The organism is Pseudarthrobacter arbutini (assembly GCF_054510915.1).
Map to the genome: position 1 here is coordinate 168,265 of NZ_JBTNDQ010000009.1, position 41,198 is coordinate 209,462.

Genomic DNA, 41,198 nt, shown 5'->3' on the forward strand with positions numbered 1-41,198 from the left:
GGCCGGATACCAGGCACTCGTGGGCCACGAACTTGAATTCTTCCTCGTCGCCCCGGACGGTTCAGCGCTGGAAACCGCACCCTGGGTTCCGTACGGGGCAACCGGCCTCCTGGACCGATCGGAATTCCTCGATGATCTGCTGTCTGTGCTGAACAATGCCGGCATTCCGATGGAGCAGATCCACGCCGAGTACGGCAGGAACCAGTTCGAGTTTTCGCTTCCCCCTGCTTCGCCGGTTCAGGCAGCGGACACCGTGGTGGTTGCCAAGCTCATCGTTGGCATCGTCGCCCGGGCCCACAGCATGCAGGCCTCGTTCTCCCCGCTGCCCTTTCCCGGCACTGTCGGAAACGGCGCCCACCAGCACTTTTCGCTCCACAAGAACGGCCTGCCACTGTTCTCCGGCGGCAGCGGACCGCACGGCATCTGCCCCGAGGGAGGCGCGGCCATTGGCGGAATCATCGCAGGACTCCCCGATATCCAGGGCTTCCTCACGGGATCAGTCTTGTCCGGAAGCCGGTTGACACCCGGCACGTGGTCGGGTGCCTACTTATGCTGGGGCCTGGAAAACCGGGAGGCCTCAGTGCGTTTTCTGAACGAGGGCAACAGCAATCCGCATGGAGCCAACGTCGAGGTGAAAATCGTCGACCCGTCGGCAAACGTGTATCTGGCCTCCGCAGCCATCCTTGCACTCGCCCTTGACGGCATCCGCGGCGGTCGCAGGCTTCCGGCAGAGATCCCGGGTGACCCCGGACGGCTTTCGGACGGCGAGCGGGACCGGGCCAACGTCCGGCTGCTCTCAGGCTCCCCCACCGCCATCATCGACACGCTGGACAAGTCACGCCTGGCACGCGGGCTTCTCGGGGACGCCATCGTCGATGCCACGGTGGCCGTCCGGCGCTACGAACAGCGAATCTCGGCGGACCTCTCGCCGGGCGAGCTTGCTGAACGCTTTCGACTTGCCTGGTCGATCTAATGGCGGGCGGTTCTTTCCCGGACTTCGTCGAACAAGTCAGCCTGATTGATCACCACGTGCATGGCGCGTTTCACGCTGACGGTGATGAGACACGCTTTCAGAACTCGCTCAACGAGGGAAACACCGAACCACTGGCCAAGCCCGAGGACACCTACAACACCCAAATCGGGCTCGCCATCCGGCGCTGGTGCAGCGGCATTCTTGATTTGCCACGGCACGCCTCACCGGCGGACTACTGGAGCCGGCGCTCCGAACTTTCAGAACTCGAGGTGTGCCGCCGCATGACCCGCGCTGCTGGCGTGAGCGACTGGCTGATCGATACAGGCTTGGATGCCGCTGACTACCTCGGCAAGGCGGGCATGGCCGACGTCTCCGGTGGGCGGACCCACGAGATCGTTCGGCTGGAACGGGTCGCCGAGTCGCTGATCCAGGAGATTGCCAATCCGGCAGATTACGTCGAAGAGTTCGGTCAGCGGCTTCACGAGCTCGCCCGCAGCGCGGTGGCCGTCAAAACAGTTCTGGCCTACCGCGCAGGATTCGACCAGAATCTCAGCCGACCTGCACCGGCTGCGGTTGTTGAAGCAGCCCGCCGCTGGCAGGAGAACCCGCGCGCCGGCACCCACTCCAGGCTCACCGATCTCACGATCATTGCCCACGGGATCTATACGGCGGTGTCCATGAGGCTTCCGCTGCAATTCCATGTTGGATTCGGTGACCGCGACCTGGACCTCCACAGGACCAATCCCCTGTACCTCCTGGATTTTCTGCGGTCCTCCGAAGTCCGGGACACACCCATCATGCTGCTCCACTGCTATCCATTCGAGCGCGAAGCCGGCTATTTGGCCCACGCCTTTGAAAACGTCTACCTCGATGTGGGCCTTGCCGTGAACTTCACCGGGTCACGGAGCCGGGGTCTGGTGGCCCGCTCATTCGAACTGGCTCCCTTCACGAAAATCCTGTACTCCTCCGACGCGTTAGGCCCGGCCGAACTCCACTACCTCGGCGCGAGACTGTGGCGGACCGCAATCACCAAGGTGGTGGGCGGATGGATCGACGACGACGACTGTTCCGAGGCGGACGCCCGCAAGATCGTGCAACTCGTCGCACACGACAACGCCCGACGTGTGTACGCGCTCCCCTGAGCGCCGGCACGAGATCCGAGCAAGCAGAACGGACATCAGGCTGAACCTGGCGCAGCGGACGACGGCGGGACCTCCCGCCGTCGTCCGCTTGAGTCAGTGCCGCACAGCTAGTGAGTCTCTGCCGTCAGCACTTCACCGCGGCGCTACTGTGGATCGCTGAATCCGCTGCCCGCCCGTCGCGCAGGCTGGCCTGGCACTCAGCCGCGCGTGCGCCGACGTCGCCATGAACGGCAAAAGTAATTGCCTCGACAACAGCGATTTGGCCGGTTGTGTCAGGGACACCGGGAAATTGCACCTGCGGCGCCTCAACTGCGGCCACCGGCGACTCTTGCGTGGACCGCATGCGAAGAATCGCGATGGCGGAAATGAGGCACCAGGCAACGTTCGTGACCACTGAGGGCCACGCTTCGTGGACCGCACCATTGATGATGAAGGCACATGCACCGATGAGGTTGGCCACCTGGAAGCGCTTGCCGGCCTTCAACCAACCCATGGAGACAGACAGGTATGCCGACAGGATCAGAACTGCCCCTGACCAACCTGCAATTTCCCACAGCAGTTCCATGATGTCCTTTCAGAGGCGTTGCCCGTCGTCTCCCGCAGGCCCGTCGTTTTAACAGCAATTATGAGTAAGACCCACCTTTAGAGCAATTGCATTCCGCTGAAGACATGGTTTAGAACTACTTAACATGGACATCGATCCGCGCAGGCTGCGCGTGCTTCTTGCTGTTGCCCGCACGGGCGGGGTGCTGGCTGCGGCTGACGAACTGGGAATTAGCCCCTCGGCCGTCTCACAGCAGCTCACCAAGTTGGAGGACGAAACCGGGCATGCCTTGGTGGTGCGCACGCCCAAAGGCTCAGTTTTGACACCCGCCGGCCTGGCAGTGGCGGAAGCCGGCGAGGAGATTGAACGTGCTCTCAGCGTCGCTCGCGCCCGGATCGAAGGCGGGGCCAAGATCGCAGGGATCGTGCGCGTGGGCGGATTCACTAGCTTCGTTCGGACGGTGGTGATCCCGCGCCTGCCCGAGTGGCGCACGCAGTACCCGCAGTTGCAGATCCGGATCGTCGAGGATGACTTTCCGGACCTGATGCGGCTGCTCCGCCAGCGCCAGCTCGACGCCGTCGTGGTCGAGCTCGATTCGACTACGGCCGAGCAGCGTTCGCTCTCCGCCGGAATGACCGAGGAGCCCTTGCTGGACGAGCCGTGGAAGCTGGTGGTCCCCTCGGGTGCCCTGCTCACCACCGAGAACATCGACCTGGCCCGGCTGCCCCTTCCGTGGCTCGGCGTCGACCCAACAGCCGCCAACGCTGCGGTGCTCGGCCGGCTCCGTCAGTCAACGGGCGCCCAGATGGAGAGTGCGCACCAGTACCAGGAAACACTGACCGCACTCGCACTCGTCGCCGCCGGCGAAGGAATTGCGATCGTGCCCACCCTTGCATTAAGCGGCATCGCCCACGACGGAGTGGACGTCCTGGACGTCCCCGGACTCGGAACCCGTCGCATCGTTCTGCGACGGTTCGACCGGCGGCGGTCACCCAGCACGCCGGTGGACACCGTCGCACGCCTGCTGCGGGAATCGGCTGCGGCGTTCGACACACGGTCGGCATCCTGAACCACCGCATGCCGGAAACTGACAGAGCGGACGACGGCGGGAGGTCCCGCCGTCGTCCGCTCATGACTGGTGCGGCAAGAGTCAGTTCTTGACGACGTCCAGCTCAATCACGGCCCAGGACAGCGCCGGCAGCGTTAGCCGGAGCTCGGAGCCGCTCGCCTTCGCGCCTTCCAGCGGCTTGAGCCCCACCTGGTCCTGTCGGCTTTGGGTGTTGGCCGTGAAACGGTCCCCGCCTTCCGGAATTTCCAGGACCTCCGCACGGACCACCCGGCGGGCGTCGAACCCGCGCAGGGCGACCTCGACGTCGGCAGCCTCCTCCAGGCCGCGGTTCGCGAAGAACAGCGCCACGCGACCCGTTTCCTCGTTCCACGTTGCGCTGACGTCCACCAGGTCGGTGCCGCCGAAACGGGCATTCTCGTACTTGTCCGAGTCAACAGACAGGCGCAGGATCTGGCCCTTGGCCAGCTCCGCCATGCGGGCGAACGGGTGGAAGATGGTCTGCTTCCACGCCGGACCGTTCTCCTCCGAAAGGATCGGCGCGATGACGTTGACCAGCTGCGCCTGGTTGGCGATCTTGACGCGGTCGCCGTGGCGCAGCAGCGAGTTCAGCAGGGTTCCCACCACCACGGCGTCCGTCACGTTGTACTTGTCCTCGATGACCCGGGGGTGCTCGCGCCAGCCCGCCTTGGCCACGTTGTGCGGCTGGTCCTCGGTGTCCAGGCCGCGCTGGTACCAGACGTTCCATTCGTCGAAGGACAGGTTGATGTGCTTCTTGTGTTTGCCCTTGGCACGCACGGCGTCGGCGGTGGCGATCACGGACTCGATGAAATAGTCAGTGTCCACGGCGCTGGCGAGGAAGCTGCCGACGTCGCCCTCGTGCTCCTGGTAGTAGGCGTGGAGGGAGACGTAGTCCACCTCGTCGTAGGTGTGCGTCAGGACAGTCTGCTCCCAGTCGCCGAACGTCGGCATGTTGGAGCTGGAGCTTCCGCAGGCCACCAGTTCGATGTCCGGGTCCACGAAACGCATGGCCTTGGCGGCTTCCTGGGCGAGGCGGCCGTATTCCTCGGCGGTTTTGTGGCCGATCTGCCACGGCCCGTCCATCTCGTTGCCCAGGCACCAGAGCTTGATGTCGAACGGATCCTTGTGGCCGTTCTTGGCGCGCAGGTCGGACCAGTAGGTGCCGCCGGGATGGTTGGCGTATTCCACGATCTCGCGGGCCGCGTCCACTCCCCTGGTGCCCAGGTTGATGGCTTCCATGATTTCCGTGCCGGCCTGGCGGGACCAGTCCACGAATTCGTGCAGGCCGAACGCGTTGGTTTCCACCGTGTGCCAGGCGCCGTCCAGCCGGCGGGGACGGTTCTCCCGCGGGCCGATGCCGTCTTCCCAGTTGTAGCCGGAGACGAAGTTGCCGCCGGGGTACCGGATGACGGTGGCACCGAGCTCCTTGACGAGCTTGAGCACGTCCTGGCGGAAGCCGTTCTCATCAGCCTCCGGGTGGCCCGGCTCGTAGATGCCGGTGTAGACGCAGCGGCCCATGTGCTCCACAAAGGAGCCGAACAGGCGGCGGGGGACTTCGCCGATGGTGAAGTCGCGGTCGAGGGTGATCCGTGCGCGGGACATGTGCGGTATCTCCTTGGTTGTGGTTCAGGTCTTTTGGTGAGTGGTCGGTAAGGTGCCGGATCAGGTTCCGGCGAGTCCCGTCGTCGCGACGCCCTTGATGATCTGGCGCTGGAAGAACAGGAAGACGAGGATCAGGGGCAGTGCCGCGAGGAGCGCGGAGGCCATGTTCTGCGCGTACTGGATGCCGTACGCACTCTTGATGGTCTGCAGCCCCACCGGAAGGGTGAGGAGCGCGCCGTCGTTCGTGGCAATGAACGGCCACAGGAAGTTGTTCCAGGCGCCGATGAACACAAAGATCGCGACGGCGGCCAGGATGGGCCGGGACAACGGCAGGATGATCTGGGTGAAGATCCGCAGGCGGCTGGCACCGTCCATCACCGCGGCTTCTTCAAGTTCGCGGGGAATCTGGTCGAAGAACTTCTTGAGCACAAACACCATGGCCGGGTGGATGACCTGCGGCAGGATGATGGCCCACGAGGTATCGATCAGGTGCAGCGCCAGCATTTGGTAGAAGAGCGGGATGATGAGGACCGGCGGCGGGATGATGATCGAGGCGATGATCACCGTCATCAGCACCTTCTTGCCCTTGAAGTCGATCCGGGACAGGGCGTAGGCCACCAGCGCCGAGATCACCAGCGTGATCGCCGTGATGGCCGCCGAGGTGTAGAACGAGTTCCAGGTCCAGAGCGGGATGTTGCCGTCCTGGAACACCTTGACGAACGCTTCAGCGGTAAAGCCCGACGGCGGCATCCAGCTGACCTTCGGAGCTGCGGCATCCGTCTCCGTCTTGAAAGCGGTGGCCGTGGCCCAGGCAAACGGAATCAGCCACAGCACTGCGATGAACGCCGCAACAACGAGCGCGGCGATCTTGCCTGCGGTCATCTTCTTGCGCGGGCGGCGGAGCCCTTCGCTGGTGCTTGTGCGTGGGGTGGGACGGGTGAGGGTAGGGGTTGCCATGGTTATGCACTCCTGCGGCGGGTGACGGCGAACTGCATGACCGAAACGAGCACGATCAGTCCGAAGAAAATGTAGGAGATGGCTGCGGAATACCCCAGCCGGTAGCCGGTGAAGCCGGTTTCAAAGATGTACTGCACCACCGGGCGGGTTGATCCTCCGGGCCCGCCGGCGGTCATCTGGTACACCTGATCGAAGATCTTCATCGACGCGAGGATCTGGAGGAGCACAATCATCACCGTGGTGGGGGTCAGTTGCGGCAGGGTGATCGAGAAGAACTGCCGCCAGGCTCCGGCGCCGTCCAGGGACGCTGCCTCGTAGTGCTGTGCCGGGATGTTCTGCATCGCGGCCAGGTACAGCAGGAAATTGAACCCCACGGTCCACCACAGCGTGGCGATGACGATCGCCCACATGGCCACGTTGGGATCGTTGAGCCAGGCGACTTTGGGGAGGCCCATCTTGGAGAGGGAGTCATTGATCAGGCCAAGCTGCGGGTTGTACATCCAGGTGAAGAACAGCGAGACCACGGTGGAGGCCAGCAGGTACGGGGCAAAGTAGGAAAGCCGCCACAGCCACTGGGCAGGCAGCCCCACGTTCAGCAGGGCCGCCATCACCAGCGCCACGAGCACCAGGGGGACGGTGCTGATGACCGTGAAGTAGAACGTGTTTCCCAGGGAGCGCCACATGTCGGCGTCGGCCAGTGCCTCGGCGTAGTTCGCGAAGCCGATCAGGCTGTCATTGGCGCCGGTCAGGGACTTGCCCGTCAGGCTCATGTAGATGCCGTAGAGAATGGGCCACACCAGGAAGACCAGGAAGAAGACCAGGAACGGGGTGGCGAATCCCCAGCCGCTCAGGTTGCTCCTGGTGCGGCTCTGTGAGGGGCGGCGCGTTGGTTGGGGTTGGGTCGCTGTGGCGATGTCCGGCTGACCGGTGCTGCGCCGGGACGCTAGTGAAGAACTCATGAAGGACTCCTTTGTCGCTCGGTGCGGTTAGACCGGGTTGGGCCGGGAAAGAAGGGTGTTGGTGCGGCGCTCAAAGGCGTCCCAACCTGCGGCCGCCTTATCGCGGCCCAGGAGAACGTTCTGGACGTTCTCCGCAAAGTAGGTCTGCCAGTCCGAGCCCGAGCCGCTGAACCAGGCTTCGGGATCGTAGGCGATGATGTCCGCTGCGTTGGCGTAGTGGATCTGCGGCGTGAGGTCGCGGTAGGCCTGCGACTGGACCACGGGCTGGTAGGCCGGAATGTGCCCGGCTTCCGCCCAGGAGATTGATCCTTTGAGGACATCGCTCACGAACTTGTAGACGTCCCGCCGTTTCGCTTCATCCACATTCAGCTGCCGCGGCAGGACGAACGAGTGCGAGTCCGCGTAGGACGCCGGCGTTCCGTACAGCGTGGGAATGGTGGCAGCGTCCACCGGAAGTCCGGCTTTCTTGAGCGTGGGCAATTCCCACACTCCGCTGAACAGCATTCCCGAGTCGCCGCGGGCGAACTCCGCGATGCCCGTGCTGATGTCGCCGGCCTTGGCAGCGATAGTGTCGTCAAAGAGCGACGCCATGAATTCCAAGGACTCAACCGCGGCGTCGCGGTCCACTTTCATCGGCTGGCCGGGGATCAGTTCAATGTCCGCGCCATGCTGCTTGTAGAGCGTGTAGAAGAGCCGCCACATCTGGGAGCCACTGCCGAGGTAACCGAAGGACAAACCATGGGCCTGGGTGACCTTCTGCATTTCCCTGGCCATCGCCATGAACTCCTGCGGAGAACTTACTTCCTTCAGTTGTCCGTTGCCGCCGAGGACGCCGGCTTTGCCGGCGATGTCCGTGTTATAGAACATGACGAACGGGTGCGAATCCAGGGCGATGGAGAACACCTTGCCGTTCTGCTGGCTCTTCTCCCAGATGCGCGGGGCAAAGTTTTCCCCGGTGACGCCGTGCTCGGCCAGCAGGTCCAGGTCCCAGGGGTCGATGAGCCCGCCGGGGGCGTATCCGGGAACCCGGCTGGCATGCATGATCGCCACTTCCGGTGGCCGCCCGCCGGCCGATGCCATCGCTAGTTTGGTGTAGTACGGCGGGCCCCAGGCCAGGACCGTGGGCTGCACCTTAAAGCCGGGGTTGGCCTGGTTGGCGCTGTTGATCATGGCCTGCATCTTGATGCCGTCACCACCGGACAGCAGGTGCCAGAACCCGATGTCCCGCAGGCCGGAGGCTTGGGCGTTTCCGCCGCAGCCGGTCAGGCCGCCTGCTACCAGGACACTGCCTAGGGCTGCCGTTCCTGTCAATAACTGCCGTCGGGACACTTGCTTCCCGAAAAATTCAAACTGCTTCACCCGTCACTCCTTTGGATGGGTCCGCGGAAAGGTCACTTCTTGTTGCTCAAAACTCCGGTTCCGGCGCGTCCCCGATCCCGGGCCGATGCCTTCAGGGGGTGACGCACGCCTCACATTACATCGATGTAATGGACAGGGCAAGAGAAAATTGTTAGCGCACACAATCTGGTGGGCGCCTCTCGTTTCAGGTGCGGCTGCTGTCCCGCTCCACGATGGTGTAGTCCACGGAAACCACGCGCTGCTCGTGGCCCCTGTCGGCCATCCGCTCCGTGAGCAGGCGCAGGGCTTCGCTGGCAATGGCACGCTTGTCGAAGGAGACCGTGGTCAAAGACGGAACCGCGTAGCGGCCGTCGGCGATGTCATCAAAGCCCGCCACCGCAATGTCCTCCGGGATGCGCAGGCCCCTCTTCCACAGCACACTCAGGGCGCCGATGGCCATGGAATCCGTGAAGCAGAACAGCGCCTCGGGCAGCGGATGGGAGTCCAGGTAGGCAGTGAGCGCATCGGCAGCAGTCTGTGGCGTCCACTTTTCGCAGGGAATCAGGAGTGACTCGTCCCGTTCGATGCCAAGGTTCTCCAGCGCTTCTTCGTAGCCCCGGGTCCTCTGTATCGCCGCAGCCGATCCCCTGCCTTCGGTGGTTCCCAGGACGGCGATCCGCCGGCGCCCGGACTGGGCCAAGGCGAGAGTCATGTCGCGGGCGGCAGCGAAGCTATCCACGAAAACGCGGTCGGCGAGCCGTTGCGTGACCTCGCCAAGAAGGACCACGGGCGGAAGGGCAACACCCACCTGGACGGCGCTCTCGTCCAGCACCACAGGGTTGAGGATCAGCCCGTCGATCAGGTTGGAGCGGGCGCGCACCATGAGTTCGTGCTCGCGCTGGGGATCGGAGCCGGTTTCCTCGATCTGCACGATCCAGCCCTGCTCGTGCGCCACCTCCACAATGTGGTGTGCAATTTCTGCCGAGTACGGCGTGCCAAGATCAGGCAGGGCCAGCGCAATCACACCGGACCTCCCGTTGCGCAGTCCGCGGGCGGAGAGGTTGGGCACATAATCCAGTTCGAGAATGGCCTGCTCCACCTTGGTCCTGGTGGCTCCGCTGACCGGAATGATGCCGTTCATGACGTTCGAGACAGTCTTGGGTGAGACGCCGGCATGACGCGCGACATCCTTGACCGTTGCGCGCACTGCTCCCCTTTCAAAGCCTTTGGGCCAAAGCCGGCGGCCAGTGAATGCCGGTGCGGATGACCTGCTGACGATGTTACCGCCCTCCTCGGCGAGAGGCTGCGGAAGCGTCTTGACAGGGAAATTGTTAGCGCTCACAGTTGGTGAAGCGAAACGTACCTTCACCCGAAAGCCGAGCACATGAAGAACTGGGCAGGAAACCTCAATTACTCATCAGCGGACGTCGTACGCCCGGAGTCGGTGGCTGAGCTCGCCCAGGTGGTGGCGCGCTCCAGCCGGGTCAAGGCCCTGGGATCGCGGCACTCTTTCAACCGCATCGGCGACACAGACGGCGTGCACGTGCTGCCGGATGCACTGCCGCAGATAATCGAACTCGACGCGGAACGGCAAAGTGTCCGCGTCAGTGGCGGAGTGAGCTACGGTGCCCTGTGCCGTTCGCTGCAGCAGTCCGGCCTGGCCATCCACAATCTGGCGTCGCTCCCCCACATTTCCGTGGCCGGGGCTGTCCAGACGGGCACCCATGGATCCGGCGTGAACAACCCCTCCCTGGCCGGAGCGGTGGAGGGCATTGACCTGGTCCGGCCCTCCGGCGAGCAGGTATCGCTGTCCCGCGCGGACGGCGAGGAGTTCCTGGGCAGCGTGGTGGGCCTGGGCGCTCTGGCCATCGTCACCGGCCTCCGGCTTGCCGTCCGGCCGAATTTCAGCATGCGCCAGCGTGTGTTGGAAAACCTGCCGTGGGACCGGGCGCTGGCGGATTTCACGCAGCTGGTGTCCAGCGCCTACAGCGTGAGTCTTTTCACCGATTACGTGGGCGATAGCATCAGCCAGGTCTGGCTCAAGGCGCTGGACTCGGAGCCTCCCCTCGAGGAACTGTTCGGAGCCACGGCAGCCACCGGCCCGCGGCACCCGTTGCCGGGGATGTCGGCCGAGAACTGCACAGCCCAGATGGATGAGCCCGGGCAATGGCTGGACCGGCTACCGCACTTCCGCCACGAGTTCACGCCCAGCAACGGTGACGAACTGCAAAGCGAATTCATCCTGCCGCTGGAGCAGGCACCTGCCGCGATCCAGGCAGTGCGGAGCCTGGCGGACAAACTTTCGCCGCTGCTGTTTGTCTCCGAAATCAGGACCGGCGCCGCGGACGAATTCTGGCTCAGCCCCTTCTACCGGCAGCAGAGCGTTGCACTGCACTTCACCTGGAAGCCGCTGCAGCCGGAGGTGGAAGCCGTTCTTCCGCAACTCGAAGACCTGCTGCGCCCGTTCGCGGCCAGGCCGCACTGGGGCAAGCTTTTCACGCCCGACGGTCACGACTGGGAGTCCCTCTACCCCACTTAGCGGACTTCCGCTCGCTGGCATCGGCGCACGATCCGGAGGGAAAGTTCCGCAACGGACTGCTGGACAGCATCCTCGGCGTCCCGGCGGTGAGCTCACGGTAAGCGGTTGGCGAGTAAGGGGAGACGTCGCGGCAGCGCAGGCCCTTGGGCCCGTACACGGCGGTCGGAAACATACGACAGTTGCCGAGTGCAACTGAGCGTCCAACGGCTCAGGCGAGACTACCGGTGGTATTGCCGTGGAAAGCCCCTGCTGTGGGCGGCGGGCACGTCGCCCACAGCAGGGGTCTTCATGGCTGCCGCGGTCAGACGGCCGGCTGATGCTGGGTGATGCAATGGATGCCGCCGCCCCGGGCGAAGATGGCGCGGGCATCGACCGTCACCACTTCCCGGCCCGGATACGCCTGCTCCAGGATCCGGCGGGCTCCCGCGTCCGCGGGGTCGTCGAAACTGCAGGCGATGACGCCTCCGTTCACCACCAGATGGTTGATGTAGCTGTAGTCGACCCAGTCGAGCTCGTCGCGCAGCGTGTCCGGGGCCGGTACCTCCACGATGTCCCAGACACGGCCCTGCGCGTCCCGGGTGCCGGCGAGCATCGTGATGATATCGGCGGTGATCTGGAAGTCCGGGTGTGATGGGTTGCGCTGGGAGTGGACCAGCAGCACACCGGGCGACGGGATAGCGGCCACGATGTCCACGTGTCCGCGGGTTCCGAGTTCCTGCGAATCACGGGTCAGCCCACGTGGCAGCCAGATGACATGCGTGGCGCCGATAGTGCGGGCCAGCTCGGCTTCGACGTCAGCCTTGGTCAGGTGCGGGTTCCGGAACTTATCCAGCTGCACCGTCTCGGTGACCAGCACGGTGCCCAGACCGTCCACCTGGATCCCGCCGCCTTCATTGACCAGCGGGCTGTCCAGCAGCTCCGCACCGGCCTTCCTCACCACTTCCGCACCAACCCCGGAATCCTTGCCCCAGCTGGCCCATTCCTGCTGCCCCCAGCCGTTGAAGACCCAGTCCACCCCGCCCAGCCGGCCGTCGTCGCCGGTCACGAATGTGGGCCCGATGTCCCGCATCCAGGCATCGTCGAGGGGCGCTTCCACCAGGTCAATGCCAGCCGAAAGATAAGTCCGCGCGGCAGTCATGTCCGGCGGGTCCACGACCATGGTGACAGGCTCGAAATCCGCCACAGCATGCGCCACCACTGCCCACGCCGTGCGGGCCTCATGGGTTTCCTCCGCGGTGTGCCCTATCGAGGATCGCTCCGGCGGAAATGCCATCCAGACCCTTTCCTGGGGTGCCGTTTCGCTCGGCATCATCCAGGTCATGGCTGGTCCGCGGTTTGCTGTGCGGATACCGCCCCGTACGGACGGTCGAAATCGACGTCCCGGGTGAGCTCGGCATAGGTGTCGGGGCGGCGCGTGGTCAGGAACGGGAACAGGTCCAGCCAGTCCTTGCGCTGGTCCAGGTCAAGGTCGGCCACCAGGACGGCTTCCCGGTCCCGCGGCGCTTGGACCAGGACGCGGCCGTAGGGATCGGAAATGAATGAGGAACCGTAGAAGTTGATGTCGCCTTCGTCGCCCGTCCGGTTGGGGACCACCATGAACGTGCCGTTCGTGATGCCGTGGCCTGTGATCACGTGCTGCCACAGCGGCTGGTGGTCGAACTCCGGAAAGGTCGGCTCCGAGCCGATAGCCGTGGGGTAGACCAGGATTTCCGCGCCGGCCAGCGAATACAGCCGGGCGACCTCCGGGAACCATTCGTCCCAGCAGGTGGGGAGTCCGACGGCGGCCCCGTCCAGTTCCGCGGGGCGGTGCACGGGGTAGGCGTCGACGGCCGGCCCGGCACGGAAGTACGTGTCCTCGTAGTAGCCGGCGCTGACGGGAATGTGGGTCTTGCGCGTGCGTGCCAGCAGCTCCCCCTGGGGCGAGACGAGGATGGCGGTGTTGAAGCCCAGCCCGTCGTTTCCGTCTGAGCGCTCGTAGACCGAGGCGTGGACGGTGACGCAGTGCTTCCGGGCCGCGTTGGCGGCGAACTCGAAGGTGGGGCCGCTGAGCAGGTCCTCCGCATTCCGTGCGGGGTTACTGCCGGCCCGGACGTTGGCAGGATATTTGGACAGCGTAAGTTCCGGCAGGAACACGGCCCTGGCTCCGGCGTCGGCGGCTTTGCCGATGGCCCCGGTCAGCACCGACCTGAGCTCGGCGGCGTTTTCGCGCCAGTGGTGCTGGACCAGGGCCACTCGGAGCGGCCGGCGGGTGCTTTCCTGGCTCCGGGCGAAAGAGGCGGGCGGTTCGGTGTTGGCGATGATGTCCAAGGTGGTGCTTCCTAACGGGACCCTAGGGGTCCTTGCATAATCGCGGGATTCCGCTGGAATCGCGTCGTTTGATAAGTGGTTGAGAGTTGGGTCGGTGGTTCATTTGCCCAGACCCTGTCCGGAAGGTTCCTGCAGGGTCGTCGGGCGTGCTGTGGTGAGTGAGTCGATGGCCGTCGTCAACAGGGAACGCGCGTGGTCTGTGGTGATGAAACCGTTGAGCCAGCGGCCGGAGATCCCTTCCACCAAACTGGTGAGGATCTCTGCAGTGACTGCGGCCTCGTCCTCGCTGGTGTCTTCGCTGGCGGCCACGATGGCCTGGGCGATCTCGCGGTTCCATTCCGCCGTTGTCCGGGAAAGCGGTTCCGCCAGCTCCTGTTCGAAGATGGAGCACGCCCGGAGCTCGTTCCAGGCCACCGAATTCCGGCGGACATCAGCGTCGTCCTTGATTTCGTCAAGGAGCAGGTGCCTGAAGTGCCGGGCGCGGTCTTCCGCGTCAGGGGAGGAGGGGGCGGCGTCGTCCTTGCTGACCTGCTTGTTGATGTGTTCAAGCGTTGCGGCAAGCAGGCCGGCCCGGTCGGTGAAGTGGTAGTACAGGAGGCCCGGCGAAACACCGGCTTCTGCAGCCACATCGTTGACCCGCATTCCCCGGACGCCGTTCCTGGCGATGCAGGTGGTGGCGGCGGTGAGGATCTTGGCTAGTTTGTCAGTCATGGTTTGACAGTAATACGTGCTCACCTTCCTCCCGTGCGGACTCCCTCGTTGCGGCGGGTTCGGGCCAGAACCGGAGCGCCGCGAGATAGCCGACGGCTCCGATGACTGTGGACCCGATGAAACTGAGATCGATTCCCCCGGCGAGCTGCGAGAACGGCCCGGTGTACAGGGACGTGTCCGTCGCGAGCAGGCCGAAGACTGAACCGATGGCCCAGGGAATTACCGCGCGCAGGTTCCAGCCGTTGCTGAACCAGTAGCGTCCGCGCGGTCCGCTGGCCCGGAAGAGCTGGAGGTCGGCGGCGTGGTACTTGCCGCGGCGGGCGATCAGGAATCCCAGGACGTTGATGGCAACCCAGGGTCCGGCGAAGCCGTTGAGGACCAGTGTCATGGCCGTAATGGAGTCCACCGCGTTGAAGACGAAGACACCGACGTAGAGAAGACCGACTGCGATCACCGAGGTGATGAGGGTGGTGTGGATCCGCCGGAGCCTCGGGAAGAGGGCTTCGAGGTCCAGTCCGCTGGCGTAGAGGTTGAGCACGCCCTGGCCGAGTCCGCCTGCCAACGCGATGATGAGGATCGGCAGCAGATACCAGGCCGGGGATGATTTCACGAGATCGGCGACGTACGAGCCGCCGAGCTCCGGCAACGCCGAGGCCGTGAAGGCACCGAAAAGGGCAGTGACGAAGAGCCCGAGGAAGACGCCGAGGCATGCCGAGGTCACCACCGAAGGGTCCGAGTGCCTGGTCCGCGAGATGCGCCGGCTGTAGTCGCCCAGTGTGGGCGCGTAGGAGAGGGGGCCGCCGACGGAAATGACGGCCGAGAGGATCCACGTGGGCCAGAAGTCGCCCAGGAGGTAGTCGGCATGGACTGTTGTGGGGCTGAACGTCGGTGCGAAGGCGACGACGCCGATGAGGAGCAGAACGCCGACGACGGGTGCGACGAACTTCTGCATCGCCACCACGGTGCCGTGGCCGAAGAGCGCCACGAGAACAATTTCCACGGAGATCACGGCGTAGCCGATGGCGAGCGTGACGCCGTCGACGGGTATCCCGAGCAGCCGCTCGGCGGCGGCAACCAGCGCGTCGCCGGAGGTCCAGACCGCGATGGCGGCGTACGCAAGGGCGAACAACAGGGTCAGGGCGGAACCGATCAACCTCCCGCGGGTGCCGAAGTGTGCGCCGCTGGAAACGGTGTTGTTGGTGCCGGTCCGTGGCCCCAGGAGGGCCATCGGGGCGATCAGGGCTGTACCAACGAGGAGACCGGTGAGGCTGGCCGTGGCGGCGCCGACGAAGTCCAGGCCGAAGGTGATGGGAAGCCAGCCGAAAACGATGACCGAGAAGGCGAAGTTGCCGCCGAAGAACACGGTGAACAGGTTCCGCGGGCGGGAGGTGCGTTGTTCGTCGGGAATGAACTCAATGCCGGCCGACTCAATGCGGCCGAAGCGGTCCTTGTGCGCGGATGCGGCACCGACGGAATCCGCGTCTTTGCGGAAGCGCGTGCTGATCATGGCAAGCCTTTCGTGAGCTACATCACGTTGATGTATTGAATCAACCATAAGGCTGACTGAATTTTCAGTCAATAGCTGATCCACAACACGCATCTCCGCCACCATGCAGCACCGGACGGGTCGGAGCGGCCGGCGTCCGGCTGAACTGCGGTGGGGCCTTGCGGTGGTGGGTGATGGACGACGGCGGGACTTGCCGCTGGGCGTCCGCTTCCGTTTTCTCAGGCGACGGCGAGGGCGAGGTTGCTGGAGAGCTTGCGGTGGGCGTCGGCCTGGACCTGGAGGGCCTTGCCCCGGGTCTCGAAGACGCCCACGGCGTCGGCTCCGGCGGCGAACCGCAGCGGGGGTTCGTCCAGTTCGGCCAGCTGGATCAGCGCACCGGCGAGTTTGGCCGGGTCCCCGCCCTGCAGTCCGTTCATGCCCTTCCACGCGGTGACCGTCTGCCCGGTCCGCTCGAAGTTGCCGGCGTTGTTCACCAGGACGTCGATCCGGCCGAACCGGTCCACGGCTGCCTGGATGGCGGCGGCCGTGTCGGCGGGATCCGTGACGTCGAGCTTGACGGCGAGCAGGTCCTCGTTGTCGCCGACGGCCTGGCTGACTTTTTCGGGGTTGCGGCCGGTGGCGACCACGGCGTGGCCGGCGGCGAGGGCTGCCTTCGCGATGTCGGTGCCCATGCCGCGGCCTGCGCCGGTGATGAACCAGACCTTCTTGCCGGTGGAGTTGTCGGTCTCGGTGGGGGTGTTTTGTTCAGTCATGGGAGGGTTCTGTCTTTCCTGTGGTGCGCGCCGGCTGCGCGTGGGAGCGCACGGGGGCGGTGGATCCGCCGGCAGGATCGCCGGCGGTGGTTGTTTCGGGAGGCGATGCCGCCCAGCTGGCGAGGAAAGCCAGCGCGTTCTCGGATGCGGAGCCCGGCTCGGCGGTGAAGGTGAACACGACCTGTCCTTCGTCGCCGGGGAGGGCCAGCGTTTCGTACTGCAGGGACAGGTCGCCGGCCACCGGGTGGTGGAAGCGCTTGGTTCCAGTGGTGTGGATCCGCACGTCGTGCCCGGCCCAGAGCGCGGCGAACAGGCCGCTGCGCGTAGTGAGCTCGCCGACCAGCTCGTTCAGGGCGCGGTCGTGGGGATTCCGGCCGGATTCCAGGCGCAGCATCGCGACCATGATGGCCGCGATCGCGTTCCAGTCGGGGTAGAAGTCGGCTGCGCGCGGATCGAGGAAGATGTAGCGTCCCTGGTTCGGCAGCCGGCCCGGGACATCCGACCAAACGACACAGCTGAGTTAAATACCTCGGAGTACAGGGCCCGTCCCAGCATGTTGCCGGCGAGGACATCGCCACGGCCGTTCTGCACCATGCCAGCCACACCGGTCATCCCGTCCAGCAGACGCAGCACTCCGGGACGGACCCGTTGCTGCGCCGGACGGCGGGGTGTCCGGCTCGACGGCGTGTTGGCCGTCCGCGCCAGGTCCATCAGGTGTGCACGTTCGGCCTCGTCCAGCTGAAGAGCGGAGGCCACGGCCTCGAGCACCGAGTCTGAGACACCGCGGATGCTGCCGCGTTCCAGCCTCGTGTAGTAGTCCGTGCTGACCCCGGCGAGCTGCGCCACTTCCTCTCGGCGCAGTCCCGGCACCCGTCGCAGTTCCCCATAGCTGGGGATCCCGGCCTGCTCCGGGCTTATCTTCGCGCGTCGCGAGATCAGGAACTCACGGATCTCTTCTTTTCTGTCCACAAGTCCCAAGGTACGCAGGCTGCTTGGCTCGCGGCAGTGTCTGCCAGACACCCCCAACGGCGGACGTCTGGTGGTGGATACTTTTGTTCCAGACTGGGCAGCTAAACACCTCTGCCGGCCTTATCATGGCGCAACTCTAAACCCGCACTGCGCCTGGTTTGCCGTCTTCGACCTCGAACACCGCGTGCGTGTACTGCCCAGCGGTCCGGGTGCCCACTCCGGTGGCCATGCGAAGCTCCGTGCGCCAGCGCTCGGGAGTGACCTGGCAACGAACGTAGCCCCGCCGGTCGCCATCGAAGAATTTGATGTGCGGGTTGAACCCGATCATGGGCTCATAGTAGGGCCCATAAACTGGCACGTCGCCGTTCGTGCTGATGGAGGTCCCGACGAACTCGGTGGCCACCACCGGGGAGTCCGGCCGGTCGAAGTCGAGGTGGACGTCGTTGACGAAGGTGGAGTGCCAGTCGCCCGTGACGAACACGGCGTTGCGCACCGCCGGCTCGGCGATCACATCCAGCAGCCTTTTGCGGGCCGCCGGAAAGCCATCCCACGCGTCGTGCCACAGCAGCTCACCCGCGGCACCGTCGTGGTCGAGGCGGGAGACCATGACGTTGTTCCCCAGGATGTTCCACCGCACGTCTGAGTCCCGCAGGCCGGCGTAGAGCCACTCCTCCTGCTGCGAGCCGAGCATGCTGATTGACGGGTCGTAAGCCGCTTCGCACGCCTGGGCTTCGCCCCAGCCGCACGGCGGGGCGTCGCGGTACTGGCGTCCATCCAGAACGTCCAGCTGCGCGAGGCGGCCATAGCGTAGCCGCCGGTAAAGCTGCATTTCCGTTCCGCGGGGCAGCGACCGTGCCCGCAAGGGCTGGTGCTCGTAGTACGCCATGTAGGCCGCGGCCCGCACTGCGGTGAAGGCCTGGGTCTGCCCCTCCCAGCCGCCGGCGTAGTCATTCTTGACCTCGTGATCGTCCCAGCTCACGATGAACGGGAACCGGGCGTGCGCAGCCTGCAGGTCGGGATCCGACTTGTAGAGCGCGTAGCGGGCCCGCCACTGCTCCAGCGTCTGCGGGGCCGGCTGGGCAGCCGCGGGCACAGGTGTGCGGCGCAGCCCGCCGCCTGCGGCGATCTCGTACTCGTAAACGTAATCGCCCAGATGCACCACAAAGTCGAGGTCCTCTGCGGCCATGTGGCGGTAGGACGGAAAGAAGCCATCCTCCCACTTCTGGCAGGAGGAGAACGCAAAATCGAGCTGCCGTACATCCGCCCCGGGGACCGGCAAGGTCTTGGTTCGGCCCACGGGGGAAAAGTGGTTACGGAACTTGAACTCGTAAAAGTACTCGCTGTCCGGTTCCAGGCCCTCGACCTCCACGTGGACCGAGTGCCCCAGCTGCGCCGGGGCGTGCGCGCTCCCGCGCTGGACAACATCGCGCATCCCGGCGTCGGCGGCCAAACGCCACTCCACGACGGCGTGGCCCTGGGGCATGCCGCCGTTCAGCTCAAACGGCTTCGGGGCCAGGCGGGTCCACAGCACCACGCCGGAGGGCGTGGGGTCGCCGGAGGCGATTCCCAGCGTGAAGGGATCGTCCTTGGCTCGCGCCGGCGTCGTCGCAGCGTCCGCCTTGGTAGCTGGGGCGGCGGCGAGCGCAGCGGCCGCCGAGACACCGGCCACGCCCGCGAGGAAGAGGCGGCGGTCGATCAGATGGGAGTTACCGGGCAGTAGGAGAGGCATGGAGCCAGCTTGGTCGGGGGCGGTGAACAGGAAGTCTCTCTCCGGGAACCCGCCGGTTAACAAGCCATGAATCGGGAGAGGCCCTGTCAGTGCCGGTTTCATCAGACACTCCCTAACTCGCTCGGGATGACGTTCACTGGAGAAAGGCCGGGCATGCCTGCATCGGCAGGGACCGTCATCAACAAGGGAGACAAAATGCATACACGAACACTGGGGCAGGGTCTGCAGGTTTCGGCTGTTGGGCTGGGCTGCATGGGCATGTCGCAGAGCTATGGCCCCAACCCGGGGGACCGCCGGGCGATGATCGGTGTGCTCCGCGACGCCGTCGAAATCGGAATCAACTTCTTTGACACGGCGGAGGTGTACGGCCCCTTCGTGAACGAGGAACTTGTCGGCGAAGCCCTCGCACCGGTCAGGGACGCGGTAGTGATAGCGACCAAGTTCGGGTGGCGGATTGAGAACGGCAAATCCGTGGGGCTCGACAGTTCCCCTGAACGGATCAAACGCGTCGCGGACGAGTCACTGCGCCGGCTGCGCGTCGACACTCTCGACCTCTTCTACCAGCACCGCGTCGACCCCAATGTGCCAATCGAAGAGGTGGCCGGTGCGGTGGGCGAGCTCGTGCAGGCCGGCAAGGTCCGCCACTTCGGGCTGTCAGAAGCCTCGGCCGCGACCATCCGCGCCGCCCACGCCGTTTTTCCGGTGACCGCCGTCCAGAGCGAATACTCGCTGTGGACGCGGGACCCGGAGCCGGAAGTGCTGCCGACTCTGGCCGAACTGGGGATCGGATTCGTGCCCTTCAGCCCCCTCGGCAAGGGCTTCCTCACCGGAACCGTCGACACGTCCACGCAATTTGCAGAAGGTGACGTCCGCGGCACCATCCCGCGCTTCACAGCCGAGAACCGCGCCGCTAACCACGCACTGGTGGAGCACGTCGCCGGACTCGCCGCCGCCAAGAACGCCACCCCCGGACAAATCGCGCTGGCATGGCTCCTGGCGCAGCACCCGTGGATCGTGCCGATCCCCGGAACCCGCCGCCGGGAGCGCCTCGAGGAAAACGCAGCAGCGACAACAGTGGCGCTCTCCGCCGATGAAGTCGCCGACCTCAATGCCGTGGCCAGCCGGATCGGGGTGCAGGGAAACCGCTACAACGACCTGCACATGGGTCTCGTCGGACGGTGACCCGGCTAACCACCCAATGCCCTTAACGCGAGGACGGACGACGGCGGGAGGTCCGGCCTCCCCGGTATCGTCGTCAGGGGAATCGAATACTATGCTGAGCGGACCATCTCAAGGGATGCATTGGGGAGCATAAGGGGGCGTTGGTGGTGTCAGATTTCAACAAGAAGGACTACCCGGGTGTGCCTGCCAGCGGGCGTGACATCCCGGGTGCCCGGCGTTCGCCGAGCGGGCGTATCCCGCAGTGGGCCATTGATGAGGCGCTCGGCAAGCTTCAGGAGCCCGAGCCCTGGCGTGCCGCCACGGCACCCGTTGCGGGAAAGAACCGCGGCTATGGCAGGACGTTGTCAACCCGCCCTCGCAAGTGGAAATCACGGACAGCCACCATACTGGGCATCGGACTGGTGGTGGGACTCTATTTCACGCCGACGCTGTTCAGCCGGTTGACGGTGTCGGCGGCGCTGCCGTATCTGCCCGGTTCCGAGGTCCCTCCCCCCGGGGTCGAGGCCGCCGCATCTCCACTCGGCGTCCCTCCTGCCACTACGGGCTCTACAGCCTACGTCCTGCAGGAGTCTCCCGATCTGGCCCAGCGGCTCGTTGCCTACGACCCGTGCCGCCCGCTCCATTACGTGGTCCGGCAGGACTTTGCGCCGCCGGGAACGGACCGGCTCATCCGGGAGTCGGTGGCCGCGGTGTCCGCTGCCACCGGGCTGCAGTTCGTGTACGACGGCCACACGGATGAAGCACCGTCGAGCGATCGTGCGGCCTACCAGCCTGACCGCTACGGCAAGAAATGGGCGCCGATCCTGATTGCCTGGTCGACACCGGATGAAGCACCCGACCTGGCGGGCAACGTGGCAGGCACAGGGGGAAGCACGTCACTCCAGATTCAGGGTGAACCCTACGTTTACGTCACTGGCCAGGTTCAGCTTGACGCCCCGGACCTGACAGAGACGCTGGCCTTGCCCAACGGCCCCGCTTTGGTTCGGGCCTTGATCATGCACGAGTTAGCTCACGTGGCCGGACTGGACCACGTGAAGGACCCCACACAACTCATGTACGAAGAAAACAGCGGACAACTGGACTTCGGCGCCGGCGACCGCGCCGGGCTGGCTTTGTTAGGAGCCGGCCCGTGCGTCCCGCGGATCTGACAGTGGGTTGACCACTGTCAGACCCGTCGATCACGTTCTGGCCGGCCCGCTAGGACGGCGACCTGCTGGGGTGCGCCGCACTCAAGCTCTTGGACTCCGCGCCCCGGAACGGCTTCACCGAGTGCCCGCGGTTTGCCGACTACGCCCTGGATCCCAACGGCGTCTTTATGGAACTGCGGCTTTAGCGAAGCAAGGCGTAACGTCACACAACGCGACGGCATCCGGATCCGGACGAGCAACGACCTACCCTTGACAGGTGACTTTGACTAAGATCCGCACCGCCGCCGCGAGCTCCCTCGCCGCCGCAGGTCTCCTGTTTACCCTCGCCGCCTGTTCCGCGCCGGCCGCAACCCAGCCAACTACCTCTGCACCGGCCTCCCCGGCAACGGCTTCATCCAGCGCCGCCGCCGGGCCCTGCGCCGGTGTGAAGATCATCGTCGATTCAGGCTCCCTGAAGCAGCCTGCCGCTGATAAGTCCGTTTGCGTTCCCGTAGACGCGCCGACTCCCGCGTCCAAGGTGCTCGACGAAGCCAACGTGAAAACTGAGGGCACTGCCCAATATCCCAACGAACTCGTATGCCGTGTGAACGGTGTGCCCGCCGCAGACTTCGACATCACCCACAAGGGCGGCACCTACCGGGAAGACTGCAGCAAGATGCCCGCCGCCTTTGCCTACTGGTCACTCTGGGTTAAGCCGGACTCCGGCGCCTGGGCATACGCGCAGGAAGGCCTCGCCACCCTGCAGGTGAGCCCCGGAGAGAGCCTGGAACTGCTGTTCACGGTCGACGGCGCACCGGCCGCCCCCGCGGCATGACCTTCCGACCCGCGCCGTTGCGCGCCGGCGCTGCACTCGCCGTCGTGTTCATCGCGGCGCGGGTCATATACCGCGTCCTTTTCAACGGGGCGGGCATTGGGGGGCCGGTTCTGCTCGACCTGCCGGCAATGCGCCTGCCCGCCCCGTACGCCCATGTGGTGTTCCTTGGCCCGGTCACGGGACAAGGCCTGTGGGAGGCGGTCCTGTCCGCCTTGCCGATTGCCGGGATGATTCTCGGCTTCGGCCTGCTCAACGCGCTGGTGGACGTGGCCCGCGGCTTCGTGCACCTGGCCCGCCGTGGCCCCTTGCAGGGCCTGGCCCGGGCGCTGGTGGTGGCGTGGGCTGCGCTTCCGGCGCTTGCCGACGCCGTTGCCTCCGTACGCCTGGCGTTCCGGTTGCGGGGTGAACGCTTCGGACCCCGCGCCCTGGTGCCCGTGCTCGAACGCACCCTTGAACATGCGGCGCGGGTTGCCGCGGCCCTGGAGCTGCGCGGCTTCGGGAGCCGGGCAGCACACCAACCCGGCAGAGGTGTCGAAGCGGCGGTCCTCATCCGGGACGCGCAGTTCCGAATTGGCGATGCACAGGTGCAGGTCCCAGAATTCCAGCCCTCAAACGGCTCAATCACGGTCATCACCGGGCCCACGGGCTCCGGCAAATCCACCATCCTGCGAGGCATCGCCGGCCTCCTCTCACACGTTGACGGTGGGGAAATTTCCGGCACCGTGCGTATCGCCGGAACGGACCGTGCCACCACACCGCCGCGCGATACTGCCCGCCGCATCGGCGTCGTCCTGCAGAATCCCCGCGCCGCATTCGCCAGCACCCGGGTCCGGGACGAAATCTCCCTCGCCCTCGAGCTGCGCGGCATGGCATCCGGGACCGCCAAGGCCCGTGTGCTCGAGGTCGCTGAGCGGATCGGGGTCTCGGCGCTGCTGGACCGGAATGTCAGCACCCTCTCTGCAGGTGAGGCAACGCTCGTAGCCATCGCGGCCGCGGTGGTGGAGCATCCGGCCCTGCTCCTGGTTGATGAGCCCCTGGCCGATCTCGACACCGCAGCTCGCGGGCACGTCATCGCCGTGCTCAACGACCTCGCCCGCGATGACGGTGTCTGCGTCATCGTGGCGGAGCACCGGGCGGCGCCGCTCGTCCCGGTTGCCGACTCGTGGTGGACCCTCGACGACGGCGCCCTGGTACCGACTGCCGCGCCGTCCGCGCCGTCGCACCCTGTCGATGCCCGTCCAACGCCGGCACAGCCAGCGGAGCTCGCGCCCGTGCTGACGGCGACCAACCTCGCGGTGCACCGCAAGGGCACGCCGCTGGTGCGGGATGCATCCCTGACCCTGCACCGCGGTGAAGTGGTGGCCCTGGTGGGGCCGAACGGGGCCGGGAAGTCGTCCCTCCTGGTAACGCTTGCCCTCGGTGAAGGCACGGGCAGTGAAGGAACGGCCGACGGCGGCATGGTCGACGGCGGTCGTGTCGCCCTCGTCCCGGACGCCTCGGACGACCTCTTGACCAGGGATACCGTTGCGGCAGAGCTCCGCGCGGCCGAGCGGCGCCAGGCTCGCCGAAAGGACGGCGGGCGGCCTGCGCCCGGCTCCGCAGCGTCACGCCTGGCCCGTTTGCGGGGAGACGTCCGGATTCCCATCGGGCACGAGCATCCCCGGGACCTCTCTGCAGGAGAGCGCAGGATCCTTGCCATCGCGCTGCAGACCATGGGCGATCCCCAGGTACTCCTGATCGATGAGCCCACCCGCGGACTCGATCCCGCTGCGCGCGCAGCAGTCTCGGCGGCGCTGCGGGCGGCAGCGGACTCCGGTGCGGCGGTCCTGATCGCCACGCACGACCTCGACTTTGCCCATGGCCTCGGCGCCCGGATCCTCCCGATGCGTGACGGCGTCGTACCCTCTTCCGTGCCAGCCAATACGCCGGAGTCAAAACTCCCGCCTGTCCGGCAAGCGGGTGCCGGACCGAGGCCACGGGTAATCGAACAGATAGACACCCACAGCGCGGCAAGGCAGCGCCGGATCCGGATGCCGCGGGGCGTCGAGCTTGCCGTTCTCGCAGCTGCAAACGTTCTGGCTCTCGCAGCATTCTGCTGGCCGCTGCTCGCCGCGGCCTTCCCGGAGGATGCCGCCGCGGCCCTCCCCTACGCGGCGCTGGCCATTGCGCCGCTCGCCGTCATCGCCATTGTCGTGTCCCTCGACGGCTCGGTCCGCTCCGCACACACGGTGGCGTTGCTCGGCGTCCTGGCCGCCGTAGGTTCGGCGGTGCGGGTGGCCAGCACCGGCGTCGGGGGCGTGGAGGCAGTCTTTATCCTGCTGATTCTGGCCGGCCGGGCCTTCGGTGCCCGTTTCGGCATGCTCCTCGGCGCCGCCACCATCGCCCTCTCGAGCGCCTTGTGGGGTGGCATCGGGCCGTGGACACCGTTCCAGATCTTCGCCTGCGCGTGGGTGGGTGCGGGTGCCGGCCTGCTCCCCCGGCGTGTGCGGGGCAGAGCCGAACTGTGGATGCTGTGCGGCTACGGCATCCTGGCGTCCTACGTGTTCGGCCTGCTGACCAACCTGTGGTTCTGGCCTTTCGCGGTGGGCGCCGGCACCGGCATCTCCTACGTGCCCGGCGCACCGCTGGGCACCAACCTCAGCAGCTTCCTGCTCTACTCGCTGGTGACGTCGACGGCGGGCTGGGACACCCTGCGTGCCATCACCACCATCATCGGAATCGCTGTGGTGGGGCGGGCCATTCTAGCCGCACTCCGGCGGGTGAAGCCGGTCTCCAGTGTGGGCGGGCAGGCCGCGCAGGCTCACTCCGCCCAGGCCAGGGACCGGCTCCAACTCACACCTTGAAGCGCTGCACACAGGAAAGCGGACGACGGCGGGAACCTCCCGCCGTCGACCGCTTCCGTTTTGTAAGGGTGCGGGCCACCCGGACCACCGGTATTGCTCCCAGGCCCAAGCCGGTCGGAGCCATGCGCCCAACACGGCCAGCGCACTAGTCCAGGTTGTTGCCTGCCGTTTCAGGCCCGCACAGCATTGCCCTGCAGGGCGTCAGACGTTGGCTTTCCGCTTGAACCAGCCCCACACGGCCGTGGCCACGAACAGGACCAGGCCGATGAATGCCAGCCACAGCAGGCCCTCCAACACAAAGCCGAGGATCGAAAGGACAAGCCAGATAATAAGCAGTGTGATGATAATTCCCATAAGGGAAGCTTAGGCCTTGTCCCTGCTGAAACAGGACCAACTCACACCTTGAAGTACTTCGCCTCCGGGTGGTGGAACACGAATGCGTCGGTGGACTGTTCGGGGTGCAGCATCAGCTCATCGCTCAGGACCACGCCCATCCGCTCGGGACGCAGCATTTCCGTTACCTTGCGGCGGTCCTCCATGTCCGGGCACGCAGGGTATCCGAGCGAGAACCGTGCACCGCGGTAGTCGAGCTTGAACAGGCCGGCCTTGTCCTTGGGCTCCTCGGCTGCGAAACCCAGTTCCGAGCGGATGCGTGCGTGCCAGAACTCCGCGAGGGCCTCCGTGAGCTGCATGACCAGGCCATTGAGCTCGTAGTAGTCGCGGTAGTGATCGCCGGCGAAGAGCTTGGCAGTCACCTGATCGACATTGCCGCCTGCGGTGACCAGCTGCACCGGCAGCACGTCCACCTGCCCCGATTCGCGCGAGCGCACGAAGTCGGCGAGGCACAGGTGCCGGTCGCGGCGCTGGCGCGGGAAGTCGAAACGCAGCCGCTCGGTGCCGAGCGCACCGCCTGATCCGCCGTCGGGGGCGAGCAGTCCCGCGGTGCCGAGGACGCCGTCGCGATCCTCCCCGTGGTGCAGCACCACCACCTGTTCCCCCTCGGAGACCACCGGGAAGTAGCCGTACGCGACGGACGCGTCGAGCATTCCCTCGCCGAGGATGCGGTCCATCCAGTACCGCAGGCGCGGCCGGCCCTCGCGTTCCACCAGTTCCTCGTAGGAAGCGCCGTCCTCGCCGCGGCCGGGCTTGAGCCCCCACTGCCCCATGAAGGTGGCGCGCTCATCGAGGAAAGCACCGAAGTCGTGGAGCGAGACGCCGCGCACGATGCGCGTGCCCCAGAACGGCGGCGAAGGCACGTGATTGTCGGAGGCGACGTCGGACCGGCCGGGCATCGCCTCGGGCTCGGTCAGGGTGAGGGACCCGCCCTTGCGGTGGATCCGCTTCTTCAGCGCCGGCAAGCCTACGTCGGCGGGGTGGGCGCCGCGGGCCACCTGCACCAGCGGCTCCATGAGCGACAGGCCCTCGAAGGCGTCCTTCGCGTAGCGGACCTCGCCGTCGAACTGACCTGCCAGGTCCTGCTCGACGTAGGCGCGGGTCAGCGCCGCGCCGCCGAGGATGATCGGCCACCGCTTGGCGAGCCCACGGGACTGCAGCTCCGCAAGGTTTTCCTTCATCACCACGGTGGACTTCACCAGCAGGCCGGACATGCCGATCACGTCCGCGTTGTGCTCCTCGGCCGCTGCGATGATGTCGGCGATGGGCTGCTTGATGCCGAGGTTGATTACCTTGTAGCCGTTGTTGGTGAGGATGATGTCCACCAGGTTCTTGCCGATGTCATGCACATCGCCGCGCACGGTGGCGATCACCATGGTGCCCTTGCCCGAGGAATCCGCCTTCTCCATGTGCGGCTCGAGCAGCGCCACCGCGGTCTTCATCACCTCGGCGGACTGCAGTACAAACGGCAGTTGCATCTCGCCGGCGCCGAAGCGCTCGCCCACCACCTTCATGCCCTCGAGCAGGTAGTCGTTGATGATGCCGAGCGGGGTCATGCCCTCGGCCCGAGCCAGGTCTAGGTCCCCTTCAAGGCCCTTGCCCTCGCCGTCGATGATGCGCCGCGCCAGGCGCTCGCCGGTGGGCAGCGCCGCAAGTTCCGCGGCGCGCTGGTCCTTCAGCGCTGCGGTGTCGACGCCAGCGAAGAGGTCCAGCATGCTGTTCAGCGGGTCGTACGTGGTGTTGCCGTCGGCGTCGTATTCGCGGCGGTCCCAGACGAGGTCCAAGGCCACCTTGCGCTGCTCCTCCGGCAGCGAAGCGAGCGGCACGATCTTGGCCGCGTCGATGATGCCGCTGGTGAGGCCTGCCTGGACGGCCTCGTGCAGGAACACCGAGTTCAGGGCCATGCGCGCTGCCGGGTTCAGGCCGAAGGACACGTTCGAGACGCCGAGCGTGGTTTGGATGCCGGGGTACCTCGTGGTGATCTGGCGGATGGCTTCGATCGTTTCGATGCCGTCCCGGCGGGTTTCTTCCTGGCCGGTGGCAATGGGGAAGGTCAGGCAGTCGACGATGATGTCCTCCACACGCATCCCCCATTCACCCACCAGGGCGTCAACGAGGCGGGTGGCGATGGCCACCTTGCCCTCGGTGGTGCGTGCCTGGCCCTGCTCGTCGATAGTCAGGGCGATCACGGCGGTACCGTGTTCCTTGACAAGCGGCATGATGCGCCCGAAGCGGCTGTCCGGGCCGTCGCCGTCCTCATAGTTGACGGAGTTGATCACCGGGCGTCCGCCGATGTGTTCGAGCCCGGCCTGCAGCACTTGCGGTTCGGTGGAGTCAATGACGAGCGGGAGCGTGGAGGCAGACGCGAAACGTGAGACGACTTCCTTCATGTCGGCCACGCCGTCGCGCCCCACGTAGTCAATGCAGACGTCGAGCAGGTGCGCGCCGACGCGGACCTGCTCGCGGGCAATGTCGACGCAGTCGTCCCAGCGCTCGTCGAGCATCGCCTGGCGGAACGCCTTCGAACCGTTCGCGTTGGTGCGCTCGCCGATGGCGAGGAACGCAGACTCCTGGTCGAAATTCACATGATGGTAGAGGGAAGCGATGCCGGCTTCACGCTCGGTGGGAACGCGGCCGCCGTCGGCGCCCCGCCCGCCGCTGGTGACGGCGGCGCTGGTGCGGAAGGGCGCGAGACGCTCTACGACGGCGGCCATGTGCTCCGGCGTCGTACCGCAACATCCGCCCACGAGGCCCAGGCCGAATTCCCGCACAAACTGTTCGTGCGCGGTGGCGAGTTCGGTGGGCGTCAGCGGATAGTGCGCGCCGTTGGCACCAAGGATCGGCAGGCCGGCGTTGGGCATGCAGGCGATCGCCACCGAGGACTGCTTGGACAGGTGGCGCAGGTGCTCGCTCATCTCATCCGGCCCGGTGGCACAGTTCAGGCCGATGGCGTCGACGCCGAGCGGCTCGAGCGCGGTGAGTGCCGCGCCGATCTCGGATCCCATGAGCATGGTTCCGGTGGTTTCGACAGTCACCTCGACGAAGATCGGGAGCCGGACGCCGCGGGCCACGATCGCCTGCTTGCAGCCGTTGACCGCGGCTTTGGTCTGCAGGAGGTCCTGGCTGGTTTCGATGAGGAAGGCATCCGCTCCCCCGTCGATGAGGCCCTCGGCCTGCAGGGCGAAGGTCTGCTTGAGGTAGTCGTAGCTGGTGTGCCCGAGGCTGGGGAGCTTGGTGCCCGGACCCATCGAGCCGAGGACCCAGCGCATCCGTCCGTCTGTTTTTTCTGCCGCTTCTGCGCGGTCGCGGGCGATCTCCGCCCCCTTGCGGGCGAGCTCTTCGATCCGGTCGTCGATCCCGTAGTCGGAGAGGTTCGACCAGTTCGCGCCGAAGGTGTTGGTCTCGACCGCATCGATGCCCACCGCGAAGTACGCGTCGTGAATGTCCGCGAGGACATCCGGGCGCGTGGCGTTGAGGATCTCGTTGCAGCCTTCCAGTCCCAGGAAGTCGTCTTCGAGCGACAGTTCCCGCCCCTGCAGCATGGTGCCCATCGCCCCATCGGCAATGACGACCCGATGGTTCACCGCATCCAGCAGCTCCTGGGCGCGGACGGGTCGGGGGACGGACTCAATATCAAGCGCAAAACGAGGCATCTAAACAGATTACGTCTGGGGGCTGGAAGGTTGCGCTGTGTGTCCGTGTACTACGGCGGCGGGGGCGGCTTCCTAGGACCTTCGTGTGGCTCAGGTGCAGATGATTGACCGAGGGGACATGAGGCGCTTCGACGTCGAGCGGGGAATTGATTCGTATCATTGAGGAGAGTATCCCCAAGATGTGCGGAAACTCGCTGCGGCGTCCGGCTCTCCGCTGGTGGGCCAGATTAGGGCCAAAGCGCTTGTAGCTCCGCGACGGTGCACCCTCGACCCAACATCCGGCCGCGCCAACGGACGCCATCAACTGGTTGCAGCGCAGGAAACCAGCTTCATGAACGATGCGTCCCGCCCGATATCATTTCGAAATGGCAAATGTTGAAGAAGCCCAGTTCGAGTCCGCCCCTTACCCCAAATCTCTTGTCGTGTACCTAAACAGGCCCGCAGGGTATTCCCGCGATTCAGCGGTTCTCAGGGCGGAAGCCACGGAGTTGGTCAGGGACGAGCTCGCCGATGACGAATTTATTCAAGGGGAAATGAGTATGTCCTGCGAGGCGGTGGGAGAAAGAACCAGATGGCAGGCGCACGTTCAGATCAATCAAAAGAAGGTTGACTAAGGCAAGGTCCAGTTGGTGTGGGCATCTGCCGCTTTCCACTAGCCCGCCCCGCTCATGACGACGAAAGGCCCCGACTTCATCCGGAAGGCGGGGCCTTTCCTTATACATTTATTACCGGTAAATAGCTATAACATCTAACATATAGGCAGGCCCTTCTAGATATTGGCTTTCCTGGCCTGGTTGGGGCTTTTTACCCTCGAGCTCGCGGCGCTTTTCCCTAGAAACTAGATTCATTCCCGGCAAGGCCAGCAAGGGTTTCCACTTGTTTTCACCCCAGTATGAAGTCACCTTTCCTACAACAGTAGCCAGGCCGTCAACATCACTTTTTATATACTTATCGATGAGCTTACCAGCGACCTTTCTGCCCGACTCGTCGTGCTCACCGCTGAATATCATGTCTGATCCAAGAATTCCGGAAACTGATTTCATAGCCTCTACTTGATTCTTCGGTGGCATCTTCGATTTGTCCAATCCGAAAACATCAGCATTCTGTCCAAATACTTCCAGCATGTTGAGCATGTCACCAATTCCATTTGTGTTGGAAAACGCTCGTACAACTTCTGGGACATAAACCTCACACTGAATCTCTAAAATCGAACCCGTGCGTACGAGGGACAGGTCGGCGCCTTCATCAGGGACGACGGTCCACCCCGTCTCTTGTGGTTTCTCCGTGGCCAGACGCTGTAAACGTTCAAACCTCGACTCAGGGGTGTCGATTCGTGAACGTACATGCTGCAAACCTGAGCCCCCACCTCCGTGCACGCCATCAACTGCGTCTTGAATCTGATTCTTCAAGGTGATGTCCTCTGCAGACTCTCGCAGACCATCCTCCAGGCTACTCAGGTAGCTATCTACCGACTGTGAGTTAAGATATAAAAAGTTCTTTAGCATGATATATAGTAACCGTGCCACAGTGTTCCGCATAGGCGATTTCCGCCAGAAAGTTCTAAGCTAAGCACATGATAGATCCATGGACAAAATCCAGCACCGTACTGGCATTGGGTGCTTTTGCAATCACTGTAATCATATTTTTGCTTACAACGCCTCCTTCTGTCCGGGAAATGGGACTAATGGCACTTGCATTAGTTTTTGGCTGTTGCATAGGCTACGTGGCAGCTATCCGAGCTGCGGCCAAACATAGACCTAAAGCGGTCGCTCGTTCGCAGCAAGTAGACGCCCTGGATGATGATATCGCGAACTTGGACCTTCAAATCGCGTCACTTCAGGGAGTAATTGTAGCCCAGCAGGAAGAAGCTGCAAGTATTGCGTATATGCATCGGCCAGATATTACAGCGCAGCACGAATTGATTATTAGCGATGCTAGATCAAAGGCTGCACAACTAGAAAATAAAGTTAAAAGACTGAAGGCAGAGCGTTTGCGCATACTTCGACTCAGTGACAGAAAATGGCGGAAAGAAGCAAAGTAAAGAACGGTGTGGCCCCGGTGCCATCAACAGAAACCCCGCCAACAGCGTCCGGCGACTGCTGGTCAGTATCCAGCAGCTCGAACACCCGCTGGGCTGAAGCCACCCCGGACTGCAGCAGGTTGGTCATCGATCCCAGCTGCGCTAGCTGGCTGTGAGTCACTGATAAAAAACCTCCTTCGATTTCAGCTGACGCAACCACCGCGCGCTTGGGCGTTATCAGGTCCGCAACTTCATCTGAAGACACGCAAAAGATGCATCCAACACGCTGCCCGCGACCTACTGCGCTGTTACACCAGAGGCAGTTCGGTGCGACTTATGCGGTGTGGAGGACGTGGTCATATTCCTTGTAGGTGGGGCCATATGCACCGGGAATCTCAATCTGTTCCTCTTGGACGCCAGACCGGCGGCATCTCTTCACGCCCTCCGCTCGTAGGTCCGATAATGAGTCAAAGCGGATCCGGACATCGGCAGTCCGTCCGGTCTCCACTAGAGTCAAGCCTCATGGATCCGTTGACAATGGGAGCAGCCGCAGTGGCCGGTGTGAGCGCCGGCAATACAGCTATGAGGGGCGCAAAGAATGTAGCAGCTGGATTTAAGGGAGCCATACGGAAACTCCGGCTCTCTGGAATGTACGATCCCGAGTGGTTGGACCTCGGGTTGAGGGGCAACTCACTCACTGCGTCGCAAAGCCAGGATGTCGACAAGTTTCTTACTTCCCCACGAGTGCAACCTGTTCTGCGCTTCGTAGCGCTCGGCAAGCTGATCCCGACCTCCGCGGCCCATCCCGAAATCATGTCGACCATGGAATCTGCTTTTCGAAGCGAAGCAGAACGGTGGCTCCTTGATTCCAGCGAGAACTGGAAAGGGAATGTAGAAGAAGTCTGGAACCGGCTTCTGCAGATATACGACGAGCTTGTGCCCTCAGTAGATCATGAACCGGACCTTGTTGAGTCGGCAGAAAACTATGTTGACTTCCTCTCATCCCCCTTGGGCAAGCCGGTCAATAAATCCGGTCTTGCGACCGCATATTTGAACAGATTGACCGAGCTCGGAAGCGACCTCGAGTCGTTGATAGCCGCGGCGACGACCTCCAGGCATCTAGCCCAACTCATCCAGAGTGCCGGTCACACCCCGATCATCAACCACATCGATGTTTCGAAGAGGATTGCTTTTCGTGATCTCTACGTGGGGAGGCACTTCAGAGATCCCAAATCCAATGTCTCCCTTGAATCCGAGGACCTGGTATCCAGAGCGAGTCCGTTTCGGGTCGTACTGAAGGGTGCCCCTGGGGCCGGGAAGAGCACATTCGTTAGTCACTTCGTACACGCCATGGCAACCGCCCGGGAGGGTGCTACCGGCATCCCAAGCGTCGTTGTCCGATGCAGAGAATACGTTCGCAACGCTTGGGGAACGTCCATAACGGACTACGCCGCCCAGAAAACCGCTGCTGATCTCTCGACCACACTGCCGTCATTGATGCTTGAAGCAATGCTGCTAACTGGACAAGTTGCGGTCGTGTTCGATGGGCTTGACGAAATCACAGACAGGTCACAGCGTGCCGAGATGGTTCAGAGGATCCATGCTTTCACAGCTCAATATCCACCAACTTCCGTATTAATTACAACGAGGACCGTTGGATACGAAAGAGCACCTCTCGATTCCATCATCTTCAGGTCGCTGGAGCTGCAGGAATTCTCCCTGGAGCAAGTGCGCGAGTACGCAACACGATGGTTCACACACGCGGGGCGCACCGACCTTTGCGAACCTTTCATCTCGGAGTCAAAGAGTGTTCATGACCTTCGGGTGAATCCTCTATTGTTGTCTCTCCTTTGCAACCTCTACCGAAATAGCGGCGAGATCCCAAGCAACCGACGAGAAATATACGCAGACTGCGCAGAGCTGCTCTTCAAACGTTGGGACGCTCACCGGCAGATTCAGGTCTCTCACTCTGTCCCACGATTCGCCAATCAGCTCATGCAGCAGATAGCAGAATGGTTCTTCAACACGACATCTGCGCAGTCGGGCGTGGAGGAGCGGCAGATAGCTAAGGTCATTGCGGAGTACATGATCAGCGATATTGGCCTTCTGCCGGACGAGGCAAGGGAGGCAGCGAAGGAGTTCCTGGACTTCTGCGCAGATCGCGCGTGGTTGCTCGGAAGTGAGGGAACGAACGATCGGAACCAGCGGTTATATGCATTCACGCATAGGACTTTCCTAGAGTTCTTCGCTGCGGAGGCGATGGCGCGAGAGGCTGCTTCAGCGCCGGTACTCGCCAGCCATATCAGAGAAGCATTCGATAGGGACTCGACCTCATTGGTGCCTGAGCTGCTTATACAGAGCTACGACGTCGTCAGGCGCCGCGGAGGAACACACGTCTTCGAAGAACTCTGCCGCTCGGAAACGAGCCCAACGCTTCTGCTTCTTCGGCTACTCGATGGTGCGGTGGTAGCCAAATATGCGCTAAACGCGGGCTTGAAGCTCCTTATCGAGCGATGGGAAAAATCTCGCCAAGGTATCCCTCGCGAGGAATTTCTCGCTCTCCTAGCGATTAATCCAATTGCGAGGGGAAACTTTGTAGAGACCTTCCTCATGACCCCGGAAGAAGAGACGATCAGGCAACTCTTCCTCTCAGGATGGAGCAGCCATCAGCTATCCGGTGGTGGTCGCTACGAAGACAGTTGGCGACCGGCTTCACTCGACATCGCTACTACTTATTCACGTGAACTAGCTTCCAGTACGGACGAAAACATTCTGAACTGGCTACTCGTCGAGGGACTCGGAGCAGCCATACAGCCAGATCCTTGGAACTACGTCTGTTCAGAAGGAACTTTTGGATCCTACGGGGGAGCCGTGTGGTGGTGCATCGAGAACGCTCACACGGCCGCGTTCACGGAAGCGCAGATTGCGGCGATAACGAAAGTTCACGCACTCACGCAAAAGACGCCCATTCCAGGTTGGGCCTTGTACGTTTGCGGCGACGTGGAGCCGTCTCCAGCACTCAAGTTGGGTTCCAAGCTCAGCCCGATCCATTTGCAGTTGAGGGACATTCTGGCGTTTGTCCTCCTTGCTGCGTACGAACAGGACCAACGGGACGGTGATCTGCATGCTGCTTCCCAGTGTTGGCCCGGACGCATCGATTACGCCGCTCGCTACCGAGATTGGAGGCACGGGCACGGCGCCGAACCAGCCGCCGATGAGATTCAAGATGCACTGCGTACAATCGCTGAATTGCCACCTAGAATCAAGAAATGGACGAACGGCGGAACCTATCTGGTGGCTGATTCGAGGCTTCGGTTCTAGGCTGCGAAAAACCGTCTGGCTGGGCCCCTCAATTGATCTCGTGCAGCTGCACAAGTGCGTTGCGCCGCGACCGAACCGTTGCTGTGCTTACGTTAAGTGGATCCGCCCCGGAGATGAGTTACCCTCTACATCTCAAGACGGATATATACGAATTGTGTTGGTTCTCGCTTAAACCTCCGCCACAGGAGCCGCGAACTGCGTCGTACAGCCGGGCATAGGACCCACCCGCAGCCAACAATGAGGCGTGCGTCCCCTGCTAAACGATCTGCCCTGCCTCCATCACCAGGATGAGGTCGGCGTCGCGGATGGTGGACAGGCGGTGCACGATTACAAAGCTCGTCCGGTCGCTCCGCAATGCATCCATTGCCTTCTGCACTAGCACCTCCGTGCGTGTGTTATCCACTGAAGAAGTCGCCTCGTCCAGGATCAACACAGATTGGTTGAGTTCCAGGTCGAACGTCTATAGCTGAAATTTCGAAAGGCGCGGAGGACGACACCGAGCATGGGATAAACGGTGCATTCACCCGGATGGATGCTAGACGCCGACAAGCGGATGGCTGTGGAGCACGCCATCTGGAAACACATTCTCACAAAGATGGGGCGCGACCTTGTGGACGAGCGGGGCGCTGTAACAACTAAGAGGAGCATGCTAAGAGCGATTCGCACGAACTGCTCGTCACGACTTGCAGAGAGTTTGATTTTGCTTCTCTCAATTTTTCTGGAACTCGTAATTAGTCGAAGTATCATTGCCGCTTTTTCAATCACTACGGAAGGACAAGCCAAGCCGTTATCGCGTGGTCATGCTGACTTCTCAAGTACGCCTGACACCTACGGTTGGCTTGTCGCCTGCCAGGAGGATGGGACCGCTGTAGCCCGTTTTTTGCCACCTTCATGGGACCACCTGTTTAGCCAGTCATGGGACCGCCCTGCGTGTTGCGCCGGGGAGTCCTTCGTTTCCTTGTTTGATCATCGCGTCAGTGTTCTCGACGTGGAGGTCAGCAGGGGTGGTTTTCAGGGAGGTCAGCGTGGTTGAGATTCGGGAAGTGCTTCGGGCGTGGCTCGATGGTGCGGGGTTGCGCACCGTGGGCGAGCGGGCCGGGGTGGATAGGAAAACGGCGCGCCGGTACGTCCAGGCGGCCGAGGCGGCGGGGCTGGTGCGGGACGCTGGTGCCGATGCAATTACCGACGAGCTCGTCGGGGCGGTGGTCGCGGCGGTGCGCCCGGTGCGGCCGAACGGGCACGGGCCGGCGTGGGAGGCTTTGGCCCGGCACGAGGAACAGATCCGGGCCTGGGTCACGGGCACCGGAACAGGGAAGGCCGGCCGGGCGCTGACTTTGGTGAAGGTCCACGAGCTGCTTTCCCGTCAGGGCTGCCAGGTGCCGTACCGGACATTGCACCGTTTCGCGACGGAGCGGTGCGGGTACCGGGTGAAGGCGACGACGGTGCGGGTCGCCGACGGGGAGCCCGGGGTGGAATGCCAGATCGATTTCGCGTTCATGGGCACGATCACCGATCCGGACACGGGCCGGGACCGGAAGGTGCACGCCCTGATCTTCACGGCCGTGTATTCGCGGCACATGTTCGTCTGGCTGACCTACACCCAGACGCTGGCGGCGGTGATCGCCGGGTGCGAGATGGCCTGGGCGTTCTTTGGCGGCGTCTTCAAAGTCCTCATCCCGGATAATTTGAAGCCGGTGGTGACGGACGCGGACCCGGTGAATCCTCGCTTCTCCACGGGCTGGCTGGATTATGCCGGCCACGCCGGGTTCGCGACCGACGCGGCCCGTGTGAGGTCGCCAAAAGACAAATCCAAGGTCGAGCGGGTTGTGCAGTATGTGCGGGGAAACTTCTTCGCCGGGGAGGTCTTCGCGGACCTGGAGGACGCCCAGGCACGGGCTGTGTTCTGGTGTCAGGAGAAGGCCGGGATGCGGATGCACGGCACGACCGCCGCGCGTCCGGCGGAAGTCTTCGCCGCCGAGGAAGCCCCGGCCCTGTTGCCGGTGCCGGCGGATTACGACGTGCCGGTCTTCAAGGACGCGAAGGTCCACCGCGACCACCACATCGAGATCGGCAAGGCCCTGTACTCGGTGCCCGGGGACTACATCGGCGCGCAGGTCGCCGTGCGGGCCGACAGCGAGTTGGTGAAAATCTACCACCGCGGGCAGCTGGTCAAGACCCACCCGCGGATGCGGCCCGGGACCCGGTCCACGGACCAGACAGACCTGCCGGAACACAAGAGCGCCTACGCGCTGCGGGACATCACCCGCCTGATCGGCATCTGCGCCGGGCACGGGGAGAACATCGGCATCTACGCCGAGCGGATCCTGGACGACCCGCTGCCCTGGACCAGGATGCGGGCCGTTTACCGGCTGATCGGGCTGGTGCGGGAGTACGGGCCGGGCGCGGTGGAGGCGGCGTGCGCCAAAGCTCTGGACCTGGACGTCGTCGCCGTGCCCAAGATCGCTTCCATGCTCGCCAAGGCCGCCGAGAACACCCCGGCCCTGCTGCCACGCACCGCGCCGGCCGGGGCCGCCCGCTTCGCCCGCGACCCAGCCGAATACGCCAACTACGCCACCAGACCGGCGCTGGCGCGGTCTTCCAGTCAAGGGGCCGGTATCGCCAATCAGGGGACCGCCCTGGCCAGTACTGGGACCGGCGGCACTGCCAGTCAAGGGACAGGTGTGGCCAACGCCGGGACCAGCCTGGCCAGTGTGGGGACCGGCAGCGCTGCCAATTCGGGGACCGCCGGGACGGTCGAGGTGGGGGCCGGGCCCAGGTACGGCCACGGAGTGCAGCTGCACCTGGTCTTTTCCCACACCGAGGCACCAGAACAAGCGCAGGAGAAACAGACAGCACGGGAGGAAGCGCGATGAACCAGCTCAGCACCGCCACCACCTCGGCGGGGCCGGTGGACCCGGTCAGCACCGATTTGTCACGGATCCTGCGGGACCTGAAGCTCTCCGGGCTCAAGGACACTCTGCCCGAGCGCCTCGTGATGGCCAGGCACCAGCAGATGGGCCACGCTGCGTTCCTGGAGCTGCTCCTCGCCGATGAGCTCTCCCGCCGCGATTCCCGCTCCGCGGCACTGCGCGCCGCCCGGGCAGGCCTGGATGCGGCGATGCGCCTGGAAACCTGGGACGACGCCGCGGACCTCAGCTACGACCGGATGCTCCTCTCGGACCTGGGCACCCTGGCGTTCGCCGAGGCCGGGCACTCCGTGCTCCTCCTGGGCCCGGTCGGCGTGGGCAAAACACACCTCGCCACCGCCCTGGGCCATGCCGGGATCCGGCGGCGGATGAGCGTGCACTTCACCCGCGCGGACAAACTCTTCACCCGGCTCCGAGGCGCCCGCCTCGACAACTCGCTGGAAGCCGAGCTGAGGCGCATCGCCGCCGTGGACCTGCTGATCATTGACGACTTCGCGATCAAGGCCCTCGACGCCACCGAGACGAACGACTTCTACGAAATCGTCGTTGAACGCCACCGCCGCAAATCCACGGTCATCAGCTCCAACCGGGAACCGGCCGAATGGCTGGGAATGACCAGCGACACCCTGCTGGCCCAATCAGCCATCGACCGGCTCACCCAAGGCGCCCACACCCTCGTCATCGAGGGCCCCTCCTGGCGCCAACGCGCCAGCGAAAACCGGCGTGCCACCCTTGACGAAAACAAGGAGACCCACAATGCTAAATAGCACTTACACGTGGTCCCATACTCGTGGCAACGCGGTGGTCCCATCCCGCTGGCAAGCGACAGTTGGCTTGCCCGCTCGGGCAACTCGATGCTGAATCTGTATGCCACCGGGACTACACGATAGATGGTCGTCACCGTCCAGGGTGTGCTGTGCTTCACGAAACTCACGCCTTCCAGGAATGTGCACAGTCCACGCAAATTCCGACATGATGCTGTCACGAAAAATCTGCACCCTGCCTTGATTGCCGGAGAGAATATCTCCAGGGCGAATCATGTTGAAACCCAGCAAGACGCTGCCGGCAAGGTAAGCTTCGTCTCTGCCCGCAAGCGACGGGTTGGCCATTGCGGAGAGCGAACGATGACATATGGACGAGTTTGAACACCAGATAAGAGGGGTGTCTCACTACGTGGCCCTCGAGTCAGCCGAAGATGTGGTCCACGCCGAGCGGCTACTCAGCACAAAAGTTCTGGGTGAGATCCACGAAGTCTGGGATGTTAGGACAACCAGTGACCGGTTTTGGGTCGTGACCAATCCTATGCATTTGTATGCCCAAGACGAATTCAGGTCAGCCAATGAGGCAGTTACGTACCATGTTGGCCTGACGGCGCGAGTAGCATCCAGGGGCGGAAGCAAAGTCGATATAGAAGAATCCTCGCAAGTAAGCGTAGCGTGGCGGAAGTTTCGGCAAGCAGAAGTGGCTTACAACGCCGCCGATGAAGCCGAAGCCTTCCAGGCAGTGGGCGTCCGTTGTCGCGAGGCGTTGCTGGCCCTGGCAGCCAGTGTCGCCGCTGTCGTACCACCTGAAGCCGTGACTGAGGCCCCGCAACAGAGCAATTTCAAGGGTTGGGCTGGCATCGCCTCTGAGCACATAGCTTCTGGCCGGCTTCGCGCGTACCTAAAGAGCGCCGCCGATAGGACGTGGGATCTGGCGGTATGGCTACAACACTACGCCGACGCGACGCCGTGGGATGCAGAACTCGTCCTCGACGCCACCGAGCACACGATAACTACTTTCGCGATGGCGATACGCCGCCACCGTATGGGCCAGCCCGAGCGGTGCTCAAGATGCGGATCGTACCGAGTCGAGGAAGATAGCGGCGTTATCTCAAAGGAACCGTTTTCGATGTGGCATGAACGTGTGTGCGGGGCGTGCGAGTTCCGGTGGGGACGCAGCGTCACATCTGCTTAGCCTTGACGCCGCGTCCGGACCCGCTCGCTTAGGATTGTTCGAATTGGTGGGATCAAAGAAGGCGCAGGCCATGATGGCTAACATTGGGGCATTTTTCGGCCGCTAGGCAGGCTGTTGAAGGCTTTCGGGATCCAAATTAAGTCCAACTGGACCGACTCCACGCTATCTAGGCACCCTCGGCATCATTGCTGGTGGCTGCCTGAAAGACATCCGCTCAGTCGCCATTGCTGTCTGATTCCGGTTCCTTGGGCGGCTTTAGTCCAGCCACCCTGAGTTCCTCAACTGAGGCGATGCCAAGTTTAGAGAATATGCGATACAGATGGCCTTCAACCGTTCTGATGGACAGCGCGAGATGCAGAGCTATCTCGCGGTTGCCCAGCCCCTGTTGTGCCAACGTCATGACTTCCACTTCGCGGGCCGTGAGCTTCTTGAGTGCCTGCTCAAACTCGCTTTCCGCAACCTGCGGCGGCGACAAGGCAAAGTCACTTTGTGTCGACTCGCGGGCGGAGCGTATTGCCGATGAAAACCAATAGGCGCCCAAAGGCCCATGCGTTTGGGCCTTCGCCTCCAGCTGTTGATGCCGCTGAATATCCAGAACCGTCTCCAGGATTTCCGTAGTGAGTTCCTCCGGGGTTTTCTTGGGAGGCTTCGGCGCCCCCGCAAGTTTCTTCAACCGCTCCACTTCTGCCGCCAACCTAGGCCAAAATACGTCGAACAGTTCGCGGAGATCGTTGCCGTCAAGGCCGACCTCCAGTTCGCCATTGAGTGTGAGAACAAGTTTCCAGACGTCGTCCTCCACAAAACGGACCGCGTTGAAAAGTCCCAAAGGTCCCCGCAGGTCTCCGCGCTCTTCAAAGCCGATCAGCAGCGGAACCACTTTGCGCTCCAAATCGCCGAGGGCTATGGACAGGGCACCCGCCTCAAAATGGACCCATTCCGAGGAACGGTTTTCCGGCGTGACACAGATAATTCCGAACTGGGACTTTTGGAGTTCGGACGCTATGCGTTCTGACCAGCGGGTCCCCGGCTGTATATCCACTTCGCTCATCCAAGGCTCAGTGGCTTGGAGGAGTTTCTTCAAGAATGCCTTGAGCGCAAGGGCAACCTGCTGGCTTTCTTTGCCGGACCAACTGATGAAGATCTTCACGACGCCTCAGCCTTCGCTGCCTTGGCCGCCTCGCGTTTAGCCTTCATACGACCGGACCTGGCTGGTCCTTGGTACACCTCGTAGAGGATCTCCCCCAAAACGACCAACACAGCGTCCGCGTCATCAGCGTCAACCTCCTCCACAAAATCCCCGTGGGCCATGTCATTCCCCAAGTGGCGCAACTCGTGGGCGGCGTCCTGTGTGAATGAGCGGATATGGTCCTTGGCCGTCATCTCGTCAATTTTGGCCGCAAGTTGGCCCTTGGTAACCCCGTGGTGTTTGCATGTAGCCTCGATGGCCGAGCGTGCCATGACGATGGCGGCCCGGAGGCTGCCAATGCTCCGGCAACGGAACGCCTCATCCGCCGCGGAGGCTATGTGCGCCGGGACATCCGGGAACTCGCGGCCACCGATCTGCTCTGGCGTCCATCGCAGAGGGAAGTCCCACCAACTCTCCGGCACGCTGGACGGGATAGTAGCCCTTTGTGGCAGTTCACCAGTTCCAACACTCAATTTGTGGCAATGATTGCACCTAAACGCACCTTGAACGGTCCTGGCGGTTCGGTCAGGCTGAACCGTCCCGGGTTTGATGCCGCTATCTTCTGTGAGAAAGATAGTGATTATGCCCAAGCAGTTTCCGCCCGAAGTCCGTGACCGTGCAGTGCGCATGACCTTGGAT

General features: G+C 63.7%; 33 protein-coding genes and 2 pseudogenes (1 of these 35 running past the window's edge). 14 read left to right on the forward strand and 21 right to left on the reverse strand.

Annotation, left to right across the window (positions count from 1 at the left end):
• Nucleotides 1–973, forward strand: the 3' portion of a protein-coding gene (locus tag ACX80V_RS12250; protein ID WP_485843353.1) for a type I glutamate--ammonia ligase. The gene continues 392 nt to the left of window position 1, outside the view; the window shows 973 of its 1,365 coding nt (coding positions 393–1,365); its start codon lies off the left edge, out of view; it ends in the stop codon at nucleotides 971–973.
• Nucleotides 973–2,115, forward strand: coding sequence for an amidohydrolase family protein (locus ACX80V_RS12255; protein ID WP_485843354.1), 1,143 nt, complete (start codon nucleotides 973–975; stop codon nucleotides 2,113–2,115). Before ACX80V_RS12250 ends, ACX80V_RS12255 begins: the two co-directional genes overlap by 1 nt.
• Nucleotides 2,116–2,239: 124 nt before the next feature.
• On the opposite strand, the gene ACX80V_RS12260 is transcribed toward ACX80V_RS12255, so the two are convergent.
• Nucleotides 2,240–2,680, reverse strand: a complete 441-nt coding sequence (locus tag ACX80V_RS12260) for a CBU_0592 family membrane protein (RefSeq protein WP_485843355.1) — start codon at nucleotides 2,678–2,680, stop codon at nucleotides 2,240–2,242.
• A 124-nt stretch (nucleotides 2,681–2,804) separates the two neighbouring features.
• Between ACX80V_RS12260 and ACX80V_RS12265 the strand changes: the two genes are divergently transcribed.
• Nucleotides 2,805–3,728 carry a LysR family transcriptional regulator gene (locus ACX80V_RS12265; RefSeq protein ID WP_485843356.1) on the forward strand — a complete coding sequence of 308 codons (924 nt, stop codon included), beginning with the start codon at nucleotides 2,805–2,807 and terminating at the stop codon, nucleotides 3,726–3,728.
• Between the two features lie 81 nt (nucleotides 3,729–3,809).
• On the opposite strand, the gene arfA is transcribed toward ACX80V_RS12265, so the two are convergent.
• The 5 genes from arfA to ACX80V_RS12290 all read right to left on the reverse strand — a co-directional run bounded on the left by arfA (nucleotide 3,810) and on the right by ACX80V_RS12290 (nucleotide 9,809).
• Entirely contained in the window at nucleotides 3,810–5,348 is a 1,539-nt protein-coding gene (arfA, locus tag ACX80V_RS12270) for an arabinosylfuranosidase ArfA (RefSeq protein WP_485843357.1), read from the reverse strand.
• A gap of 60 nt (nucleotides 5,349–5,408) precedes the next feature.
• Entirely contained in the window at nucleotides 5,409–6,305 is an 897-nt protein-coding gene (locus ACX80V_RS12275) for a carbohydrate ABC transporter permease (protein ID WP_485843358.1), read from the reverse strand.
• Between the two features lie 2 nt (nucleotides 6,306–6,307).
• Nucleotides 6,308–7,264: a carbohydrate ABC transporter permease gene (locus ACX80V_RS12280; protein ID WP_485843359.1), complete on the reverse strand. Its 957-nt coding sequence runs from the start codon at nucleotides 7,262–7,264 to the stop codon at nucleotides 6,308–6,310.
• A gap of 27 nt (nucleotides 7,265–7,291) precedes the next feature.
• Nucleotides 7,292–8,623, reverse strand: a complete 1,332-nt coding sequence (locus tag ACX80V_RS12285) for an extracellular solute-binding protein (RefSeq protein WP_485843360.1) — start codon at nucleotides 8,621–8,623, stop codon at nucleotides 7,292–7,294.
• 184 nt (nucleotides 8,624–8,807) lie between these two features.
• Nucleotides 8,808–9,809, reverse strand: a complete 1,002-nt coding sequence (locus tag ACX80V_RS12290) for a LacI family DNA-binding transcriptional regulator (protein WP_485843361.1) — start codon at nucleotides 9,807–9,809, stop codon at nucleotides 8,808–8,810.
• A gap of 177 nt (nucleotides 9,810–9,986) precedes the next feature.
• Between ACX80V_RS12290 and ACX80V_RS12295 the strand changes: the two are divergent.
• Nucleotides 9,987–11,242: pseudogene (locus ACX80V_RS12295) on the forward strand (D-arabinono-1,4-lactone oxidase).
• Between the two features lie 200 nt (nucleotides 11,243–11,442).
• Here ACX80V_RS12295 and ACX80V_RS12300 read toward each other — a convergent pair.
• The 8 genes from ACX80V_RS12300 to ACX80V_RS12335 all read right to left on the reverse strand — a co-directional run bounded on the left by ACX80V_RS12300 (nucleotide 11,443) and on the right by ACX80V_RS12335 (nucleotide 19,116).
• Nucleotides 11,443–12,462 carry an agmatine deiminase family protein gene (locus tag ACX80V_RS12300; protein ID WP_485843362.1) on the reverse strand — a complete coding sequence of 340 codons (1,020 nt, stop codon included), beginning with the start codon at nucleotides 12,460–12,462 and terminating at the stop codon, nucleotides 11,443–11,445.
• Complete coding sequence (locus ACX80V_RS12305) at nucleotides 12,459–13,448, reverse strand: nitrilase-related carbon-nitrogen hydrolase (RefSeq protein ID WP_485843363.1); 990 nt, start codon at nucleotides 13,446–13,448, stop codon at nucleotides 12,459–12,461. Before ACX80V_RS12305 ends, ACX80V_RS12300 begins: the two co-directional genes overlap by 4 nt.
• Nucleotides 13,449–13,547: 99 nt before the next feature.
• Nucleotides 13,548–14,159: a TetR/AcrR family transcriptional regulator gene (locus ACX80V_RS12310; RefSeq protein ID WP_485843364.1), complete on the reverse strand. Its 612-nt coding sequence runs from the start codon at nucleotides 14,157–14,159 to the stop codon at nucleotides 13,548–13,550.
• Nucleotides 14,152–15,666: a purine-cytosine permease family protein gene (locus tag ACX80V_RS12315; protein WP_485843365.1), complete on the reverse strand. Its 1,515-nt coding sequence runs from the start codon at nucleotides 15,664–15,666 to the stop codon at nucleotides 14,152–14,154. The genes ACX80V_RS12310 and ACX80V_RS12315 overlap by 8 nt, the downstream gene beginning before the upstream one ends.
• A 218-nt stretch (nucleotides 15,667–15,884) precedes the next feature.
• A complete protein-coding gene (locus ACX80V_RS12320; protein WP_485843366.1) occupies nucleotides 15,885–16,418 on the reverse strand; it encodes an SDR family NAD(P)-dependent oxidoreductase in 534 nt (177 codons plus the stop codon).
• Nucleotides 16,411–16,881, reverse strand: a complete 471-nt coding sequence (locus ACX80V_RS12325) for an MmyB family transcriptional regulator (protein WP_485843389.1) — start codon at nucleotides 16,879–16,881, stop codon at nucleotides 16,411–16,413. The genes ACX80V_RS12320 and ACX80V_RS12325 overlap by 8 nt, the downstream gene beginning before the upstream one ends.
• A complete protein-coding gene (locus ACX80V_RS12330) occupies nucleotides 16,767–17,387 on the reverse strand; it encodes a helix-turn-helix domain-containing protein (RefSeq protein WP_485843367.1) in 621 nt (206 codons plus the stop codon). Before ACX80V_RS12330 ends, ACX80V_RS12325 begins: the two co-directional genes overlap by 115 nt.
• A gap of 136 nt (nucleotides 17,388–17,523) precedes the next feature.
• Entirely contained in the window at nucleotides 17,524–19,116 is a 1,593-nt protein-coding gene (locus ACX80V_RS12335) for an alkaline phosphatase D family protein (protein WP_485843368.1), read from the reverse strand.
• Between the two features lie 195 nt (nucleotides 19,117–19,311).
• On the opposite strand from ACX80V_RS12335, the gene ACX80V_RS12340 reads away from it, so the two are divergent.
• The 4 genes from ACX80V_RS12340 (at nucleotide 19,312) to ACX80V_RS12355 (ending at nucleotide 25,103) form a co-directional block, all read left to right on the forward strand.
• Nucleotides 19,312–20,298 carry an aldo/keto reductase gene (locus ACX80V_RS12340; protein ID WP_485843369.1) on the forward strand — a complete coding sequence of 329 codons (987 nt, stop codon included), beginning with the start codon at nucleotides 19,312–19,314 and terminating at the stop codon, nucleotides 20,296–20,298.
• Nucleotides 20,299–20,441: 143 nt separating this feature from the next.
• The gene (locus ACX80V_RS12345) at nucleotides 20,442–21,446 is read left to right on the forward strand and encodes a peptidase (RefSeq protein WP_485843370.1); all 1,005 of its coding nucleotides are present in this window, start codon (nucleotides 20,442–20,444) and stop codon (nucleotides 21,444–21,446) included.
• A 256-nt stretch (nucleotides 21,447–21,702) separates the two neighbouring features.
• Nucleotides 21,703–22,260 carry a hypothetical protein gene (locus tag ACX80V_RS12350; RefSeq protein ID WP_485843371.1) on the forward strand — a complete coding sequence of 186 codons (558 nt, stop codon included), beginning with the start codon at nucleotides 21,703–21,705 and terminating at the stop codon, nucleotides 22,258–22,260.
• Nucleotides 22,257–25,103 (forward strand): ATP-binding cassette domain-containing protein, encoded by a 2,847-nt coding sequence (locus tag ACX80V_RS12355; protein ID WP_485843372.1) that lies wholly within the window; start codon nucleotides 22,257–22,259, stop codon nucleotides 25,101–25,103. Before ACX80V_RS12350 ends, ACX80V_RS12355 begins: the two co-directional genes overlap by 4 nt.
• A gap of 201 nt (nucleotides 25,104–25,304) precedes the next feature.
• Here ACX80V_RS12355 and ACX80V_RS12360 read toward each other — a convergent pair whose 3' ends face one another.
• Entirely contained in the window at nucleotides 25,305–25,457 is a 153-nt protein-coding gene (locus tag ACX80V_RS12360) for an LPXTG cell wall anchor domain-containing protein (RefSeq protein WP_485843373.1), read from the reverse strand.
• 41 nt (nucleotides 25,458–25,498) lie between these two features.
• Nucleotides 25,499–29,149: a methionine synthase gene (gene metH / locus ACX80V_RS12365; protein WP_485843374.1), complete on the reverse strand. Its 3,651-nt coding sequence runs from the start codon at nucleotides 29,147–29,149 to the stop codon at nucleotides 25,499–25,501.
• Nucleotides 29,150–29,514: 365 nt separating this feature from the next.
• On the opposite strand from metH, the gene ACX80V_RS12370 reads away from it, so the two are divergent.
• The gene (locus ACX80V_RS12370) at nucleotides 29,515–29,763 is read left to right on the forward strand and encodes a hypothetical protein (RefSeq protein ID WP_485843375.1); all 249 of its coding nucleotides are present in this window, start codon (nucleotides 29,515–29,517) and stop codon (nucleotides 29,761–29,763) included.
• Nucleotides 29,764–29,874: 111 nt separating this feature from the next.
• Here the strand turns inward: ACX80V_RS12370 and ACX80V_RS12375 are convergent, their stop codons facing one another.
• Nucleotides 29,875–30,687 (reverse strand): DUF6414 family protein, encoded by an 813-nt coding sequence (locus tag ACX80V_RS12375; RefSeq protein ID WP_485843376.1) that lies wholly within the window; start codon nucleotides 30,685–30,687, stop codon nucleotides 29,875–29,877.
• A 35-nt stretch (nucleotides 30,688–30,722) separates the two neighbouring features.
• Here ACX80V_RS12375 and ACX80V_RS12380 point away from each other — a divergent pair, with 35 nt between their 5' ends.
• The gene (locus ACX80V_RS12380) at nucleotides 30,723–31,190 is read left to right on the forward strand and encodes a hypothetical protein (RefSeq protein WP_485843377.1); all 468 of its coding nucleotides are present in this window, start codon (nucleotides 30,723–30,725) and stop codon (nucleotides 31,188–31,190) included.
• Here the strand turns inward: ACX80V_RS12380 and ACX80V_RS12385 are convergent.
• Nucleotides 31,156–31,434 (reverse strand): hypothetical protein, encoded by a 279-nt coding sequence (locus ACX80V_RS12385; RefSeq protein ID WP_485843378.1) that lies wholly within the window; start codon nucleotides 31,432–31,434, stop codon nucleotides 31,156–31,158. The genes ACX80V_RS12380 and ACX80V_RS12385 overlap by 35 nt on opposite strands.
• Nucleotides 31,435–31,691: 257 nt before the next feature.
• On the opposite strand from ACX80V_RS12385, the gene ACX80V_RS12390 reads away from it, so the two are divergent.
• On the forward strand, nucleotides 31,692–34,490 hold the full coding sequence (locus tag ACX80V_RS12390) for an NACHT domain-containing protein (RefSeq protein ID WP_485843379.1): 2,799 nt from the start codon (nucleotides 31,692–31,694) through the stop codon (nucleotides 34,488–34,490).
• Nucleotides 34,491–34,658: 168 nt separating this feature from the next.
• On the opposite strand, the pseudogene ACX80V_RS12395 reads toward ACX80V_RS12390, so the two are convergent.
• Nucleotides 34,659–34,926 (reverse strand): annotated as a pseudogene (locus tag ACX80V_RS12395) (ABC transporter ATP-binding protein); the annotation flags it as partial.
• Nucleotides 34,927–35,515: 589 nt separating this feature from the next.
• Between ACX80V_RS12395 and istA the strand changes: the two are divergent.
• From istA to ACX80V_RS12410, 3 genes are all read left to right on the forward strand, one after another.
• Entirely contained in the window at nucleotides 35,516–37,363 is a 1,848-nt protein-coding gene (gene istA / locus ACX80V_RS12400; protein ID WP_485843380.1) for an IS21 family transposase, read from the forward strand.
• Nucleotides 37,360–38,184, forward strand: a complete 825-nt coding sequence (gene istB, locus ACX80V_RS12405; RefSeq protein ID WP_485843381.1) for an IS21-like element helper ATPase IstB — start codon at nucleotides 37,360–37,362, stop codon at nucleotides 38,182–38,184. The genes istA and istB overlap by 4 nt, the downstream gene beginning before the upstream one ends.
• A gap of 364 nt (nucleotides 38,185–38,548) precedes the next feature.
• Entirely contained in the window at nucleotides 38,549–39,373 is an 825-nt protein-coding gene (locus ACX80V_RS12410; protein ID WP_485843382.1) for a hypothetical protein, read from the forward strand.
• Between the two features lie 214 nt (nucleotides 39,374–39,587).
• On the opposite strand, the gene ACX80V_RS12415 is transcribed toward ACX80V_RS12410, so the two are convergent.
• Both ACX80V_RS12415 and ACX80V_RS12420 read right to left on the reverse strand, forming a co-directional pair.
• Complete coding sequence (locus tag ACX80V_RS12415; protein WP_485843383.1) at nucleotides 39,588–40,520, reverse strand: LuxR C-terminal-related transcriptional regulator; 933 nt, start codon at nucleotides 40,518–40,520, stop codon at nucleotides 39,588–39,590.
• Nucleotides 40,517–40,981, reverse strand: a complete 465-nt coding sequence (locus ACX80V_RS12420; protein WP_485843384.1) for a DUF4145 domain-containing protein — start codon at nucleotides 40,979–40,981, stop codon at nucleotides 40,517–40,519. The genes ACX80V_RS12415 and ACX80V_RS12420 overlap by 4 nt, the downstream gene beginning before the upstream one ends.
• Between the last annotated feature and the right edge of the window lie 217 nt (nucleotides 40,982–41,198).

Coding starts and splice junctions, on each gene's coding strand:
- arfA (WP_485843357.1), bottom strand. CDS start 5,348: ATGTCCCGCGCACGGATCACCCTCGACCGCGACTTCACCATCGGCGAA.
- ACX80V_RS12375 (WP_485843376.1), bottom strand. CDS start 30,687: ATGCGGAACACTGTGGCACGGTTACTATATATCATGCTAAAGAACTTT.
- ACX80V_RS12335 (WP_485843368.1), bottom strand. CDS start 19,116: ATGCCTCTCCTACTGCCCGGTAACTCCCATCTGATCGACCGCCGCCTC.
- ACX80V_RS12340 (WP_485843369.1), top strand. CDS start 19,312: ATGCATACACGAACACTGGGGCAGGGTCTGCAGGTTTCGGCTGTTGGG.
- ACX80V_RS12320 (WP_485843366.1), bottom strand. CDS start 16,418: ATGACTGAACAAAACACCCCCACCGAGACCGACAACTCCACCGGCAAG.
- ACX80V_RS12255 (WP_485843354.1), top strand. CDS start 973: ATGGCGGGCGGTTCTTTCCCGGACTTCGTCGAACAAGTCAGCCTGATT.
- ACX80V_RS12370 (WP_485843375.1), top strand. CDS start 29,515: ATGGCAAATGTTGAAGAAGCCCAGTTCGAGTCCGCCCCTTACCCCAAA.
- ACX80V_RS12355 (WP_485843372.1), top strand. CDS start 22,257: ATGACCTTCCGACCCGCGCCGTTGCGCGCCGGCGCTGCACTCGCCGTC.
- ACX80V_RS12280 (WP_485843359.1), bottom strand. CDS start 7,264: ATGAGTTCTTCACTAGCGTCCCGGCGCAGCACCGGTCAGCCGGACATC.
- ACX80V_RS12410 (WP_485843382.1), top strand. CDS start 38,549: ATGGACGAGTTTGAACACCAGATAAGAGGGGTGTCTCACTACGTGGCC.
- ACX80V_RS12265 (WP_485843356.1), top strand. CDS start 2,805: ATGGACATCGATCCGCGCAGGCTGCGCGTGCTTCTTGCTGTTGCCCGC.
- ACX80V_RS12260 (WP_485843355.1), bottom strand. CDS start 2,680: ATGGAACTGCTGTGGGAAATTGCAGGTTGGTCAGGGGCAGTTCTGATC.
- ACX80V_RS12360 (WP_485843373.1), bottom strand. CDS start 25,457: ATGGGAATTATCATCACACTGCTTATTATCTGGCTTGTCCTTTCGATC.
- metH (WP_485843374.1), bottom strand. CDS start 29,149: ATGCCTCGTTTTGCGCTTGATATTGAGTCCGTCCCCCGACCCGTCCGC.
- ACX80V_RS12310 (WP_485843364.1), bottom strand. CDS start 14,159: ATGACTGACAAACTAGCCAAGATCCTCACCGCCGCCACCACCTGCATC.
- ACX80V_RS12315 (WP_485843365.1), bottom strand. CDS start 15,666: ATGATCAGCACGCGCTTCCGCAAAGACGCGGATTCCGTCGGTGCCGCA.
- ACX80V_RS12300 (WP_485843362.1), bottom strand. CDS start 12,462: ATGACCTGGATGATGCCGAGCGAAACGGCACCCCAGGAAAGGGTCTGG.
- ACX80V_RS12380 (WP_485843377.1), top strand. CDS start 30,723: ATGATAGATCCATGGACAAAATCCAGCACCGTACTGGCATTGGGTGCT.
- istB (WP_485843381.1), top strand. CDS start 37,360: ATGAACCAGCTCAGCACCGCCACCACCTCGGCGGGGCCGGTGGACCCG.
- ACX80V_RS12275 (WP_485843358.1), bottom strand. CDS start 6,305: ATGGCAACCCCTACCCTCACCCGTCCCACCCCACGCACAAGCACCAGC.
- ACX80V_RS12390 (WP_485843379.1), top strand. CDS start 31,692: ATGGATCCGTTGACAATGGGAGCAGCCGCAGTGGCCGGTGTGAGCGCC.